This window comes from Nonomuraea zeae (assembly GCF_005889725.1).
Taxonomy (GTDB): domain Bacteria; phylum Actinomycetota; class Actinomycetes; order Streptosporangiales; family Streptosporangiaceae; genus Nonomuraea; species Nonomuraea zeae.
In genome coordinates this window covers 1-54,492 of the sequence record NZ_VCKX01000036.1, presented here as the reverse complement: position 1 = coordinate 54,492, position 54,492 = coordinate 1, and the positions used below count along the sequence as shown (strand labels likewise).

59 protein-coding genes and 1 tRNA gene (1 of these 60 only partly in view) are annotated in these 54,492 nt (G+C 70.5%); 30 read left to right on the top strand and 30 right to left on the bottom strand.

All coding sequences use genetic code 11. The annotated features are described in order from the left end of the window. On the top strand, positions 1 to 61 hold the 3' end of the coding sequence (locus ETD85_RS14615) for a hypothetical protein (RefSeq protein ID WP_138690230.1). 290 nt of this gene lie to the left of the window's left edge; only the last 61 of its 351 coding nucleotides appear in the window; the start codon falls outside the window, past its left edge; its stop codon occupies positions 59 to 61. 146 nt (positions 62 to 207) lie between these two features. On the opposite strand, the gene ETD85_RS14610 is transcribed toward ETD85_RS14615, so the two are convergent. Further along, positions 208 to 570 (bottom strand): hypothetical protein, encoded by a 363-nt coding sequence (locus ETD85_RS14610; RefSeq protein ID WP_138690229.1) that lies wholly within the window; start codon positions 568 to 570, stop codon positions 208 to 210. 265 nt (positions 571 to 835) lie between these two features. On the opposite strand from ETD85_RS14610, the gene ETD85_RS14605 reads away from it, so the two are divergent. After that, a complete protein-coding gene (locus ETD85_RS14605; protein ID WP_138690228.1) occupies positions 836 to 1,102 on the top strand; it encodes a hypothetical protein in 267 nt (88 codons plus the stop codon). A 135-nt stretch (positions 1,103 to 1,237) separates the two neighbouring features. On the opposite strand, the gene ETD85_RS14600 is transcribed toward ETD85_RS14605, so the two are convergent. After that, positions 1,238 to 1,489, bottom strand: a complete 252-nt coding sequence (locus ETD85_RS14600; protein ID WP_206058313.1) for a GntR family transcriptional regulator — start codon at positions 1,487 to 1,489, stop codon at positions 1,238 to 1,240. On the opposite strand from ETD85_RS14600, the gene ETD85_RS14595 reads away from it, so the two are divergent. From ETD85_RS14595 to ETD85_RS14585, 3 genes are all read left to right on the top strand, one after another. Then, complete coding sequence (locus ETD85_RS14595; protein WP_170246668.1) at positions 1,479 to 2,345, top strand: MFS transporter; 867 nt, start codon at positions 1,479 to 1,481, stop codon at positions 2,343 to 2,345. The two genes, ETD85_RS14600 and ETD85_RS14595, sit on opposite strands and share 11 nt — an antisense overlap. Continuing rightward, positions 2,342 to 2,587 (top strand): hypothetical protein, encoded by a 246-nt coding sequence (locus ETD85_RS14590; RefSeq protein ID WP_138690226.1) that lies wholly within the window; start codon positions 2,342 to 2,344, stop codon positions 2,585 to 2,587. Before ETD85_RS14595 ends, ETD85_RS14590 begins: the two co-directional genes overlap by 4 nt. Positions 2,588 to 2,701: 114 nt before the next feature. Then, positions 2,702 to 3,982 carry a prolyl oligopeptidase family serine peptidase gene (locus ETD85_RS14585; protein WP_138690225.1) on the top strand — a complete coding sequence of 427 codons (1,281 nt, stop codon included), beginning with the start codon at positions 2,702 to 2,704 and terminating at the stop codon, positions 3,980 to 3,982. A 183-nt stretch (positions 3,983 to 4,165) separates the two neighbouring features. Here ETD85_RS14585 and ETD85_RS14580 read toward each other — a convergent pair whose 3' ends face one another. After that, positions 4,166 to 5,056 carry a PhzF family phenazine biosynthesis protein gene (locus ETD85_RS14580; RefSeq protein ID WP_138690224.1) on the bottom strand — a complete coding sequence of 297 codons (891 nt, stop codon included), beginning with the start codon at positions 5,054 to 5,056 and terminating at the stop codon, positions 4,166 to 4,168. 219 nt (positions 5,057 to 5,275) lie between these two features. Continuing rightward, positions 5,276 to 5,569 carry a DUF1330 domain-containing protein gene (locus ETD85_RS14575; RefSeq protein WP_138690223.1) on the bottom strand — a complete coding sequence of 98 codons (294 nt, stop codon included), beginning with the start codon at positions 5,567 to 5,569 and terminating at the stop codon, positions 5,276 to 5,278. A gap of 203 nt (positions 5,570 to 5,772) precedes the next feature. Here ETD85_RS14575 and ETD85_RS14570 point away from each other — a divergent pair, with 203 nt between their 5' ends. Then, entirely contained in the window at positions 5,773 to 6,660 is an 888-nt protein-coding gene (locus ETD85_RS14570) for a LysR family transcriptional regulator (protein WP_276617226.1), read from the top strand. A gap of 177 nt (positions 6,661 to 6,837) precedes the next feature. On the opposite strand, the gene ETD85_RS14565 is transcribed toward ETD85_RS14570, so the two are convergent. The 15 genes from ETD85_RS14565 to ETD85_RS14495 all read right to left on the bottom strand — a co-directional run bounded on the left by ETD85_RS14565 (position 6,838) and on the right by ETD85_RS14495 (position 22,404). Further along, positions 6,838 to 8,343, bottom strand: coding sequence for a CoA-acylating methylmalonate-semialdehyde dehydrogenase (locus tag ETD85_RS14565; RefSeq protein ID WP_138690221.1), 1,506 nt, complete (start codon positions 8,341 to 8,343; stop codon positions 6,838 to 6,840). Then, the gene (locus tag ETD85_RS14560) at positions 8,340 to 9,143 is read right to left on the bottom strand and encodes an HAD family hydrolase (protein ID WP_206058312.1); all 804 of its coding nucleotides are present in this window, start codon (positions 9,141 to 9,143) and stop codon (positions 8,340 to 8,342) included. The genes ETD85_RS14565 and ETD85_RS14560 overlap by 4 nt, the downstream gene beginning before the upstream one ends. Continuing rightward, positions 9,140 to 9,943: an inositol monophosphatase family protein gene (locus tag ETD85_RS14555; RefSeq protein ID WP_138690220.1), complete on the bottom strand. Its 804-nt coding sequence runs from the start codon at positions 9,941 to 9,943 to the stop codon at positions 9,140 to 9,142. Before ETD85_RS14555 ends, ETD85_RS14560 begins: the two co-directional genes overlap by 4 nt. Further along, a complete protein-coding gene (locus ETD85_RS14550) occupies positions 9,934 to 10,698 on the bottom strand; it encodes an HAD family hydrolase (RefSeq protein WP_138690219.1) in 765 nt (254 codons plus the stop codon). Before ETD85_RS14550 ends, ETD85_RS14555 begins: the two co-directional genes overlap by 10 nt. Beyond that, complete coding sequence (locus ETD85_RS14545) at positions 10,695 to 11,792, bottom strand: ABC transporter ATP-binding protein (protein ID WP_138690218.1); 1,098 nt, start codon at positions 11,790 to 11,792, stop codon at positions 10,695 to 10,697. Before ETD85_RS14545 ends, ETD85_RS14550 begins: the two co-directional genes overlap by 4 nt. Beyond that, entirely contained in the window at positions 11,793 to 13,619 is a 1,827-nt protein-coding gene (locus ETD85_RS14540) for an ABC transporter permease (RefSeq protein WP_138690217.1), read from the bottom strand. A gap of 25 nt (positions 13,620 to 13,644) precedes the next feature. Next, complete coding sequence (locus tag ETD85_RS14535) at positions 13,645 to 14,304, bottom strand: DUF47 domain-containing protein (RefSeq protein WP_206058311.1); 660 nt, start codon at positions 14,302 to 14,304, stop codon at positions 13,645 to 13,647. Beyond that, positions 14,301 to 15,281 carry an inorganic phosphate transporter gene (locus ETD85_RS14530; RefSeq protein ID WP_170246667.1) on the bottom strand — a complete coding sequence of 327 codons (981 nt, stop codon included), beginning with the start codon at positions 15,279 to 15,281 and terminating at the stop codon, positions 14,301 to 14,303. Before ETD85_RS14530 ends, ETD85_RS14535 begins: the two co-directional genes overlap by 4 nt. After that, on the bottom strand, positions 15,281 to 17,119 hold the full coding sequence (iolD, locus tag ETD85_RS14525; protein ID WP_138690214.1) for a 3D-(3,5/4)-trihydroxycyclohexane-1,2-dione acylhydrolase (decyclizing): 1,839 nt from the start codon (positions 17,117 to 17,119) through the stop codon (positions 15,281 to 15,283). The genes ETD85_RS14530 and iolD overlap by 1 nt, the downstream gene beginning before the upstream one ends. Next, positions 17,116 to 17,937: a 5-deoxy-glucuronate isomerase gene (iolB, locus tag ETD85_RS14520; protein WP_138690213.1), complete on the bottom strand. Its 822-nt coding sequence runs from the start codon at positions 17,935 to 17,937 to the stop codon at positions 17,116 to 17,118. Before iolB ends, iolD begins: the two co-directional genes overlap by 4 nt. Next, the gene (locus ETD85_RS14515; RefSeq protein ID WP_138690212.1) at positions 17,934 to 18,815 is read right to left on the bottom strand and encodes a Cgl0159 family (beta/alpha)8-fold protein; all 882 of its coding nucleotides are present in this window, start codon (positions 18,813 to 18,815) and stop codon (positions 17,934 to 17,936) included. Before ETD85_RS14515 ends, iolB begins: the two co-directional genes overlap by 4 nt. Next, positions 18,808 to 19,746 carry a 5-dehydro-2-deoxygluconokinase gene (gene iolC, locus ETD85_RS14510; protein WP_138690244.1) on the bottom strand — a complete coding sequence of 313 codons (939 nt, stop codon included), beginning with the start codon at positions 19,744 to 19,746 and terminating at the stop codon, positions 18,808 to 18,810. The genes ETD85_RS14515 and iolC overlap by 8 nt, the downstream gene beginning before the upstream one ends. A gap of 20 nt (positions 19,747 to 19,766) precedes the next feature. After that, the gene (locus ETD85_RS14505) at positions 19,767 to 20,609 is read right to left on the bottom strand and encodes a TIM barrel protein (RefSeq protein ID WP_138690211.1); all 843 of its coding nucleotides are present in this window, start codon (positions 20,607 to 20,609) and stop codon (positions 19,767 to 19,769) included. Then, positions 20,606 to 21,577, bottom strand: coding sequence for a Gfo/Idh/MocA family protein (locus ETD85_RS14500; RefSeq protein ID WP_138690210.1), 972 nt, complete (start codon positions 21,575 to 21,577; stop codon positions 20,606 to 20,608). The genes ETD85_RS14505 and ETD85_RS14500 overlap by 4 nt, the downstream gene beginning before the upstream one ends. A gap of 86 nt (positions 21,578 to 21,663) precedes the next feature. Further along, positions 21,664 to 22,404: a GntR family transcriptional regulator gene (locus tag ETD85_RS14495; protein ID WP_206058310.1), complete on the bottom strand. Its 741-nt coding sequence runs from the start codon at positions 22,402 to 22,404 to the stop codon at positions 21,664 to 21,666. A 209-nt stretch (positions 22,405 to 22,613) separates the two neighbouring features. Here ETD85_RS14495 and ETD85_RS14490 point away from each other — a divergent pair, with 209 nt between their 5' ends. Both ETD85_RS14490 and ETD85_RS14485 read left to right on the top strand, forming a co-directional pair. Continuing rightward, positions 22,614 to 23,783 (top strand): ABC transporter substrate-binding protein, encoded by a 1,170-nt coding sequence (locus ETD85_RS14490; protein WP_138690209.1) that lies wholly within the window; start codon positions 22,614 to 22,616, stop codon positions 23,781 to 23,783. A gap of 168 nt (positions 23,784 to 23,951) precedes the next feature. Then, the gene (locus ETD85_RS14485; protein WP_138690208.1) at positions 23,952 to 25,226 is read left to right on the top strand and encodes a phytase; all 1,275 of its coding nucleotides are present in this window, start codon (positions 23,952 to 23,954) and stop codon (positions 25,224 to 25,226) included. A 724-nt stretch (positions 25,227 to 25,950) separates the two neighbouring features. Here the strand turns inward: ETD85_RS14485 and ETD85_RS14475 are convergent. Next, complete coding sequence (locus ETD85_RS14475) at positions 25,951 to 26,727, bottom strand: phospholipase D-like domain-containing protein (protein ID WP_138690207.1); 777 nt, start codon at positions 26,725 to 26,727, stop codon at positions 25,951 to 25,953. A 324-nt stretch (positions 26,728 to 27,051) separates the two neighbouring features. Between ETD85_RS14475 and ETD85_RS14465 the strand changes: the two genes are divergently transcribed. The 3 genes from ETD85_RS14465 to ETD85_RS14460 all read left to right on the top strand — a co-directional run bounded on the left by ETD85_RS14465 (position 27,052) and on the right by ETD85_RS14460 (position 29,068). Beyond that, positions 27,052 to 27,396, top strand: coding sequence for a hypothetical protein (locus ETD85_RS14465; protein WP_138690205.1), 345 nt, complete (start codon positions 27,052 to 27,054; stop codon positions 27,394 to 27,396). Continuing rightward, a complete protein-coding gene (locus ETD85_RS63085) occupies positions 27,393 to 27,848 on the top strand; it encodes a hypothetical protein (RefSeq protein ID WP_170246665.1) in 456 nt (151 codons plus the stop codon). The genes ETD85_RS14465 and ETD85_RS63085 overlap by 4 nt, the downstream gene beginning before the upstream one ends. Before the next feature lie 140 nt (positions 27,849 to 27,988). After that, complete coding sequence (locus tag ETD85_RS14460) at positions 27,989 to 29,068, top strand: tyrosine-type recombinase/integrase (RefSeq protein ID WP_240779147.1); 1,080 nt, start codon at positions 27,989 to 27,991, stop codon at positions 29,066 to 29,068. Positions 29,069 to 29,131: 63 nt separating this feature from the next. Here the strand turns inward: ETD85_RS14460 and ETD85_RS14455 are convergent. Further along, positions 29,132 to 29,208 (bottom strand) — tRNA-Pro (locus ETD85_RS14455). 87 nt (positions 29,209 to 29,295) lie between these two features. On the opposite strand from ETD85_RS14455, the gene ETD85_RS14450 reads away from it, so the two are divergent. The 4 genes from ETD85_RS14450 to ETD85_RS14435 all read left to right on the top strand — a co-directional run bounded on the left by ETD85_RS14450 (position 29,296) and on the right by ETD85_RS14435 (position 31,443). Next, a complete protein-coding gene (locus ETD85_RS14450) occupies positions 29,296 to 29,727 on the top strand; it encodes a hypothetical protein (RefSeq protein ID WP_240779146.1) in 432 nt (143 codons plus the stop codon). Positions 29,728 to 29,796: 69 nt separating this feature from the next. Continuing rightward, positions 29,797 to 30,342 (top strand): hypothetical protein, encoded by a 546-nt coding sequence (locus ETD85_RS14445; protein ID WP_138690204.1) that lies wholly within the window; start codon positions 29,797 to 29,799, stop codon positions 30,340 to 30,342. Between the two features lie 5 nt (positions 30,343 to 30,347). After that, complete coding sequence (locus ETD85_RS14440) at positions 30,348 to 31,223, top strand: hypothetical protein (protein ID WP_138690203.1); 876 nt, start codon at positions 30,348 to 30,350, stop codon at positions 31,221 to 31,223. A 19-nt stretch (positions 31,224 to 31,242) separates the two neighbouring features. Next, complete coding sequence (locus tag ETD85_RS14435) at positions 31,243 to 31,443, top strand: hypothetical protein (RefSeq protein WP_138690202.1); 201 nt, start codon at positions 31,243 to 31,245, stop codon at positions 31,441 to 31,443. 104 nt (positions 31,444 to 31,547) lie between these two features. Here ETD85_RS14435 and ETD85_RS14430 read toward each other — a convergent pair whose 3' ends face one another. Further along, the gene (locus tag ETD85_RS14430; RefSeq protein WP_138690201.1) at positions 31,548 to 31,961 is read right to left on the bottom strand and encodes an ATP-binding protein; all 414 of its coding nucleotides are present in this window, start codon (positions 31,959 to 31,961) and stop codon (positions 31,548 to 31,550) included. Between the two features lie 15 nt (positions 31,962 to 31,976). Then, a complete protein-coding gene (locus ETD85_RS14425) occupies positions 31,977 to 32,747 on the bottom strand; it encodes a SigB/SigF/SigG family RNA polymerase sigma factor (protein ID WP_138690200.1) in 771 nt (256 codons plus the stop codon). 174 nt (positions 32,748 to 32,921) lie between these two features. Between ETD85_RS14425 and ETD85_RS14420 the strand changes: the two genes are divergently transcribed. Next, positions 32,922 to 33,278, top strand: a complete 357-nt coding sequence (locus tag ETD85_RS14420; protein WP_138690240.1) for an STAS domain-containing protein — start codon at positions 32,922 to 32,924, stop codon at positions 33,276 to 33,278. 84 nt (positions 33,279 to 33,362) lie between these two features. On the opposite strand, the gene ETD85_RS14415 is transcribed toward ETD85_RS14420, so the two are convergent. After that, the gene (locus tag ETD85_RS14415) at positions 33,363 to 34,079 is read right to left on the bottom strand and encodes a GAF and ANTAR domain-containing protein (protein ID WP_138690199.1); all 717 of its coding nucleotides are present in this window, start codon (positions 34,077 to 34,079) and stop codon (positions 33,363 to 33,365) included. A gap of 59 nt (positions 34,080 to 34,138) precedes the next feature. On the opposite strand from ETD85_RS14415, the gene ETD85_RS14410 reads away from it, so the two are divergent. The 4 genes from ETD85_RS14410 (at position 34,139) to ETD85_RS14395 (ending at position 39,630) form a co-directional block, all read left to right on the top strand. Then, complete coding sequence (locus tag ETD85_RS14410; protein WP_240779145.1) at positions 34,139 to 35,968, top strand: SpoIIE family protein phosphatase; 1,830 nt, start codon at positions 34,139 to 34,141, stop codon at positions 35,966 to 35,968. A gap of 127 nt (positions 35,969 to 36,095) precedes the next feature. Further along, entirely contained in the window at positions 36,096 to 37,199 is a 1,104-nt protein-coding gene (locus ETD85_RS14405) for a glycosyltransferase (protein WP_138690198.1), read from the top strand. Positions 37,200 to 37,437: 238 nt separating this feature from the next. Continuing rightward, the gene (locus ETD85_RS14400; protein WP_138690197.1) at positions 37,438 to 38,868 is read left to right on the top strand and encodes an AAA family ATPase; all 1,431 of its coding nucleotides are present in this window, start codon (positions 37,438 to 37,440) and stop codon (positions 38,866 to 38,868) included. 30 nt (positions 38,869 to 38,898) lie between these two features. Then, positions 38,899 to 39,630 (top strand): glycoside hydrolase family 16 protein, encoded by a 732-nt coding sequence (locus tag ETD85_RS14395; RefSeq protein WP_170246666.1) that lies wholly within the window; start codon positions 38,899 to 38,901, stop codon positions 39,628 to 39,630. Here the strand turns inward: ETD85_RS14395 and ETD85_RS14390 are convergent. Beyond that, positions 39,615 to 40,682 (bottom strand): PucR family transcriptional regulator, encoded by a 1,068-nt coding sequence (locus ETD85_RS14390; protein WP_138690195.1) that lies wholly within the window; start codon positions 40,680 to 40,682, stop codon positions 39,615 to 39,617. The two genes, ETD85_RS14395 and ETD85_RS14390, sit on opposite strands and share 16 nt — an antisense overlap. 76 nt (positions 40,683 to 40,758) lie before the next feature. Between ETD85_RS14390 and ETD85_RS14385 the strand changes: the two genes are divergently transcribed. The 4 genes from ETD85_RS14385 to ETD85_RS14370 all read left to right on the top strand — a co-directional run bounded on the left by ETD85_RS14385 (position 40,759) and on the right by ETD85_RS14370 (position 45,064). Next, the gene (locus tag ETD85_RS14385; protein WP_138690194.1) at positions 40,759 to 41,676 is read left to right on the top strand and encodes a proline dehydrogenase family protein; all 918 of its coding nucleotides are present in this window, start codon (positions 40,759 to 40,761) and stop codon (positions 41,674 to 41,676) included. Further along, entirely contained in the window at positions 41,677 to 43,302 is a 1,626-nt protein-coding gene (pruA, locus tag ETD85_RS14380) for an L-glutamate gamma-semialdehyde dehydrogenase (protein WP_138690193.1), read from the top strand. A 173-nt stretch (positions 43,303 to 43,475) separates the two neighbouring features. Next, positions 43,476 to 44,438 (top strand): GlxA family transcriptional regulator, encoded by a 963-nt coding sequence (locus tag ETD85_RS14375; protein WP_138690192.1) that lies wholly within the window; start codon positions 43,476 to 43,478, stop codon positions 44,436 to 44,438. Between the two features lie 2 nt (positions 44,439 to 44,440). Then, positions 44,441 to 45,064 carry a DJ-1/PfpI family protein gene (locus ETD85_RS14370; protein ID WP_138690191.1) on the top strand — a complete coding sequence of 208 codons (624 nt, stop codon included), beginning with the start codon at positions 44,441 to 44,443 and terminating at the stop codon, positions 45,062 to 45,064. A 375-nt stretch (positions 45,065 to 45,439) separates the two neighbouring features. On the opposite strand, the gene ETD85_RS14365 is transcribed toward ETD85_RS14370, so the two are convergent. Beyond that, the gene (locus ETD85_RS14365) at positions 45,440 to 46,066 is read right to left on the bottom strand and encodes an ArsR/SmtB family transcription factor (RefSeq protein ID WP_138690190.1); all 627 of its coding nucleotides are present in this window, start codon (positions 46,064 to 46,066) and stop codon (positions 45,440 to 45,442) included. 68 nt (positions 46,067 to 46,134) lie between these two features. On the opposite strand from ETD85_RS14365, the gene ETD85_RS14360 reads away from it, so the two are divergent. Then, positions 46,135 to 47,481 (top strand): MFS transporter, encoded by a 1,347-nt coding sequence (locus ETD85_RS14360; RefSeq protein WP_138690189.1) that lies wholly within the window; start codon positions 46,135 to 46,137, stop codon positions 47,479 to 47,481. Positions 47,482 to 47,537: 56 nt separating this feature from the next. Then, the gene (locus ETD85_RS14355) at positions 47,538 to 48,344 is read left to right on the top strand and encodes a serine/threonine-protein kinase (RefSeq protein ID WP_138690188.1); all 807 of its coding nucleotides are present in this window, start codon (positions 47,538 to 47,540) and stop codon (positions 48,342 to 48,344) included. 80 nt (positions 48,345 to 48,424) lie between these two features. On the opposite strand, the gene ETD85_RS14350 is transcribed toward ETD85_RS14355, so the two are convergent. Both ETD85_RS14350 and ETD85_RS14345 read right to left on the bottom strand, forming a co-directional pair. Next, complete coding sequence (locus ETD85_RS14350) at positions 48,425 to 48,862, bottom strand: VOC family protein (RefSeq protein ID WP_138690187.1); 438 nt, start codon at positions 48,860 to 48,862, stop codon at positions 48,425 to 48,427. A gap of 1 nt (position 48,863) precedes the next feature. Beyond that, positions 48,864 to 49,496 carry a DinB family protein gene (locus tag ETD85_RS14345; RefSeq protein ID WP_138690186.1) on the bottom strand — a complete coding sequence of 211 codons (633 nt, stop codon included), beginning with the start codon at positions 49,494 to 49,496 and terminating at the stop codon, positions 48,864 to 48,866. A 61-nt stretch (positions 49,497 to 49,557) separates the two neighbouring features. Between ETD85_RS14345 and ETD85_RS14340 the strand changes: the two genes are divergently transcribed. Further along, complete coding sequence (locus ETD85_RS14340; protein WP_138690185.1) at positions 49,558 to 50,517, top strand: helix-turn-helix transcriptional regulator; 960 nt, start codon at positions 49,558 to 49,560, stop codon at positions 50,515 to 50,517. Positions 50,518 to 50,536: 19 nt separating this feature from the next. Here ETD85_RS14340 and ETD85_RS14335 read toward each other — a convergent pair whose 3' ends face one another. Continuing rightward, entirely contained in the window at positions 50,537 to 51,286 is a 750-nt protein-coding gene (locus tag ETD85_RS14335) for a lysophospholipid acyltransferase family protein (RefSeq protein WP_138690184.1), read from the bottom strand. A gap of 18 nt (positions 51,287 to 51,304) precedes the next feature. Continuing rightward, positions 51,305 to 52,471, bottom strand: a complete 1,167-nt coding sequence (locus tag ETD85_RS14330) for a cytochrome P450 (protein ID WP_240779143.1) — start codon at positions 52,469 to 52,471, stop codon at positions 51,305 to 51,307. 152 nt (positions 52,472 to 52,623) lie between these two features. On the opposite strand from ETD85_RS14330, the gene dhaK reads away from it, so the two are divergent. The 3 genes from dhaK to ETD85_RS14315 form a co-directional block, all read left to right on the top strand. Then, positions 52,624 to 53,604: a dihydroxyacetone kinase subunit DhaK gene (gene dhaK / locus ETD85_RS14325; protein ID WP_138690182.1), complete on the top strand. Its 981-nt coding sequence runs from the start codon at positions 52,624 to 52,626 to the stop codon at positions 53,602 to 53,604. Further along, positions 53,604 to 54,230, top strand: coding sequence for a dihydroxyacetone kinase subunit DhaL (gene dhaL / locus ETD85_RS14320; protein WP_138690181.1), 627 nt, complete (start codon positions 53,604 to 53,606; stop codon positions 54,228 to 54,230). The genes dhaK and dhaL overlap by 1 nt, the downstream gene beginning before the upstream one ends. A gap of 13 nt (positions 54,231 to 54,243) precedes the next feature. Next, positions 54,244 to 54,492: PTS-dependent dihydroxyacetone kinase phosphotransferase subunit DhaM (locus tag ETD85_RS14315; protein WP_138690180.1), on the top strand; the 249-nt coding region annotated here is incomplete at its 3' end.

The following is a 54,492-nucleotide window of genomic DNA, read 5'->3' as shown; positions in this document are numbered from 1 at the left end:
TCGCACCTCAGCCGGGAAGCACCTCGCGCTCTCGTGGCGTTACCTGCTCCCCCACGAATGAGACTCCGGCTACGGACGAGCAGGCGGGTCTGCGGGCGCACAGAACTCCACGACACCACCAGAATTGAGTGGGACACGGCCGAGCGGGAGACGAACTTCGACGACGGTTGTCGTAGAGGACGCCTTGTGATCACGCACATACATCTGTCACTGGTTCTCGGGGACTTTCAGCCACGCCATCAGCTCTTGCAACAAGGCACCCGTGAGCACCTCAAACTGAGGTCTTGCCCTGTCCGGATCGAGAGGTGCCTGGTTGATGAGCCTGCGATGCTCACGACGTTCCTCTCTCGTGTACGACCACGGACCACGCACCGACATCCGCCACTCCGAAAGCCCTTCCCGGATCTCCGAAAGCCGCTGGGAAAAGACCGGATCGACGGCTGTGATCGTTGCCTCATGCATCACGAAATTTAAAAAGAACCCTGTGGTGGCATGGTCCAGTTCCATCAGCCACTGCTGGCGCTTGATCCTTCCGCTTCGCCTCCATAGCACGATCACCTGCTGGTTCAACGTCAGAGTCGCGAGGATGAGTTCTCTCGCTGACGCTCTGGCCTCGATTCGTAAGGACTGCCGGTGGGCTTGCTGACCAGAAAGCCTCACGACAGCCCATGCCGTGAGGGCTGCGACGACACCCCCGATGACGGCGCTCAGCGCGCCCTGAAGTAGATTTGCCCACCAATCCACCACAGGAGAGGTATCCCGCCGAGTCCCTTCGATTATGCGCTCGGCCCGATCACAACTGGGGGTGGACATCTTCGCGACCAAAGGCGTGGACATGCGTGCTTCGAGCGTCGGGTATCTGGTCGCCGCGATCCTCGTAGGGTTCGCCTATCGCGTGGAGGCGCCCGACGACGACCCCTACAACGGCACCGTGGTTGAGGATTTTGGCGACTCCATGGCTATCTCGGCCGCGAGCTTCCTGGGAGTCGCCGTGGCCGGCGTGGCCTGGACGACGGGCAGGAGGTCATGGCCGGCGGCCGTCGTGTTCGGCAGCCTGTGCGCCCTGGCGGCCGGCAGGTTCGGGTATCTCTGGATCTCCTGACGCGCGAGCGCCGACGTCTGGTCTCGCTCCGCCGGGCGCCGGCCAACTTCGTCGTCGCTGACCTGACCGGCCTTGTCCGGCGGATGGATAGAGCAGGCGACGCTTCGGGGCGAGGGCGCTTCAGGCGCCCCGGGGCTACTTCTCGGTGGTGCGCAGGGTGAGCAGCGCCTTCCGCGCCGCCGCCAGCGCCTCCTCCTCAGAGGCCCCGGCGTGCAGCGCGGCCCTGGCAAACTTTTCGGCTGCCTCGGCCAGCCGGAGCCTGAACCGGTCGGCCGTGGCGGTGATGACCGCCGCCCGGCCGCGCCGCAGCTCCACCAGCCCCTCATCGCGCAGCTGCTGATAGCCCCGTAGAACGGTGTGCAGGTTGATGCCGAGGGTGGTGGCCACGTTACGTGTCCCGCGCGAGGAGGTCCGCGACGCCTACACGGTGAACCAGGGCCGGATCCATGTCATCTCGGTCGTCGCGCCGGCGCTGGCAGGAGTGCTGTACGCCGTGCACTCCGGTTGGGTGCTCGTGGCAGGACTCCTGCTCGTGCTGCTCGCCGCGGTCGCGGTGCGGGGAACGAGGTCACCGGCGCGCGACGTGACACGGACGGCCCGGCCCGCGTTCCTCATCGATCTGCGTGACGGCCTGCTGTACGTGGCCCGCAATCCGCTGGTGTGGACTGCCGCGGTCGGTGGTGCTGTGCTCAATTTGGGGATCAATGGTGCCCTCTTCACCGCGGTACTCGCTCTGCGCCGGAGCGGTACGGCGAGCGCCGAGATCTCCCTTGTCGAGTCCGTCAGCGCGCTCGGGGCGATCGCCGGTGTCTTCGGCGCGGGCTACCTGCTCCGACGCCTACGGGTCTCGGTGATCACCATGTGGTGCGGTGCCGCGTACGCGGCCGCCGCGGTGTTGTCGGGGTTCGTGCACACTGCGCTCGTCATCGGCCTGCTGTTCGGGATCGCCACCTTGTTGCTGCCCGCGTGGAACTCGGGTGTGTTCGGCTCGATCGCCGCCGGGACACCGCACGAGCTCCAGGGCCGGGTACAGGGCTCGATCCAGCTCATCTCGGCTGTCCTCGCGCCGGTGCCGCCGATCCTCAGCGGGTTGCTGCTGGCGTCGGTGCCCTACGGGCTGGGCATGGCCGCGTTCTCCGCCGTGATCGTCGCAGGCACGGCCGCGCAGCTCGCCGGACAGCGACATCAACGGCGCCGGGAATCAAGCGCCGAACCGGCGCAGGCGCAGGCGGAGGGACCATGACCAGCCACGACGTGCTCGGAGTGCGCTTCTCGTGCCTCACCGCCGGCGGCCTGGCCGAGACTCCATGGGTGGAATGCGCGGATGTGCCGTCCCTCATGGCGGACTCGGCCGCGCACCCGGCCGCGCGGTACCTCCTCGTCCGGGAGAGGAACGTCTACCGCCTCGCAGATGACCTTTCGCCCGGACGTGGCCGGATCGAGCGGGCCGTCCTCGACGGCGACGGGAGCGTTGCCGGGCCATGAACTCCCGTCCTGACGACCCGCGACCTCGGCGGAGCGGAGACGAGCCGGCTCATCTGGCGCGGTGTCGACATCCTGCGCCCGCCGCCCGCCGGCCGGAGCGCGTCGCGGGCCCTCGTGACCCTGGAGAGCGCCGACAGCGGCCAGCGGCTCGTCGCCGAGGCCGACCTCGGCGAGCGGCGCTGGATGGGCGCGGCCGAAGGAGGGTTCCGCTTCACGGGGGAGGCGGTGTCGGCGACGTGGCGTGGACACGACTCCGTGCTGGTGACGGACCGGACGGCCGGACCCGGGGGCGCGCCGCTGTGGCGCATCCGGACCGTACGCCGGCACGACCGTGTCGAGGACGCTCGCGAGGAGGCCGTGTTCCGCGACGACGCCGCGTCCATGACCGCGTACGCGAGCGCCGACGGAACCCTGTGGGCGCGAGCGCGTTCGCGCGACGGCCGCCGCGCCCTTGTCATGAAGCCTCCCGCCGCGGGTTGGTGGCGGGTGCGGCCCGTGCGGGGATATGAGGCGTACGGTGTCGGGAACCGGGTGTTCGCCCTCAGGACCGGGACACCGGACACCGCCCGAGGCGTGGTGCCGGGCACGCTCCTCGCGTGCGAGCCACCGGCGACCCCGGCGACACCGGTCGGGGCGCGCGTGCTCTTCTGCCCGGAACCCGGCCAGGCGCTCGCCAGGGTCCTGCTCGTCACGCTCGGCTCGGCGGGCGAGCCGAGCGCGGTGCGCAGCGCGATCCCCGCCGGGTTCACCCCGCAGGCACTGGTGGCCACCGGCGATGGCGCGCCCTTCGTCACCGCGTCCGGTTTCACGACGCCGGCTCGCCTCATCCGCCTGGCCACGCCCCTCCGTCCCTCGGCGGGTCCCGGGTCCCGGGTCCTCTGGGCGGCCGCCGACGACGGCGTACGCGTGCCGTACACCCTTCACCAGGCTGGCAACGGCGCGCCGCGTCCGACGGTGGTGCTGGTGTACGGCGGGTTCGGAGCGGTCATCGGACCGCGTCACATGCCCCACCTCGAATCCGCCTGGATCGCGCGCGGAGGCAATGTGGTCATCGCGAACGTACGCGGCGGTGGCGAGCTCGGCCCCGAATGGGCCAGCGCCGGGTTCGGCCCCCGGATACGCCGGGCCTTCGCGGACCTGCACGCGGTGGCGGACGCGTTGGCGGCGAGCGGTGTAGCCCGTCCGGAGCAGATCGGCGCGATCGTCGACCCCGAGCACTCGCGACGATTCGCCCGGGCGCTGAGGCGGGTGGGGTCGCCGTCGGCGCATGTCGTCGTTCCCGTGGGAGGTCACTATCTCGCGGGGCCTGACGTTCAGGCGGTGACGAACTCGTTGACGTTCGCGTTCTTCCGCAGCGCGCTTCCCGGGCTGTCGCGACCCGGAGCCCACGGATGAGACTGCGGTCGTGAACTGATCTTCACCGTGTTCGCCGCCATCGCCGGGTTCCAACGTCAGCAGGTCGTCAAGTCACCCGCGAATGCCTCGACACCGCGTCCCGCTGACGGCCGCCACCGGGTGCCGACGCCTGACCGCAGCGGACAGCCCCAGCCCCATGCTCGGATCGCAGAAGAGGACGGTCTAGTCGTCGCCTCGGTGTCCGTCGCGGACCACCGCTAACCCGCCGACCCGGGTCGTGATGCCCGCCGGCCCGCGTCGGGCCGAAGCGAGCACGCTGGCCGGCCGGCCGAGGGTGTCACCCTGCTCCACCTCGATCGCGACCGTCTGCGCCCCTGTCGTGTCGAGCAGGTGGGCGGCCAGGCAGCCGGTGCTGTTGGCGTTGGCGACGTCCTCGTCGACACCGATCGCCGGCGCGAACATCCGCGCCGCACCCGGCCGGTCGCCCACCGGCGGTACGTACACGAAACAGCCGAGGAGCCCGTACCGCTGGCACGCCGCTGTCAGCCTGCCGAGGTGTGGGCGGACTCGGAGCAGCGCCGACCGGTCGTGGACCGGTACCAGCATGCGTGGCGCGCCGGGTGTGCCGGGCGCGGCGATCCGTGGCGCGTCGGTCGGATGCGGGTCGTCCGCGGTGAGCCCGAGCGCGGCGACGATCGCGGCGCGCTCGTCCGGCGCCGGGTGACGAAGCGCGACGAGGCCCTGGTCGAACCACACCTCGATGCCGGCGGGGCGGCGGATCGCGACGGTGTCGAACGTGCGCCCGCCGGTGTGTTGGCGGTCGTTCAGCTCGCCCAGCGCGGTGCGGGTCAACCGGACGGCCTGCGCGGCAACGGTGCCGTGGCCGCAGCCGGACAGTTCGGCGGTGGCGGTGAAGAACCGGACCGGCCAGCCACCGTCCGGCGTCCGCTCCGGGCCGAGGAACGCCGCGTGCGAGGTGCCGGCCGCAGCGGCGACCGCACGCCGGTCCGCGTCCGTCGCCGCCGGGTCGTCGTCGGTGACGGCCGTGGGGCTGCCGCCCCGGCCGTCGCGCCGCACGCACGCATCAACCATCGTGACATCCGGCCAGGACATGGGCACTCCTTTGACGCTCAAAGAACCGGCAACCGCGAACGGCGTTCCGCCGAGAGCCGGACCTGGCCGCAACGGCCGACCGAACGCGTACCGGAGCGTACCGGAACGTCCAGTTCTGCCTCAGCCGGTGCCGCCCTGCGCCGGATAGTGGATGACGACCGCACCGCCGGTGGCGTGCGTATCAGGTGACGGATGCTCAGCGATGGCTGGGCCCGCCGGTCAGCCGACGCCTTCGACGATGCGGAAGTCGCGCTCGACGCCGTCGGGGAGGGCCACCAGCGCCTTCTGGTATGCCTCGCTCTCGTATGCCGCGACGGCCAGTTCAAAGCTGTCGAACTCGATCAGAACGGCGCGTTGCGTGATTCCGGCCTCGTGGGCGACGACTCGACCGCCACGGGACAGGGTGCGCCCGCCCCCAGCCCGGACAGCCGGACCGGCCAGCTTGTCATAGGCAGTCAGCCTCTCAAGGTCGGAAATGGCGGGGTAGACACTGACCCAGTAGCCCTTAGCCATGGAAACCTCCTGTGTTCGGCCGGACACGTCCGGCTTCGAATTGACCCTCAGAACGATCGATCCCAGCGACGGGTACTGCGGTCGGTTGAATCGTCATATGCGCAGGTTAGGGCTTGATGTGCGGTCGAGGGAAAGATCGGTTCGGGATAGACTCAGAACGGATCGTTATCAATCGGCAGGGAGGGCACGTGGCGCCGGATACGGTGAGCCTGCGCTACTTCCTGGTGCTGGCGCAGGAGCTGAACTTCACCCGCGCGGCCGCACGGATCGGCATCGCACAGCCCGCACTCAGCGCCCGGATGCGCCGATTGGAAGCGGAGCTCGGTACGGCCCTGCTGGTCCGCAACACGCGTAGCGTCGTATTGACCACGGCCGGTGCGGCTCTGGCGGAGTCCGCGCCGGCCGCGCTGGCGGCGCTGGACCGGGCGTGGGACACCGCCCGGAGCGCGGCGGCCGGGGAGCTGGGCACGCTGCGCATCGGGTACAGCCTCAGCGCCGGGGCCGAGACGGCACCGGCCCTGGTGGACAGGCTGATTCGCGGCAACAGCGGACTCGAGGTCGCCGCGGTCCCGATGGCGACACCGGAGATCTCCCCCGCGGTCGCCGACGGCCGCATCGATGCCGGGATCACCCGCGGTGAGCAGCCGGGCCGTGGCGTGCGCCGGTCCCTCCTGCGGCGTGTGCGCATCGGGGTCCAGCTGGCGCAGCACCATCCGCTGGCCGAACACCCGGAGATCGAGATCGCCGACGCGGCCGCGTATCCGTTGCGACTCCCGGACCGTGCGGCCAACCCCGTGATCCACGATCAGCTGTCCGCACTGTTCCGAGACACCCGACCCCACCCCCGATTCCACACGCCCGCAGTCTCTTTCGACATGTCTCAGCGCGACCTGCGCGACGGGGTCACCCTCGCCCTGGCCGGAGAAGCCGCGCTCGCGGCATCACCGGCCGGTCTCACCTGGCGACCGCTGCGGGGCGCGCCCAGCATGACGATCCACCTGGTCCTCCCACGCGAGCAGTCGCCACTGCACCGCCGCATCCGTGCCGTCGCCAAAGCCCTGGCGCACGAGCTGCACTGGCTGCCGGACTGACGGGGAAGCAGCCCACTGCCGCCAAGAAGGCCCGCCGGGCCGGCGCGCACGGTGCCGCTGACCCGCCGGCTCGCCCGGGTTGTGGTCCAGGTCCGGTAGCCGAACCCGCCCCCGGTGGTGCGCGGCCAGAGCGGAGGTGGCGGCGAAGATCCAGGTGTCGCGCGGACGGCGGGTGGTCTACGCGTTCGTCGGGAAGCCCAGGTTCACGCCGCCGTGCGAGGGGTCGGGCCAGCGGGAGGTGACGACCTTGCCACGGGTGTAGAAGTGGACGCCCTCCGTGCCGTGCACGTGTGTGTCGCCGAAGAGCGAGGATTTCCAGCCGCCGAAGCTGTAGAAGGCCATCGGCACCGGGATCGGCACGTTGACGCCGACCATGCCGACCTCGACCTCGCTCTGGAACCGCCGCGCCGCGCCGCCGTCGCTGGTGAAGATCGTCGTGCCGTTGCCGTATTCGCAGTCGTTGATGACCTTCAGCCCCTCATCGTACGAGGCCACCCGCACGACGGACAGGACCGGGCCGAAGATCTCGTCCACATGCGTCTGTGAGCCGGCGGGCACGTTGTCGAGCAGGGTCGGGCCCAGCCAGAACCCGGGCGTCTCCGCGGCCCGGCCACCGCCGGACACGATGGTGTCGCGGCCGTCGACCACGAGCGTGGCGCCCTCCTGAACCCCCAGGTCCAGGTAAGAGGCCACCTTGTCCCTGTGCGCCCGGGTGACCAACGGCCCCATCTCCGACCTCGGATCGTCGCCTGGCCCGATCACCAGCCGCTCGACCCGCTCCACGATCTTCCGTACCAGCTCGTCACCGATCGGCTCCACCGCCAGCACCACCGAGATCGCCATGCACCGCTCACCCGCCGAGCCGAAGCCCGCGGACACGGCGGCGTCGGCGACCAGGTGGAGGTCGGCGTCGGGCAGCACCAGCATGTGGTTCTTGGCCCCGCCGAGCGCCTGCACCCGCTTGCCGTGCGAAGCGCCGGTCTCGTAGACGTATCTGGCGATCGGGGTAGAGCCGACGAACGAGACCGCTCGCACCTCGGGGTGTTCGAGCAACCGGTCCACAGCGGCTTTGTCGCCCTGCACGACGTTGAACACGCCGTCGGGCAGCCCCGCCTCCTTCCACAGCCGAGCCATCAGCAGCGACGCCGACGGATCGCGTTCCGATGGTTTCAGGACGAACGTGTTCCCGCACGCGATCGCGATCGGGAACATCCACATCGGCACCATGACCGGGAAGTTGAACGGCGTGATCCCCGCCACCACGCCCAGCGGCTGACGCATCGAGTAGGAGTCGACCCGGGTCGAGACTCCCTCGGAGAAGGCGCCCTTGAGCAGGTGCGGAATCCCGCACGCGAAGTCGAGCACCTCCAGCCCGCGCGCTACCTCGCCCAGCGCGTCGGAATGCACCTTGCCGTGCTCGGCCGAGATCAGCGCGGCCAGCTCGTCACGGTGGGCCTCCATCAGCTCGCGATAGCGGAACAACACCCGGACCCGCTTGACCAGCGAGGTGTCGCGCCAGGTGGGGAAGGCCGCGGCGGCGGCCGCCACGGCCGCGTCCACGTCGGCGGGCGAGGCCAGCGCGACGTGCCCGCTGACCTCCCCGGTCGCCGGGTTGAACAGCTCGGCGGAACGGGCGTCGCCGTCCGCACGGGCGCCATTGATCCAATGCTTGACCGACTTCACAGCTCTCCCTTCCCTTCGTCCCACGCCTTGGACCGGAACGCCAGCTCCACGACGTCCACGAGCGCGCCGTCAGCGCAGGCCCTGGCCACGAAGTCAGCCGCGGCGACGACATCCGGGTGGCCGTCGCCGACGGCGAACCCCACTCCGGCCGCCGCGATCATGTCGAGGTCGTTCGGGTTGTCGCCGATGGCGGCGATCTGCTCCATCGGCACGCGCCTGGCCGCGGCCAGATCGCGCAGGGCGCTGCCCTTGGTCGCCTGCTCCGCCAGCACCTCGAGGTAGGTCGCCTCGGAGCGGACCGTGACCGTTCCCGTGATGTCCAGTTCAGGGAGCGGGCCGCCGATGAGCATGCATTTGGTGATCTCGTTGGGCGGCAGCGCCGCCCAGTCCCCGGGATCGCGCAGCGTGATCCCGTCCCGCCTCGCGTACTCGCGCAGCTCGGGCACGTTGTGTACGGCCAGCGCCTCCCCACCGGAGAACGCGACCGGGTAGACACCCTCAGGGAGCTCGCCGAACAGGCCGAGCAGCGTCTTCCACGCGGTCGCCGACAGGTTGCGCGAGCGCAGCACGGTGCCCGTCGCCAGGTTCACGGTCGCGGCGCCGTTGTAGAGGATGGCGGCAGCGTCCAGGCCCAGCTCGTCGTAGTAAGGGCGGGCTGAGCTCTCCATGCGCCCGGTGGCGACGATGACCTCGCCGCCCGCCTCACGGAAGCGGCGCAGCGCCTCCCTGCTGGCGGGGACCATGGCCAGGTCTCGTCCGACGAGGGTACCGTCGAGGTCTGTCACGATCCAGCGGATCACCGGGCGTTCCCCGCCCTCGCGACGTCGGCCAGCACGGAGCCCGCGAGGTCGAAGCCACCCACGGTGGCGAGGTAGCCGCCCGGCTCGAAGATGCTGCCCGACAGCGGGACGTAGACGCCGCCGGCCTGCTTGACCAAGAGGGAGCCCGCGGCCACGTCCCAGGCGTTGACGCGCGTGCCGTAGGCCACGTCGGACCAGCCGGCGGCGACGTGCGCGAGCTTGAGCGCGGCGCTGCCAGGACGGCGGATGGTGGCGAACGCCTGAGTCATCCGGGAGAAGCGGCGGAGCGCGCTCTCCTCGTCCTCGGCCAGGTCGCGGGGGGTGGGGTAGCTCGAAAGCAGCACCGCCTCCCGCTCGGTGGCGGCGCCGACGCTGCGGATCGGCTCGCCGTTGCAGACGGCGCCGCCGAGCCAGGCGGTGAACTCGTCGTCGCGCACGGGGTCGTAGATCACCCCGGCCACCACTTCCCCGTCCAGTGCCGCCGCGATCGAGGTGCAGAAGAACGGCAGGCCCGCGGCGAAGTTCGCGGTGCCGTCGATCGGGTCGACGTACCAGCTTATGGCGCCTTCTCCGCGTGTCCCGCCTTCCTCGCCCACCACGACGCTGTCGGGGCAGCGCTGTTCCAGGACCTCGCGGATCGTCTCCTCCGCGGCCTTGTCGTGCTCGGTGACCGGGTCATGGAAGTCACGCTTGGTCTGGATCTCGGGGCGGGAGCGGAAGGCGCCGCGCAGTCGGTCGCCGACCGCTCTGGCGGCCTCGACCGCGATGTCGGCCAGCTCGCGAGAGGTGTTCACATCCATGTCTTCTCCAGGAGTCTCAGCAGGGCGCGCGGGTCCTCGACGGTGGCCTGCGGGCTCTGCCGCACCACGTAGGGGATCTTGTCAGTGCTCGCGGAGACCATCAGGACGGTCGCGGCCGCCCTGGCCCGCACGCCACAGATGACGTCACGGTCGTAGTTGTCTCCGACGTACCAGACGTCGGCGGGGTCCACGCCCAGGGATCGGCAGGCGATCCAGATCATCTCGGGGTTCGGCTTACGGATGCCGACCTCGTCGCTGTACACCTGCACGGCCATCTGGTGGGAGAGCCCGGCGGCGGTCAGATACTCGCGGTGTACGGCGCCGGACAGGGAGTTGCTGACCACCCCGGGAATGACGCCGTGCTCCCAGCAGGCGGCCAGGAGCTCTTCCACGCCGGTACGGAGCTTGCGGTCGCTGCGCAGCTCGCCCATGCGCTTGCACAGGGGCGTCGCCTCGACGGTGACCAGCGTGCGGGCCCGCTCGGGCCAGTCGGTGGCGACGAAGTCGGCCCAGAACCCGCGGTGGGTCATCTCCTCGGGGGCGAACTGGCGGGAGGTGGAGTCCTTCCAGTACTTGTCGGCCCGCGCGCCGGCCCGGATGTCGCTCTCGATCTCCTCGGCGGTGAGCCCGTCGAATCCGGTCCTGCCGAGGAGCACGTGCACCTCGGCGGCCAGCTCGGCGGCCCAGGACGGGCGTTTGACGGTCTCGACGATCACTCCGCCGAAGTCGAGGAGCAGCGCCTTGGGACGGATCACGCGCTGACCTCCGCCCGGTCCCAGGAGGTGATCCGCGCGCCGTCGGCGCCGAACAGGTGCAGCTGCTCGGTCCAGCAGGTCAGCGCGTCGCCCGGGCCGGCCTGGACCGGCTGGTAGGACACGGCGTACATCTCGGTGTCCAGGACGCGCAGCCGTACCGTCCAGGAGGAGCCGGCGGGCAGGACGGCCTCGACCACCGCCTCTTCGCTCCAGGCGGCGGCGGGCGGCGTGCCGAAGTGCAGCGCTTCGGGCCGGATGCCGACGGCGGCGGGGGTGGTCTTCGCGCCGCGGGCTTCGACGAAGCGCAGCAGGGACGCGGCCAGTCCGCCGGGTGCCGGGCCGGTGTCCACGATCGCCATCGGCGGGCTGCCGACGAACTCGGCGACGAACCGGTTGGCGGGCCTGGCGTACATGTCCATGGGGGCGGCGAGCTGCTGCAGCTCGCCCTCGTTCATGACCGCGACGTCGGTGGCCATGGTGAGGGCTTCGAGCTGGTCGTGGGTGACGAAGACGATCGTCGCGCCGGACTCCTCGTGGATGCGCTTGAGCTCGGCGCGCATCTCCAGGCGCAGCCGGGCGTCGAGGTTGGACAGCGGCTCGTCGAGCAGCAGTACGGCCGGGTTGACCGCGAGCATCCTGGCCAGCGCGACGCGCTGCTGCTGCCCGCCGGACAGCTGCGAGGGGTAGCGGTCCATGGCGGCGTCGACGTGCACCATCTTCAGCGCCGCCTCGGCCCGCGAGCGCCGCTCGGGTCCGGGCACCTTGCGCATGCGCAGGCCGAACTCGACGTTCTCGCGCAGCGACAGGTGCGGCCAGAGCGCGTAGTTCTGGAACACCAGGCCCATGGCCCGCTTCTCGGGAGGGACGTACACGCCCTGCTCGACGGAGTCCAGGACGCGGTCGCCGACGGCGATGCTGCCCGCAGTGGGCTGTTCGAGCCCGGCGATCATGCGGAGGGTGGTGGTCTTGCCGCAGCCGGAGGGGCCGAGCAGGCACATGAACGCGCCGTCGGGAACCACGAGGTCGAGGTTCTTGACCGCATATTCTCCATGGCCGTAGCTCTTGGAGATCCCGCTGAGGGTGATGTTCGGCATCTATCCTCCTAGTCCGGATGCCAGGCTGCTCTTGGTGAGGCGCTGGGTCAGGTAGGTCATGGTGAAAGACAGCAAGGCGATCATGAGGACGACGCCGTTGGCGAGCTGGGTGTAGCCGTAGTCGACCAATCCGATGGACAGGGTCGTGAGCAGCTGGGTGCCCGTGGTGGTGAGCATGATGACGATGCTGAGCTCCTTGAGCCCGGAGATGAACGGCAGGACGATGCCGGTGACGAGGGCGCCCTTCTGGATGGGGAAGATGATCCGCCGCATGCGCTGCCACCAGGAGGCGCCGGCGATCTGCGCGGCCTCCTCGGGTTCGCGGCCGAGCTGCATCATCGCCGCGATGCCCGAGCGCGAGCTGTAGGGCAGGTGCGTCACGGCCATGACCAGGATCAGCAGGAACGTGGTGCCGTACAGCGCCGGGACGGGCCCGCGGGCGACGGCGAACAGCGACAGCGAGGCGGCGGCGAAGGCGATGCCGGGGATGAGGTAGGGCAGGAAGGAGACCTGCCGGAGGAAGGCCGCAATGCGCGGGGCCGTGCCGCGCACCACCACGTACCCGATGAGCAGGCCGGCGATCGCGCAGATGAGCGAGGCCAGGCCGACGATGCGCAGCGAGTTCCAGGCCGCCTCCCACAGCTCCGAGCCGCGCAGCACGCCGTGCGGGAAGCCCACCGCGCCGGGGAGCTTGTCGGCGATCCAGTAGTCGAGTGTGAAGGTCGACAGGTCCAGCGGAGTCCTGGTCACCGTCGACATCAGCAGCGTGAGCACGGGGACGAGCACGCTCACCGCGAAGACGACCAGGCCGAGCGCGTAGGCGGGCCAGCGCCAGCGGCGCAGGTCGCTCACCCGGTCCATCGCGCCCTTGCCGCCCACGGTGACGAACCGGCGCTGCTCGCGCATCAGCCGCATGTCGGTGAAGACGATCAGCACGCCGATGATCACGATGACGGTGGCGAGCACGGAGGCCACGCCGGTGCTGCGGTCCCTGATCGACTGGAAGAGGCCGGTGGACAGCACGTGGTAGTCGGCCGGCAGCCCCAGCACGTACGGGGTGCCGAACGTGCCGAGCACCCGCCCGACCACGAGCAGCACGGCCGAGGACAGCGCGGGCAGCATGAGCGGGATCACGATCCGCCGGACGACGGTGCGCCGCGGCGCGCCCAGGACCCTGGCGGAGTCCTCAAGCTGGACGTCGATGCGGCGCAGCGCGTTGCCGACCAGGAGCAGCACGAAGGGGTAGTAGTGCAGCCCGAGGGTGATGACGATCGGCAGCGGGCCGTAGGCGAGCCAGTCCGGCGTGCGGATGCCCTGGGCCTGCAGGAACCCGACCTGCCCCGCGGCGCGCTCGTTCTTGAACAGCGTCAGCCAGGCCAGCGAGAACGTCCACGACGGCAGCATGTACGGCACCACCAGCGCCCCGGCCAGCCACCTGCGTCCCGGCACGTTCGTCCTGGTGACCAGCCACGCCATGCCGCCGCCGAGCAGCAACGCGAACAGCGTGGTGCCGACCGCGACCACCAGCGTGTTGACCAGCGGCTCCCAGAACAGCAGCCCGCTGATCTGGGAGCGGAAGACGCGCCACAGGTAGTAGCCGGTCCACTCGCCTGGCTGCTGCCCGGCGTGCAGCTCGTCGCCGTACTGCAGGCGGAAGGCGTCCGACAGCACCGCGAACAGCGGGGCCACGACGAGGTAGGCCAGCAGGATGACGAGGATCAGGCCGAGCGCGGCGGTCGGATCGTGCCGCAGGACCTGCAGGCGGTAGAGGAGTCTGCGGCGTCTCGGCGGGCGAGGTGGCGGCTCCGTTTTGGTCACAACAGCCATGGGGTTTCCTTCGGGGGGTAGCGCATCAGTGACTTCTCTTGAGCATCGCGTCGGCGAGGGCGTCGGCGGCCTCGCCGAGCCGCCGGCCGACGGCGTCGAGGCGGGACAGCAGTTCGCGTTCGCGCAGGGTGTCCATCTCCAGCGGTGCGGCGAACAGCTCGGTGAGCCTGGTCTGGTAGAGCTGGCGCACGCGGCTCTGGGACTTGCGGGTGGCGAGCAGGGCGGCCATGACGGAGCCGGGATCGCTGACGATCTTCACCAGGGCCTGCTCCAGCTCGTCCAGCCCGTCGATCACGGCATGCAGCGGCTCGACGGCGAAGCTCAGGTCGGACAGCCCGAACAGGTCGGCCTCGCGGACGAAGTCCCGAAGCTGGTCGAGCACGTCGTCGATCGAGCGGGAGAGCCGGAACAGATCCTCCCTGTCGATGGGGGTGGCCAGAGTCCGCGACAGGGCCCGGACGAGCTCGGCCCGCGCCGCGTCTCCCTCGTGCTCGACCACGGACATGCGGGCGCGGGCCTCCGCGCTCTCGACCGTGCCTGCGGCGGCCGTACAAGCCAGTACGGCGCCTTCTCTCGCCATGGCGACCTGGCTGCGGATCAGGTCGATCACCCGTCGTCCCGTCCGGCCCCGCAGGTCGTCCAGGATCCTGCTGAGCCGGAGGGCACGGCCCTTCGTGCCGCTCACAGCAGCCTCAGCCCGAGTCCGGCCAGGGCGCCCAGCAGCAGGGACGACGGGAGCGTGACCAGCCACGCCGTGCCCATGTTCAGCACTCCTTGCCATCGCACCCTCCTGCTTCCCTCGCTTGCCACCACGCCGACGACGCCGGCGGTCACCGATTGGGTCATGCTCACCGGGCTCCCCAGTGCCGAGCTGCCGAGTACGGCGCCGGTGGCCGCCGTCTCGGCCGAGAGCACGTGCAGCGGCCGGGCGATGACCAGGCCGCGGCCGATCCGCTCTCCCACGCGGTTGAGACTGGTCAGGGAGCCGGCCAGGAACAGCGCCGCGAGCACGGCCATCCAGGCCGGGGAGACGGCGACGGGCCCGACCCGGCCGAGGCCATTGCGGCCCACGTCCAGCGCCACGCTCACGACGGCGATCATCTTCTGGCCGTCGTTGACGGCGTACGCGGTGCACTGTGCCGTGTAGGCCACCAGGTGGGCGGCGAGCACGAGCTTGGGCATCCGGCGGTAGGACGGCACCTGGCGTGAGGCGGTCCCCAGCAGGTAGCCCAGGACCAGGCCGACCGCGGGGGCGCAGAGCCCGATCGCGAGCACTCTGGCCAGGCTCCCCCACGACACCGGCACGCCCGCGCCGAGCCCCGCGCCGGAGATGCCGCCGATCACGGCCAGGGTGAGGCTGGTCGGCAGTCCTTTGCCGGTCAGCGCCGCGACCACCACGATCGCGATCACCACCCCGGCCAGGAACACCGCCGCGCCGACGCTGGTGCCGAGTCCCGCCAGCCCTTCGGTGAAGGTCCGCGCCACCGTCACGCCCAGCACGTACGGCCCGGCGAACAGGACCGCCACGAGCAGCGCGACGGCCACCCATCCAGGCGTGTGCGGGAACCGCAGCCCCAGCCCGATCAGCGTAGCCCCGTCGTTGGCCCCGCTGATCAGCACGAACAGGACCGCCACCACGGCGAAGGCCAGCGTCCAGCCCATCAGAGGTAGGGCCGTTGATCGCGCTTGGCCTCGTCGTACCGTTCCCGCGCGGCCCGGGTCTCGGGCAGTACGGACACCTCCGCGACCGGCACGTCCCACCATGCCTGGGCGCCCGGCCCGTCGCCGGGGACGGGCTCGACGTAGACGACGGTGGTCCTGGCGGACTCCTTGGCCTTGATCAGGGCTGCTCTCAGGGACTCGGGAGTGCCGGCACGCAGCACGTCGGCGCCCAGGCTGGCGGCGTTGGCGGCCAGGTCCAGGGGAAGGGGAGCGCCGTCGAGCTCTCCGCTCGCGCCGCGCGCCCGGTAGGCGGTGCCGAGCCTTCGCGCGCCCACGGACTCGCTGAGGTTGCCGATCGAGGCGAAGCCCTGGTTGTCGACCAGGACGATGACGAGCTTGACGCCTTCCTGCACGGCGGTGGCGATCTCTTGGGCCATCATCAGGTAGGAGCCATCGCCGACCAGCACAAACACCTCGCGCTCCGGCGCGCCGAGCTTCACCCCGAGCCCGCCGGCGATCTCGTAGCCCATGCACGAGTAGCCGTACTCCACGTGATACTGCTCCGGGTCGCAGGCGCGCCAGAGCCGGTGCAGGTCGCCCGGCATCGACCCGGCCGCGTTGACCACCACGCCGCCCTCGGCGATCTCGTTGACGATGCCGAGCGCGACGGGCTGGGTGAGCTCCGGCCCCGCGTAGGCGCGGCTGATCTCGGACTGCCAGGCGGCGGCCAGGGCCGTGGCCCGGCTGGTCCATTCCGCGTCGGCCCGCCAGTCCACCTCGTCGAGGGCGCGCAGGGCCTCGCGGGCGTCGGCGACGAGCATCAGGCCGGTGTTCTTGGCCGCGTCGAAGGCGGTGATGTTCACGTTGAGGAACTTGGCCTGCCCGAACAGCGTGCGCGAGGCGGTGGTGAAGTCGGTGTAGCGGGTGCCGACGCCGATGACCAGGTCCGCCTCGCGGGCCAGGGTGTCGGCGGCCTGCGTGCCCGTGTGGCCGATCGCGCCGACCGCGCAGGGGTGGTCGTAGGGCAGCGCGCCCTTGCCCGCCTGTGTCTCGCCCACCGGGACGCCGTGGTTCTCGGCGAACCTGACCAGCTCCGTCCATGCCTGGCTGTACTTGACGCCGCCGCCGGCGACGATCAGCGGACGCCGGGAGCCGCGGATCAGCTCCATGGCCCTGGCCAGCGCGGCGGGCTCGGGCACCGGCCGTGGCACGTGCCACACCCGCCTGACGAACAACTCCTGCGGCCAGTCGTACGCCTCGGTCTGCACGTCCTGCGGGAGCGCCAGGGTGACCGCGCCGGTCTCGGCCGGGTCGGTCAGCACCCGCATCGCCGCCAGCAGGGCGGAGGGTAACTGCTCGGGCCGGTTGATCCGGTCGAAGAAGCGCGACAGCGGGCGCAGCGAGTCGTTGACCGACACGTCGTAGGAGCGCGGGTCCTCCAGCTCCTGTAAGACCGGGCCGGCGGCGCGGGTGGCGAAGATGTCACCGGGCAGCAGCAGTACGGGCAGGCGGTTGACCGTGGCCAGCGCCGCGCCGGTGGCCAGGTTGGTGGCGCCGGGGCCGATAGAGGTGGTGCAGGCGAAGGTCGACATCCGGCCGCGGGTACGTGCGTAGCCGACGGCGGTGTGGACCATGGCCTGCTCGTTGCGCGCCAGATAGTAAGGAAGCGCGTCACCGGTACCGGCACCCTCTTCCGCCAGGGCCTGGCCGACTCCCGCCACGTTGCCGTGGCCGAAGATGCCGAGGACGCCGGCGATCAGGCGATGTTCCGCGCCGTCGCGTTCCGACCACTGGTTGGCCAGGAATCGCACCAGCGCCTGTGCGGTGGTCAGTCTCATGACGCACCTCCTGCGGGAGCTACTCGGGGGTCGATCGGCTGGTCCGCCCAGGAGGCGCGGATCCAGGCGTGACGGGGGTCGTCGCGGCAGGCCATGGACCGCTGCCGCGCGGGTCCCGCGAGGACGTTCAGGTAGTACAGGTCGTAGCCGGGAGCGGCCATCGACGGGCCGTGGTAGCCGTGCGGGACGAGCACCACGTCGCCGCCGCTCACTTCGGCCAGCGTCTCGTGGGTGCCGTACACGCGCTGGTAACCGGGGCCGCCCTCGAAGTAGTAGATCTCCTCCAGCTCGGCCTCCCCCTCTCCCGCCGTGTCGTGCTTGTGCGGGGGGTAGGACGACCAGTTACCCCCCGGGGTGATCACTTCGACGGCGACGAGCTTGTCGCAGTCGAAGGCGTCGGGCGCGCAGAAGTTGTTGATCCGCCTGCTGGCCTGCCCGGAGCCGCGCACCTCCACCGGCACCTGGACGGCGGCGACGTACCTGATGGGCAGCCGCCTGGTCGCGCGGGCCGAGGGCAGAGCGACGCGGCCGTGGCCGCTGATCGTGGCGGTGGTGCCGATCGGCAGGTAGGCGAAGTCCGTCGGCCCGTCGAAGACGGACGCGCGGCCGGTCAGCGGCAGCCGCTCACCTTCGGCGACGACCTCGCACGCGCCGGTCAGCGGCAGGACGAGCATCTCCTCCGGCCCGGTGGTGAACTTCACCGGCTCGCCGGCCAGGTCCACCACCCGCAGCCCGGAATAGGCCCAGCCGGCCGCCTCCGGCGTGATCTCCACCTGCCAGGGGCCCGAGGCGGCCTGACCGAAGGGAATGTGGGTCACGCGCCCTCCAGCAGGCTCAGCGCGGTGTCGACCGCGGCCACGACGTCGCCGCCCGGCGGGTAGAGCAGCGTGCGGCCGACGACCAGACCCCGCACGCCGGGCAGGCGCAGCGCGTTGCTCCATGAGCCGAACATCTCGTCGGAGTCCTGGCTGGAGTCGCCACCCAGCAGCAGGACGGGCAGCGTGGTCGACTCCATGACGCGCTCCATGTCCGGCACGACCGGGAGCTTCAGCCAGGTGTGGGCGGAGGTCGCCCCGAGCGCCTGGCCGACGCTGACGCTGCGGATCACCGCCTCAGGCGACAGGTCGTGCCTGACCACGCCGTCGCGCCGGCTGGACCAGAACGGCTCGACCATCGCCATCAGGCCGTGCCTGGCCAGCTTGGTGACAGCGTCGCCGCAGCTGGCCAGGGTGGCGGCGGTGGCGCCGTCCTCAGGCGCGATCCTGCACAGCATCTTTCCGCCGTCGTATCCCATCGCGGCGATCGAGTCCGCGTCGTAGGCGGTGAACCTGTCGTCGAACTCGAACACCGATCCGTGCAGGCCGCCGCGGTTCATCGAGCCGATGACGATCTTGTCCTCGAGCGCGCCGAGCAGCAGCAGGTCCTCGACGATGTCGGGAGTGGCCAGCAGGCCGTCCACACCGGGTCTGGCCAGGGCGGTCATGAGCCGGTCGAGCAGATCCTTGCGGCTGTGCATGGCCATGGGGTCGCCGGCGACCCCCAGCGAGCCACGGGCGGGGTGATCGGCGGCGATGATGAGCAGCTGTTCTCTGCTGTTCCTGAGCGGCCGGCGTTTACGCGCGGCGGCCGCCTCGGCGACCCGCTCCGGCTGCCACGCACGCTCGCCGAGCAGCCTGCGATAGTCCTGCTCACGCATGGGTGAGGCCTCCTTCAGAGTGAGTGGACAGGGCGGCCTCGATCTCGCCCACCGTGGGCATCGCGGGCGCGCAGGCCAGCCGGCCGGCGACGATCGCGCCCGCCGCGTTGGCGAAGCGCAGCGTGCGCTCCAGAGGCCAGCCTCCGAGGAGGCCGTGGCAGAGCGCGCCGCCGAAGGCGTCGCCCGCGCCGAGGCCGTTGACGACCTCGACGGGAACGGGCGGGACCCGTACCGTCTCCGTCGCGGTCATGCCCAGCACGCCGGCCGCGCCCTGCTTGACGATCGCCAGCTCGACGCCGGCCGCGAGCAGGGCCTCGCAGGCCGCGTACGGGTCACGGGTTCCGGTGGCGACCTCGGCTTCGTCGAGGTTGCCGACCGCGACGGTGACGTGCCCGAGCGCGGCGCGCACTCGCTCGCGGGCCAGCGCCGTGTCCCGCCAGAACATCGGCCGGTAGTCCAGGTCGAGCACCGTGTGCGGCGCTCGCCCTCGCGCCTGCCAGGCGGCCAGGTGGGCGCTGAGCGAGGGCTCGGCCGACAGCCCGGTCACGGTGGCCCAGAACAGCCGGGTCCGCGTGACGGCCGCCAGGTCCAGCTCCTCTGGCGATAACTCCAGGTCCGGCGCCCGGTCGCGGTAGAAGTAGAGCGGGAAGTCCTCAGGGGGCCTGATCTCGCAGAACGTGACCGGCGTCGGCCTGCCGGGCACGGCGGTGACCAGGCTGTCGTCCACGCCGTACTCGCGCAGCGCGTCGTGGACGAACGCGCCGAACGGGTCATCACCGGTCCTGGTGATCACCGCGCTGGCCCGGCCCAGGCGGGCGGCTGCCACCGCCACGTTCGTCGCGCTGCCGCCCAGGTATCTGCCGAACGTCTCCACGTGCCGCAGCGACACGCCGACCTGCTGCGGGTAGACGTCCACGCCGACTCGGCCCATCGTCAGCACTTCGGGCGGGCTCACGTCAGGCCACGCAGGAACGCCACGCCGGCCCGGACGTCGTCGGCCGGGCCCGCGCCCGTCGGGGGCTCGGCGTCGAGGATCACGTCCTGCTCCATGACGTACCAGCCGGTGTATCCGGCCGCCGTCAGGCCATCGACGATGCCCTTGACGTCGACGTCGCCCAGCCCGAGCCTGCTGTAGATCCCGGCGCGCACGGCCTGGGTGTAGGACAGCTCGCCGGATCTGACCCGCGCCGCGAGCGCCGAATCCACGTCCTTGAGGTGCACGTGGGCGATGCGTCCGGCGGCGCGGTCGACGACCTCCAGCGGGTCGGTGCCGCCGATGAGCAGGTGGCCGGTGTCCAGGCAGAGCGCGACCGTGCAGCCTTCGAGCACCCGGTCCACCTCCTGGCGGGTCTCGACCATGGTTCCGACATGTGGGTGGAGGGCGACGACGCGGCCCTCCCGCGCCGCCTCGCCGGTGATTGTGTCCAGGTTGCCGAGCAGGGTGCGCCAGCCCGCCTCATCCAGCTCTGGGCGGGTGTCGTACCCGTCCTGGCCGGTGGCGGCGGCGAGCACCACGACCGTACCTTCGTTGAAGGAGGACCACGTGTCGCGCAGTCCCGGCAGCGGATCGTGGGTGGGGTCGTGCAGGACCACGGGGACGAATGCGCCCACAGCCTGTAGCCCGTAGCGGCCGATCAGGTTCTGATCGGCGGGCAGGAAGCCTTCGGGACCAAGCTCGGTGGCGGTCAGGCCGAGTTCGGCCATCTCGGCGAGCACGCGTTCCGCGGAGAGCTGGTGACCCCAGCCGGGGACCTCGCAGACTCCCCAGGAGATGGGGGCGGCGGCGATTCTCACTTGGCCACCTCCACGATGCGCACGCTGCGGCCTTCGCGGCGCGACAGGTCGGCCGCCTCGGCGAGGTAGAGCGCGGCCAGGGCGTCCTGGACCGTGCAGGGGCTCTCGCGTTCGCCCCGCGCCATCGACAGGAACGCGCTCATCTCGCTGATGTACGCGGCCTCGAATCGGCTTTGGAAGTCCGGCCACGGCCGCCCGTCAGGATCGAGCCCCTCCGCCGAACGCAGCGGGGTCCGGTCGCCGAGCCCGGCCGCCCAGGTCCCAAGGGTGCCGGCCAGCTCCATCCGCACGTCGTATCCGGCTCCGTTGTAGCGCGAGCCCTGCAGCGTGACCAGGGTGCCGTCGTCCATGGTGATGAGCGCGGCACTGTTGTCAACGTCGTCGGCCTCGGCGAAGAACGCCGCGCCGCGGTTGGCGCCGACCGCGTACACGGCATCGGCCTCGTGGCCGGTGACCCAGCGCAGGATGTCGAAGTCGTGGATGTGGCAGTCGCGGAAGATGCCGCCCGACTGGGCGACGTACTCCGCGGGAGGCGGCGCGGGGTCGCCGGTCAGCAGGTGGACCCGGTGCAGCTGGCCGAGCTCTCCGGCGCGCAGCGCCGCGCGGGCGGCGGTGTAGCCGGCGTCGAAACGGCGCTGGAAGCCGATGTGCACGGCGGTGCCGCTGCTCTCGACGGCCGCGGCGACCCGCAGGGTCTCGGCCACGGTCGGGGCTGCGGGCTTCTCACAGAACGCCGGCACCTTCAGCTCGCAGGCCCGCAGCAGCGCCTCGGCATGAGCGGAGGTCGGTGTCGTGATCACTACCGCGTCCGTGTCGAAGGGATCTCCGACCCGGGCTCCCAGCCGTTGCGCCACCTCCTCGGCTCTGGCCTCGTCCACGTCGGTGACGACAAGCTCGTCAACGAGAGCGGACAGGGTCGTGGCATGGAACATGCCTATCCGACCGAGGCCCAGTAGACCCACACGCATGATCGCTCCTCATCCAGGGGTCTCCAGTTCTAGATGAACCATTGATGAACAGTCAACAGTTTGTCCTGACATAAGGATAAAGTTCGTCAGCGCTCCACGAGCGTGACCTCAAGGGAGTAATGGGAGGCGCGGTAGACGTGCGAGCCGTGCTCCACGCCCCTGCCCTGGTCGTCGAAGGCGGTGCGAACCAGGGTGAGCAGCGGGCAGGACGGCCGCTCGCCGAGCAGCCTGGCCTCCGCCGGGCTGGCGGCCCGGGCACTGATGCGCTGGTTGGCCACCCGCATCCGGACGCCGCCCGAGCGCAGCAGCTCATAGAGCCCGCGCTCCTCAAGGGCCTCGGCCGACGGGGACTGCTGCCTGAGCGGGAGCCAGTTGCGCAACAGAGCCAGCGGCTCGCCGAGCGCGTACCTGACCCGCTCCAGCATGACCACGTCGGCGCCCTGCGCGATCCCGAGCGCGGCCGCCACCTCGGCCCCGGCCGCGACCGCCTCGATGGACAGCACCTTGGTCATCGGCTTCTGCTCCGCCCTGCGCAGGTCGTCGTACAGGCTGGTGAGCTCGACCGCTCGCTTGACCCGGCTGTGCACGACCTGGGTGCCCACGCCGCGCTTGCGGACGACCAGACCCTTGTCCACCAGCCACTGGATGGCCTTGCGCACGGTCGGGCGCGACAGCCCCAGCTGGCCGGCGAGCTCGATCTCGTTGTGGAGCCTGGAGCCCGGGGGCAGCTCGCCCGCCTGGATGGCGTGCGCGATCCGCTTGGCCACCTGGAAGTAGAGGGGGATGGGACTCGCCCTGTCGAGGTCGATGTCCAGTTTCGGAATCACGACCTGAAGGTAGCTGACGTCTATATGTCCTGACTATGTGACTACTTGACCAGATCCTGCTCGGGCGACGAGAGCAGGGCCGACGTGAGGACGACGTAAGAATGTCTTGACAAATTATTCACATGACGTTCATCGTGAGCACACCGTGGCGTCGTCGGGGCTGGCACGACGCTTCCGAACCTTTGAGAGGTAAGAGGAGTGACGCCATCATGAGGCGTACCGCGAAGATCATCTCCGTGGCGATGCTGGCGGTGGCCGCTGCGGCGTGCGCGCCTTCCACGGCCGGCAACGCCCCATCGACGGCAGCGACCGCCAAGGCGCTGCCCGGCCCCTCACTCGACGCGAACTTCGACCTGGAGGCGCTGGTCGCCGCCGCGAAGAAGGAGGGCAGCCTGCTGGTCTACGACTCCAGCGGCGACATCGAGGAGGTGGCGAAGGCCTTCACGGCCAAGTACGGCATCGCCATGGAGGGCGTGAAGTCGGACACCCCGCAGACCGCCGAGAAGATGATCAGAGAGCACGCCGCGGACAACGTCACCATCGACGCCGCGATGTACGAGGACGGCGGCGTGCTGGTCGGCCAGCTGGCGCCGCAGGGCGTGACGCAGACCTGGATTCCGCAGGACCTGAAGGAGCAGATCCCGGCCGAGAACCAGAACCCGCTGCTCGCCCTGTCGAAGGCCACGGTCTTCGCCTACAACACCAAGCTGTCCCCCGGCGGCTGCCCGGTCAAGAACATCTGGGATCTGACCGAGCCGGAGTGGGCCGGCAAGCTGGTCATGCAGGATCCGCTCGGCAAGCCGACCGTGCTGTCGTTCTTCACCCAGCTCGACGCGCACGGCAACCAGGCCCTGGAGCAGGCGTTCCAGGCCAAGTACGGCAAAGCACTGAAGACGGAGGAGAAGAGCGCCGCCTACGAGTGGGTCAAGCGGCTGGCCGGCAACCGGCCGGTGCTGACGGGCTCCGACGAGGACATCTCGGGCGCGGTCGGCGCGCCGAGCGCGACGGACAAGAAGATCGGCTTCATGTCGATCTCGAAGTTCCGCAACAACGAGGACAAGGGGTACACCCAGTCCACGTGTGAGGGCATGGCACCCTTCACCGGCTTCAGCTACCCGAAGTACGTCGCGATCGCCAGCAAGAGCAAGCACCCCAACGCGGCGAAGCTGTACGTCCACTTCATCATGACCGAAGAGGGCGTCAAGCACGAGATCGGCGAGGGCGGCATCTCGGGCAACAGCACGGTCAAGCCGCTGGTCACCCCGGCCGGACTGAGCGACTGGCAGGGCCAGCTCTTCCACACCGACCCCAAGGGCCTGCTCGGGGACATGCAGAACCGCCAGACCATCTCCGACTTCTGGCGCGTCAACAAGAGCTGACGACCAGCACCGAGCCAGCCGCCGACCGGAGACCCCGGCCGGCGGCTCCTCCGCATGCCCAGCGTCTTTCTGTATGCCCTTATGTCCTGACATAAGGATGACCTATTGATTTCTTGTTAAATGGTCGTTACGTTCCCCTCATCACTCCCCCCAGAACGAGGAGGCGCAATGCGTCCCCTGCCCAGGCTCTCCCTGGCAGCCTTGATGTTCACCCTCGCAGCGGGGGTGGCGGTCCCCGCGTCCGGCTCCACCGTCCCGACGGTGCATCCTGACGTTGAGACCCCCGCCCTGTACGACGACGAAGCGGGCGGCAACTCCAACGGCGACGACCCGGCGATCTGGGTGCATCCGTCCGACTCCGACAAGAGCGTGGTGGTCACCACGGCCAAGGAGGGCGGACTCAACGTCTACGACCTCGCCGGGCACCAGCTCCAGCACATCGCGGCGCCCGCCGCCCCCGGGCCCGACGACGAGCCCGGCCGGTTCAACAACGTCGACGTCACCTACGGCTTCGGCGGACGCGATCTCGCGATCGTCTCCGACCGGGGCCGGGACACGCTCCGCGTCTACTCCATCTCCAACGGCCACCTCACCGACGTGACCGACCCGGCCGCGCCGTTCGTCTTCAACACCACCCAGGGCCAGGTCAACGACGGCGAGACCGCGTACGGCCTGGGGGCGTGGAAGGACTCCACCGGCACGTACGCGCTGGTCAGCCGCCGGCACACGACCTCAGTCGGCCTGGTCAAGCTGCTGGCCAAGCCGGGCGGCAAGGTCGGCTACCAGCTCGTCAGGACGCTGGACCTGCCCGCGTCGTTCACCCTCCCCAACGGCCAGCAGTGGACCCCGTGCCTGGAGCCGGACGAACTGCCGCAGGTCGAGGGCATGGTCGTGGACCAGAACCGGGACGTTCTCTACGCCGCGCAGGAGGATGTCGGGATCTGGCGCCTGCGGGCCGACCTCACCGGCGCACCAGTGCTGCTGGACAGGGTCAGGGAGTACGGCGTCCCCGGCACGTACGACCCCGCGACCGAGGAGTGCACGCCCGGCGCCGACCCGGGCTACGGCGGCAACCACCTGACCGCGGACGCCGAAGGCCTCACGATCTACTACCGCGAGGACGGCAAGGGCTACCTCCTGGCCTCCAGCCAGGGCGACAACACCTTCGCCGTCTACCGCAGGGAGGGCTCCAACTCCTACCTCGGCCAGTTCAGGGTCGGCGCGGACAACGGCATCGACGGCGTCGAGGTCAGCGACGGCTCGACCGTGCTCAACGTGCCCCTGGGCGACTTCGACGAGGGCGTCTTCATCGCCCACGACGGGGTCAACACGCCGGCCGAGGGGGACCGGGAGATCACCAACTTCAAGTTCACGAAGTGGGAGGACATCGCCGACGAGCTCGACCTGGACGTCGACACGGACGGCTGGGACCCGCGCGACTGAGTCGCCTGACCTGTTCTGAAGCGCCTCAGGGGGCGCCGCCCTCGACCGGGCGGCGCCCCTTCTGCACTCGACCCAGCCGCGGACACCCCGAGCCAACTGCTGCGCCGAACGCTGGATCCGCACCATCCGAGCCGAACGCACCGACCGCATGCTGATCCATGACGAACGACCACCTTCGATCAGTCCTGAACGAGTTCGCGAGCACTCCAGCAACCATCGCCCGCACCAGTCCCGCCGACAACGCCCACTCGATCAGGACGAGGACGTCGTGGTTCCGCTGGAGGGCCAGATTCGGCGCCGAAAGATGCTCAGCGGAGCCATCAACGAGTACCACCGGACCGAGGGGCGTCCGCATCACCACGGCCGTTCTGAGAGACGCCACGCACCGGGACGAGGACGTGGCCGCCCTGGGCTACGAGCACCTCCGTCGCCATGATCTACGCCGCACCGGCCTGACGTGGATGGCCGACGCCGGTGTCCCGATCCATGTCCTACGCAATCGCCCTGTTGACCGCTCAACGCAAAAAGGCCAGTCGACCTGGAGTTACTCCAAGACCGTCTGGCCTTTTACAACCGTCGGGACGACAGGATTTGAACCTGCGCCCCCTTGACCCCCAGGCGCATCACGAGGAGGCGGGATCACCGTCGGTACCCGCCCTACCTGGGATTACGATCCTGTGTAGTCCCCTGGAGTCCAGGGCCATCCAGGCCGATTGTCACTCAGCTAGTCACCCAGAATTTGGCCCGTTGGCTGGGGCTGCTGCCACACGTCACGGCCGTTGCTCCACAGCTCAGAGGCATGATAGGCGAATCGGTCGAACAGACCATCGTCCTGGTAACGCCGCAGGTGCAGCATCGGCGAGTCGTGACCGACGAGCTTGGCCAAATGAGGCGTGACGAGCATCTCCGCGTCGAACCGGAACACGCTCATGGCGATGTGCTCGTCACCGTACCGAGCCTCGATGCCGGGGACATCTCGGAGCTGCTCGATCTCCGACAGCGTGATCCGGATGCGCGTGGAGACGGTCAACGGGACGTGCTCCACTTCTTCACGGCTCCGTGTGACGTCGCTTTCAGGATCGCCGACGAGAAACCGGATCTTGCAGCCCTGCTGGGCCTTCCGCTTGAGTACCCTCGCCAGGTTCGGGTGTTCCAGCCACAGGAAGTAGTTCGTGTAGCCAGCGAACACGATCTCGTTGCGGGCCGCGTTGATGAGGTTGCGCCAGATTGATTTCGGGCATGCGGAACGATACGGGTAAACGGACAACACTTCTTTGTCCGGTCCCGTTTTCACCGTATTGCGAATTGCGTCGGGCCATAGCATGGCTGCCTCAACTCCTAGAGCCTCTGCGGCGGCCCACTGGTGCCGTAGGTGCGGGACGCGAGCTTCGTCCTGCAACCAGCGTTCCACCGTCTTGACGTCCACACAACACCGGTCGGCCAACCTCTGGTTTGTGACCTGGGCATTCTGCATGGCGCTGCGTAGGGCGACGTTGGCCACGGTACACCTCGGAATGGAGGACGTCAGGGACGTTTTGAGCGTAACGCCATAACGTCCTGGACGTCTAAATAACGCGGTAGGTTCGTCACTCTTCGGTAAGCACGCTGATCACATGTCCTCACCGGTAATTCTCGAAGACCTTCAGGAAGCTTTTCCTGGCTGGTGCATTTGGCGCAGTTCCGCAGGACGTCTTTGGGCAACTCGGAACGGCCGACGCCTGTCACAGTACGAGATAGATCACGGCCTTTGCCAGACGATCGACGCCGACGACGTCGCCCAGCTCGCCGAGCAGTTGAGGGAGCAGGAAGCAGCGGAGCGGGCACTGTGAGCGTCCCTTCGTCCCGACCAGAGAAGCACGCCGCCGATGCCCTGGCCGATGCCCTCGCCGCCCATGGCGTATCCACCAACGTGCACGACGGCTACGGCCTGAGTCTGGTGTCCGTGTGGATCGGGCTCGTGGTCTGGTGCGACGGCGAGTGGTACTGGTGGCGGACGGGCTGGGACGACCGGCGCAAGCGCGTGCTGTACGCCCGTCATCCGGCCATCGAGCCGTCACGGGCTGCGCGACGGATCGCCTTCCGCTACGCGGACCTCCGAAGCCAGCATCCATGGTCCGGAACGATCCACGGCCTCCCTTTCCCGCAACCAATGGAAGCGGGCCCCAGATGAAAGAGCCCCGGGCGAAGCTCGGATGCCGGGTCAAGATCGTGGACATGCTGCACAGTCCCGCCCGCACCAGGGCTGTTGGCGAGTTGCTGATAGGACAGCGCGGGCGGGTGGTAGATGTCCTACGCGGCGGCACGCTGGCGCTTGTGGAACTGGACTCCGACTGGGCCGACCTCCCGGGCGGGGTGCGGCGCTGGCCCGTCCAGTGGGACGACCTGCTCGTTTCCTCGCTAGAGAGCGGGCCAGTCATCCCGGACGCCGACTACCGCGTTAGCCTGTCAGGTTCAGGTCGCGATGCTGTTCAGCACGCAGTGCCAGCGGGCACGGACAACAGCCTGTGCGGAGAGAAGGCGTACCCATTGCCAATCTGCGGTTGGTCTATTTCCTTCTCCCCCACGGCCGCACGCGCTTGTGCGGAATGCGCCCGGCTCGTGCTGGAACAGGCCAACCCGTGATCACCTCGTACGCCGTCGACTCACCGCGTAGCGGCAGCGGGCCGGGGACGGAGTGTCAAGCCCGGCTTCGCGTGTACGTTCGCCGTGAAGAGCGGGGAGTCGGGGTTGTGGTCCCGTTGTGCGAGGTCCCAGCCGAAGGCTTGGACGTCGAGGTGGTTGCCGGGGGCGGCGAGGTCGGGCCGGTCTCGGTCGCAAGCGGCAAGACCAAGACCGAGGCCAAGGCGAAGCTCAAGGAGATCATCCGCGACCATGACGACGGGCTGGCCAGCGGCCCAGCGAACTACACGGTTGCCGAGGCCGTAAAGAGCTGGCTCGCGTACGGTCTGCACGGTCGCAGCCCGAACACAGCGACCAACTACCGGACCCTCTGTGAGAAGCACATCATCCCCGACCTGGGCGCGCGCAAGCTGCGGGAGCTGAGCGGCGAAGACGTGGACCGGTGGCTCGTCGGCAAGGCCGAGGTACTCGCCGCCCGAACGGTGCGGCTGCTCCACTCATGCCTGAACCGTGCGGTGAAGTTCGCCCAGGCCCGCGACAAGGTGAAGCGCAACGTCGTGGGCCTCTGCGAGATCCCCGAGGGCGAGGAGGGCCGCCCGTCGAAGTCCCTCACCCTTGACCAGGCGACGGCTCTCCTCGACGCCGCCGAGGGCTCGCGCCTGTACGCCTACGTCGTCCTCTCACTGCTGATCGGTGCCCGTACGGAGGAGTTGCGGGCGCTCACTTGGGAGGAGGTCGATCTCGTCGGCGATCCGGACAAGGAGATCCCACCGTGGATCGCCGTGTGGCGCTCTGTACGCGAAGGAGGAGACACCAAGACCAAACGCTCACGGCGCTCCCTGGCGCTGCCCAAGCGGTGCGTGGAAGCGCTCAAGGCGCATCGACTGCAACAGCGCCATGACCACAAGATGGCAGGCGAAAAATGGCAGGATCACGGCCTCGTTTTCGCCTCACTCGTCGGTACACCCCTCGACGCTCACAACGTACGACGCGCGTTCAGGAAGATCGTCAAGGATGCTGGGATGCCCGCGTACTACTGGACGCCCCGGGAGATGCGCCACAGCTTCGTCTCGCTGCTCTCCGACTCGGGTGTCCCACTGGAGGACATCGCCCGCCTCGTCGGCCACAGTGGCACCGCCGTCACCGAAGCCGTCTACCGCAAGCAGATCCGCCCCGTACTCCTGCAAGGAGCCGCGGCGATGGATGATCTCTTCGCCCGGTAGTCACTTATCAATGCGAAAGGGTGCCACCCTAGAGAGTGACACCCTGCTCGACCAGTGAAACCCTGGTCGGGACGACAGGATTTGAACCTGCGACCCCTTGACCCCCAGTCAAGTGCGCTACCAAGCTGCGCTACGTCCCGGTTGTGTCGGCCGCCCCCTGCGGGGCGGGACGTCATAACCTTAGCGCACATCGGAGGTGCGCGTGCACACCGAGAGCGGGAGCGGAGGTGGCTGTGGGGCGCAGGCCGACCATTGATCGCAAGGAGCTGGCCAGGCTGGTCACCGCCGGGATGAGCGTGCAGGAGCTGGCCGCTCACTTCGGCGTCAGCGAGTCGGGGGTGCTGCAGGCCAAGCGGGCCGCCGGGCTGGCCAAGCCGATGCTCGACCACAGCGGCGCCGTCCCGTGGAAGCTCGCCCGCGCGCACGCCCAGTCCGGGCCGGCCACCAATCTGCGCAACCTGTCGGCCGCCGCCCAGGGGAAGCCGCCCGCGGCCGAGCGGCTGAACACCGCCTTGCGGTGGGCCGAGCGGCTGGTCGACGCGGGGCTGGACGTGGTCTACGACCCAACGGAGGGATTCACCGAGATCCCCGCCTCCCCAGAGGGCTCACACGTCGCGAACGTGCTGGCTCTGGCCAGGAAAGGCCTGGAAGCTTACTGACCCTCGCGTTTCGACATACCTGTTCGAGGGCAGTCGCAGGTCTCAACACAGAGACCGGAGGCGAACATCATGACCACCTTCATCTGGGTGGCCGTCGTCGTGGTCGCGGTGGTGGCGCTCGCCGCAGTTGGCTACATGCTGCAGCAGCAAAAGCGCCGCTCTCATCTCCGCGAACGTTTCGGCCCCGAGTACGAACGCATAGTCGCCGAGCACGACAACCGGCGGGAGGCGGAGCAGGAGCTCATCAGTCGCGAGCAGCGGCATTCCGAGCTCGACATCCGTCCCCTGACGGACGAGTCGCGTGACAGCTACGCGAACCGGTGGACCGAGGTGCAGGAGCGCTTCGTGGACGCGCCCGGGTTCGCGGTGACCGAGGCGGATCAGCTGGTCACGGCGGTCATGGCGGAGCGGGGTTACCCGACCGAGGACTTCGAGCAGCGGCTGTCCGACCTTTCGGTGGGGCATGCGGCGACTCTCGACCACTACAGGACGGCGCACGAGATCAGCGGACGGGCGGCCCGGAAGGAAGCCTCCACGGAGGAGCTCCGGCAGGCCATGGTGCACTACCGCGCGCTGTTCGAAGAACTGCTGCATGAGACCACGCGAGGACGGTGAACGATATGGGTAGCGACGAGCTGAAAGTGCCGTCGCAGCGGGCGGATCGGATCGAAGAGGAGGATGAGAGGGACAGGGAGCCGGGCCGCGAAGGCGACGAGTTCCCGCGGACCGACCTGGCCGCGCACGAGCGTGACCGGGACGAGCACGACGAGCTGACCGCACACGAGCGTGACGGTCACAACGATCTGGCCGGGCACGACCGTGACGCGCTGGATGGCCGGGACGAGTTCGATGACCGGATGCCCGGTCGTACCGGGCCGCTGGCCGACGATCACGCGCCCGTCCCTGGCGGCGCGCTGCCCGACGACGACGAGTTCGCCCGTAGCGAGCGGCCGACCGAAGAGCTCCCCCCTGGCGAGCGCACCCCCGGCGACTACGACGACGAGCCGGGCCGCCAGACCCCCCGCGCCGGCGACGAGCACGCGACCCCGCTTCCCGGCGCCGTGACGGTCTCGGACGACGACTCCCCCTACCGCGACCCTTACGCCACGACCGGCGGCGACATGCTGACCGACGCGCAGCCGGACCCCGCGCACACCCCGGCGGCAGCCGACGAGGTGCCGGCCCACGCCGCTCCCCAGGACGTCTTCCTGTTCGATCAGGACCCGGTCGAGGTGCAGGCCCGCTGGCGCGAGCTGCAGGCCTCCTTCGTGGACGACCCGGGCGAGTCGGTCCAGCAGGCCGACGGGCTCGTGAGCGAGGTGGTGGAATCCCTCACCAGCACCCTCACCAGCCGTACGAGCGCCCTGCGCGACCGCTGGAAGGACGCGGAGACCTCGGACACCGAGGAGCTGCGCCTGGCTCTGCGCGACTACAGGAGTGTCCTGGAGCGCCTGCTGGCCCTGTCCAGCAAGTCCCCCCAACAGTTCCAGAGATGAAGGATCGAGGTGACCTGACATGCTCGCAATCGTCGCTGCGATCATTTTCGGGCTGGGCTTCCTGCTCGACCTGGTAGGCGCGCGGATTCCCGGAGGCTTCTCCGGCATGACGTTCGCGCTGCTGGGGCTGACCCTGCTGGCGTTGCACCAGGCGGGGGTCGGCACGGCCAGCATCCGTTCCGGCTACAGCAACTGGCGCGGTGGCCGTGCCCGCCGCTGAGCCGGCAGAAAAGGGAGGTCGCCGATGGCGGCCTCCCTTTTTCGTAGGGCCTTTTGGATGGGGTCACTGCTTGCCGGGGAAGCGCCTCCCTTTTTCGTAAGGGGTCACTCCTTGCCGGGGAAGCGCATGATGACCGTGCTGCCGCCGGCGCCGACGCGCAGCGTCAGGTCGGAAGAGAGCAGCCGGGCCACCCACAGGCCCATCCCGCCGACCGCGCCCGGCCGCGGGCCGGGCTTCCAGGCGCCCTCGTCGTGCACCTCGACGATCATGTCGCCGTTCACCAGCCAGGTACGCAGGACCGCCCGGTCGGCTCCGTGTGTGACGGCGTTGGTGGCCACCTCGTTGACCGCGATGACGAAGTCGCCGACGGCCTCCTCGGGCATGCCGGCCTCGCGGGCCTCGTCCTCGGCGAACTGCCGGACCTCGGGCAGATCCGGCAGCCGGAAGCCGAGTCTTTTCACGGGCGCGCCGGGTGGCGGGCTCGTGTAGCCCGACTGAGGCTCGACGTCCTCGTTCACCCGACGACCGCCTTTTCAGCCGACCAGCTCGGTACGCAGCTGGTCGAGAACTTTGCGAAGGATGCGCGAGACATGCATCTGGGAGATCCCGAACTCGGCGGCGATCTCGGCCTGCGTCATGTTGCCGAAGAACCGCAGCAACAGGATGTGCTTCTCGCGGGAGGGCAGCGCGTCGATGAGCGGCTTGACGGCTTCCCTGTCGACCATGTTGCTCAGTGTGTCGTCGTCCTCGGGGATGACGTCGCCGAGCGAGGCGGCGTCGTCGTCGGTGCCGAGCGGCGCGTCGAGCGACAAGGTGCTGTACGCGGCGGAGGCGTCGAGTGTCAGCAGGACGTCCTCCTCTGTGATGTTCATCTTGGCGGCCAGTTCGGCCACCGTCGGCGACCGGCCGAGGTCCTGGCTGAGATCGGCGACGAGCCGGTTGAGCTCCGAGCGGCGCTCCTGGTAGAGGCGCGGCACCCGGATCGCCCAGGTGCGGTCGCGGAAGTGGCGCTTGACCTCACCGGTCATGGTGACGACCGCATAGCCCCTGAACGCGTGGCCGAGCGTCGGGTCGAAGCCGTTGACGGCCTTCATCAGGCCAACATACGCGGCCTGGAGGAGATCTTCCAAAGGTTCGCCCCGATAGCGGTAGCGTCTGGCGATCTCCATGGCGAGCGGCCGGTGCATCTCCACGATGCGCTCGCGCAGCCGCTCCTTCAGACCGTCCGGAGTCTCTTCCCTGACCATTTCGGCCAGTAGGTCTTCTGCTGTCATCTCCTCGAGGACGTATTCCTGCACAGCCATCGCTGCTCCTCATATGGATCGCAGGCGGCCTCACCAAGCAGAAAAGCCCAGGCAGAGGCACGCCTCGCTCTACACTCGAGACGAAAGCCCTCTGCTGGACTTCGGATCCAGTGTCCCCCATGACGCCAGAAGTATTCCTCTCTGGTGCGGTGACAGTAGGGTTGCTCCGTGACAATGCCGGAAAACGGCGACGGGCCCGTAGCGGCCCTGAGCCTCACGTCTTCGACCGTGGACGAGATCACCGTGATCAAGGTCGACGGCGTGCTCGACGCCACGACACGCGAGCAGTTCGCCGACTACCTGGCGATGGCGGGCACCAACCTCATCCTGGATCTGGCCGGGGTGACGTTCATGGACTCGCGCGCGCTCGGGCTCATCGTCCACCATTGGCAGACGAGCCTGGCCTCAGGTGCCAAGTTCGCCCTGATAGGAGTCGAATACTCGAAGTCGAAGGTGATGTGGATCACTGGGCTGGCCCAGCGGCTGCCCCTCTACGACACACTCGGCGACGCCTTGGCGGCCATCAAATGAGCACCCGTCCCCATGAACACCCCTCGGATCGGCCGCCCGGCGGATAAGCCCCCAGCGAGCGGAAAAGCCCCGGTGAGCAGGAGGTCAGCGCTTCGACTTGCGCTGGTGCTCCTCCACCAGGAGCCTGGCCAGGTCGGCCACCTTGACCTGATGGTGCTGGGAGATCCGGCGCAGCTCCTCGAAGGCCGCCTCCGCGCTGCAGTTGCTGGTCTGCATGATGATGCCCTTGGCCTGGTCGATCACCGACCGTCCGGCGAGGGCCTCCTGGAGCTGGGCCGCGTCGGTGCGCACCTCCTCGAACTCCCACATGTTCGACATGGCCACGCCGACCTGCTCGGTCAGCATTTCGGCGAGCGAGTGGGCGCCCTGCGGGGAGAAGGCCCCGGGACGTACCGAATAGAGGCCGACGAGCAGGGTGGCGGGCGTCACCTCGATGGGGACGACGAGCGCCGAGCGTACGCCCCAGCGGCTGGCCAGCGCGTCGTAGCGGGGCCAGCGGCCCTCGGACAGCACGTCGGACACGGCGACCCGGCCGCCGCTCTGCCTGGCCTCGATGGACGGGCCCTCGCCCAGCTCGCGTTCGCCCTCGACGAGCATGATGAGCTCGCTGTGGGAGCCGGAGACCAGCACCCGCTGGTCGCGCCAGTGTTCGGCCGAGGCTCCCGAGCAGCCGGGGACGCCCGCGGCCAGGGCCGTCGTCAGCCCGCGCAGCACGCTCTCTGTCGAAGTGTCCTCGCCCAGTCGTCCCAGCACAGCCAAGTCACGGGCGAGACCGGGGGTGATCATCGCGGTCGATTCCATAGCAACAAGCTTCTACCCCATATGGCTACCATTATCCCGAGTGGCGTAGCGTTCAGAACATGACCATGCCGGACCTCGAACACGCGCTGGACGCGCTGGCCGGGCGCGTTTCATCCTTGCGCGAAGCGAGGACCGCCTATCCCGCCGACCTCGCCCCAACCCTCGACGCCGCGCTCGCCGAGCTCGACACGGCGGCGGAACTGCTGGCCGAAGCCCGTCAGGAGCTGCGTAAGGCGCCCAAACGGGCGAGCGGGAAGAAGGACGGCACCCAGCGGGAGCTGAAGCTGCTGCGCCAGGTCTTCCGGGCCTTTCCGGTGCCCGTCGTCGTGCTGGACGGCGGCGGCGTCGTGCGGCGGATCAACCCCGAGACCTCGCGGATGCTCGGCAGCCCGGACGGCTATCTGGTCGGCCGGTCGTTCCCGCTGCTGGTGGACGTCTCGCGGCGGGCGGCGTTCCGCTCCCACCTGACGTCGGTGCTGCAGACCGGCCAGCCGGCGGCTTTCGAGACGCGGCTGGCGCACCAGGGCAGGACGCACACGGTGCAGGTGGCGCTGACCAGGCTGACGATGCCGGGCGAGCCGCAGCAGATGGTGGCGGCGGTGGCGCTGCCGACCGAGGTGCAGCTCCCCGAGCCGGGCGTACGGCCCGAGCAGACCGACGGCGGGCTGCTGCTGGCCCTGGCCAAGCGGCAGGACCTGCTGGTCAAGATGGCCACGCTGCTGCTCGACGAGGAGGCGCTGCTGCGCCCGGTGGCGCTGCCGAGGGCCACCAGGCTGCTGGCGGCCGAGTGGGCGGACTGGGTGATCGCCGACCTCGTACGCGACGGGCTGCCGTACCGCTCGGTCGTCGTGGGGCCCAAGGACCAGCCGATCGGCGAGCTCGTCCGCCGGGTGGAGTCCGCCGATCCGGCCGGCAGCCAGGTCGTGACGCAGGTGCTGGAGCGCGGCTCCGGCATGGTGCAGGAGATGGTGGACGACGAGACGCTGCTCGGGTTCTGCGCGGAGGGGCCGCTGCTGACCGCGATGGGGGCCGGATCGCTGCTGAGCGTGCCGATCGGCCCGTCGGACGGCGTGCTGACGCTGGTGCGGGCGCACGACAAGCCGCCGTTCGCGCTGGCGGATCTGGCCGTCATGCAGGAGGTGGGGCTGCAGCTCGGCCTCGCCGTACGCGCGCAGAGCAGCTTCCAGATCCGTTCGCGGGCCGCGGACGCGCTGTCGGCCAGCGTCGCGCCGCGCAACCTGCCGGACATCCCCGGCTACGAGGCGGCCGCCTTCTACCACCCGGGATCGTCGGTGGGCGCCGAGTTCTACGACGTCTTCCCCGTCTCCGGCGGGTGGGGGTTCGTGCTCGGCGGCGCGGCCGGCAAGGGCGAGGAGGCGGCCTCGGTCAGCGCGATGGTGCGCGGCGGGCTGCGGGTGCTGAGCGTCTGGGAGTCCGATCCCGACCTGGCGATGCGCAAGGTGAACGAGGCCCTGGTCGCGCAGGGCACGGGGATGTTCGTGATGGCGGTGGCGGGGTTCGTGCGGGGACGTACGATCAAGCTCTCGTCCGCCGGGCACCACCCCGCCGCGCTGCTGCAGTCCAACGGCGGCGTGCGCTTCGCCACCGGCGGCGGCGTGCCGCTGGGCATCTCCCCCGAGCTGGAGACCGAGGTGGAGACGCTGACGGTCGCCGCCGGGGAGACGCTGGTGCTCTACTCGGAGGGCCTGATCTCCTCCAGGAACGAGCGGGGCGAGCCGTACGGCGAGGAGCGGCTGGCCGACGTGCTCGGCCGCTGCGTGGGCCAGGCGCCGGCGACCGTGGTCAAGACGGTGGAGGCGGACCGGCACGCCTTCTCGGAAGGCCCGGTGTGGGACGAGGTAGTGGTTTTCGCCTTGCGAGGCGTCTGACCTGCAGGTCCGAAGTGTCCGATCTGCGAGGGTTTGCGATTGCGGCAAATCTGGGTATGGTTCGTACGTAGAACGACGTGCCTAAGACGCAGGCACACCTTGAAGGCTTTCCACGCTGAGGTGTGCCATGAATATCGCTATCATCGCTTCTGCAGGCGGAAACCAGCGCCACCGGATTCTCGCCGTCGCCCGTGAGCTGGGTCGCGAGCACCACGTCACCATTTACTCCCGTCGTGACAACACCGAAGGCAAGCCCAAGACGCGGGTGGCCCCGGGTGTCACGCTCGAGCACATCGACGTGGGGCCGGCCAAGGAGCTTGCGGCAGACGAGGTCGTCCCATACCTCAACGACGTCGGCCAGCAGCTGAGCCTGCGCTGGGCCCAGGACCGGCCTGACGTGATCCACGCGCATTCGTGGACCTCCGGCCTGGCCGCGGTGGCCGGCGCGAAGGGGCTGAACGTACCGGTCACGCAGACGTTCCACACCACGGACGCGACCCACATGAAGCTGGAGCGCGCGCTCGGCCGCCGCGCCAACGCGGTGATCGCCGGATCGGGCGACGAGGAATCGGCGCTGATCAGGCTCGGCGTCCCGCGCGGCAACATCGCCATCGTCCCCTACGGCGTGGACACCGAGCGCTTCCAGCGCCGCGGCGCCATCGCCACGAAGGGCACCCGCAAGCGCCTGCTGCACGTGGGACCGCTCTCCACCGAACGCGGCGCGCACACCATCGTGCGGGCGCTGCAGGGGCTCGGCGACGTGGAGCTCGTCATCGCGGGCGGGCCCGAGCCCGAGGACCTCGACCACGACAGGGACGCGCGCCGCCTGCGCGCCCTGGCCGAGCAGCTCGGCGTCTCCGACCGGGTGACGCTGCTGGGCCAGGTGAAGCGGGCCGCGGTGCCCAAGCTGATGCGCAGCGCGGACGCCGTGGTGTCGGTGCCGCGCGAGGCCGGGACGGGGATCGTCGCGCTGGAGGCCATGGCCTGCGGCGTACCGGTGATCGCCTCGGCCGTCGGGGCGCACCTCGACTCCATCATCGACGGCGTCACCGGCCTGCTGGTGCCGCCGGACCGTCCCGCGAGCACCGCGCGGCTGGCCCGCGAGCTGCTGTGGGACCCGACCCTGCGCACGGCGCTCGGCTACGCCGGGGCCGACAGGGCGCGCTCGCGCTACTCGTGGGAGCGCGTCAGCCAGGAGCTCGTCCGGGTCTACGAGGCGGCCTGCGCCTGACACGCGAGCACACTCCGGCAGGTGGCGCGAGCCACCTGCCGGCACCATGTCCGGCCCGTGTCCAGCACCATGTCCGGCCCGTGTCCAGCACCATGTCCGGCCCCTGTCCAGCACCATGCCCGGCCCGGGTCCGGCCCGGACGTCCGACGCAGGCGGGCTCCAGGCGAAATATCCGCCCCAAATATCCGCCCGAGATATCCGCGCGCGCTTCCGGTAGCCGTGTGCCAGTCTGGCCCGCATGGAGATCGATGACGCACGATCGCTGGCACACGCGCTCCAGAGGCTGGTCCACGAGGCCTACAACCTGATCGACGAGTCCCGGCCCGTTCCCGTCCTGGTCTCGCGGGTGACCGGCCACCTGGCGTGCGAGCTGAGGAACGCCGTCTGCGTCACCCAGAGCTTCCGGAACTGGGAGCTCGCCAGCCTCCATCAGGGAGTGGACGCCTACCTGGCGGCACGCGGCGGGGCCGACTGGTTCGGCGTGTCGGGGCAGGGCCGCGAGCACAACGACATCATCGACATCCTGACCACGGCCGGCCGCGGGTTCGAGCAGTACGACATCGGCGCCGTCGACTACGCCACCGTGTCCGTGGGCCCGGACGAGACGATGGAGGTCGTCTCGTTCGGCCTGGCCCTGACGACGGCCCCGGACGGCGCGCCCATCGCGATCGGCCTGCGCGGCCCCGCCGAGGAGTACGGCAAGGAAGGCTGCCGGGTGGAGGTGATCGCGACCTCGCGCGAGAGCGCCACCGCCGCCAGGGAGGAGATCGAGCGGCTGATGCGGCTGAACGACGCGCTGCGCGGCCAGATCCTCACCTTCGGCGTCTCGGAGCACCGGGGCAACAGCCTGGTGACGTTCCTGCCGCGCCCGTCGCTCGGCCCCGCCGAGGTGATCCTGCCCGAAGGGGTGCTGGAGACGGTCGAGCGGCACGTGGCCGGCATCGGCGAGCACGCCGAGGCGCTGCTGGCCCGTGGCCAGCACCTCAAGCGCGGGCTGCTGCTGCACGGCCCGCCCGGGACCGGCAAGACGCACACGGTGCGCTATCTGATGGGCCGCATGCCGGGCGTGACGGTCCTGGTCATGGCCGGTACGGCGATGCGCTTCATCTCCGAGGCGGCGGCCCTGGCCAGGCGGCTGCAGCCGGCCATCGTGGTCGTGGAGGACGTGGACCTGGTTGCGCATGACCGCCGCTTCTCCGACGAGGGCAGCCCGCTGCTGTTCACCCTGTTCGACGCCATGGACGGGATCGGCGCGGACGCCGACGTCACGTTCGTGCTCACCACGAACCGGGCCGAGGTGCTGGAGGAGGCCCTGGCGAACCGGCCGGGCCGGGTGGATCTGGCCGTGGAGGTGCCGAGGCCGGACGCGCGCTGCCGGCTGGCGCTCCTGCGCCTGTACGGGGCGGGGCCGCTCCCCGAGGCTGACCTGGAGCCGCTGGTGGCCAGGACGGACGGGATGACCGCGTCGTTCTTCAAGGAGCTGCTGCGCCGGGCGGTGCTGGTGTCCCTGCGGGAGGGGTCCGCCGGGGAGACGCCTTCGGCCGCGCACCTGGCGGCCGCCCTGGAGGAGATGCTGCGTGGCCACGAGGCGCTGACCCGCTCGCTGCTCGGCGCCCCCAGACCGGCGCTCAGCTATACCCATGAGACGAATGGGGCGGATGGCCTGTAACGGGAGCGAATCTTTGCTTCGATGGTCGGCATGTCCAAACGCAGTTCGATCGTGGCGGCGGCGGCGCTCATGGGCGTCGCGGCCCTCCCCCAGACCGCACACGCGCAGACGACCACACAGCCGGCCTCCTGGGGCGCCCCCGCGCTCGTGGAGAACTTCAACGGCTCCTCGATCAACACGAGCAAATGGATGATCTACCATTCGCCCCAGGCGGAGCGTAATCCCCGTACCGGGAAGGCGGCGACGGTCGCGAACGGGGTGCTGCGCCTCAAGGGCGGCATGTACGGCGGCAAGGACCTGTCCGGCGGCGTGGCCACCCGGCTCGCCCAGCGCTACGGCCGGTGGGAGGTCAGGTTCAAGGCCGAGGCGGGCGCCGGGTACACGCCGGTGGCGCTGCTCTGGCCCACGTCGCAGAGCGAGGGCGACGGCTACTCGGAGGTCAACTTCGCCGAGATCGTCGATCCCCGGCGGCAGGGCGGCGGCATCTTCGTGCACAGCGGGCAGGGCAGGGCGCGGCGGGTGCTGCGGGCCGACTTCACCAAGTGGCACACCGTGGCGGTGGACTGGCTGCCCGGGCGGCTGACGTTCTGGCTGGACGGCAGGAAGGTGTGGGACTACCGCGGCCGGCACGTCCCGGACGCGCGGAAGATGAGCCTGGCGCTGCAGAACGACGTGGTGTGCGAGCCGCGCTGCCGCGACTCCGCCACGCCCCGCACGGTGTCGATGTACGTGGACTGGGTGAAGATCTACCGGGCCTCCTGAGCGCGCAGCCGGGCCGCCTTGAGCCCCAGGTGGACGGCCAGCCGGTCGTCACCGTCCGACAGGTCCCTGTGCGTGAGGCGCTCGGCCTTGCCCAGCCGGTAGTAGAGCGTCTGGCGGTGGATGCCGAGCTCGGCGGCGCTCTTCTGGGCGTGGCCGCCGCGATCGAGGTAGACCTCCACGGTCTGCGCCAGCTCGGCGTCCAGCGCCGCGGTCTCGGCGGCCAGCTCGCGCAGGTCCTGCTGGCCGAGCCTGGCCAGCAGGCGGTGCACGCCGAGGTCCGCCCAGTGGGCGATGGGGGCGTGCCGGGGGAAGTGCTCGGCGATGCGCAGCGCCTGCCGGGCCTCGCGCCAGCTCAGCCAGGCGTCGGCCGGGTCGGGCCTGGGCCCGCCCACCCCGGCGGCGGTGCCGTACGCGCTCTGGACGGTCTGCGCCACCTCGCCCGCCAGGTGGGCTGGGGCGAGCAGCGCGACGGGCGAGCCCGTACGGGCCAGGACGCCGCGCGGGAGCGTCCAGAGCGCGGCCACGCGCTCGTCGGACTCGCGCACGGCGATGGCCGTGACCGGGCCGGGCAGGTCGATGGCGGCGCCCGCGCGCTCCTCCGGGTCGGACGAGAACAGCGCGAGCAGCCCGCGCCCGACGTCCTGCCGGCTCCTCGCCTCCTGGGCGAGCGCGGCGGCGGCCCTGGCGACGAGCGGGGCGGCGGCCTGCAGCGCCGCGTCGGTGAGCTCGCCCGAGTCGAGCAGCCAGAGATAGCCGTAGGTGACGTCGGCGTGCCGCAGCGGCCAGCAGATCCGGCCCAGCACCTTGAGCTCGGCGTCCCCGGGGATCCGGACCGGGCCGGGCGCCCTGGCGATGCCGTAGCGTTCGAAGTAGTCGCGCACCTCGCCCGTGGCCCGCCGGCGCAGGATCGACTCCTGGCGGACCGTGTCGATGTCGCCGTGCTGCGCCCCGTACGCCAGCAGGCGGAACGAGCGGTCCTCCAGCGTCGCGGACGCGCCCAGCCGGGCGGCGATCTCGTCGACGATCTCTTGCAGATCTGCGGTGTTGTGCATTTGTATGACAGCCTGCCATATGCGGCGTTACGCGCGTCGATGGCCCCCTCTGAGCTGCGGTTTCTAAACTGAAGCCATGCTCGGTCAACTGCTGCTCGCCGCGTCAAGAAGCGGACTCGTACGCCGCTCCGTGTCAGGCTTCCCGCTCACCAAGAAGGTGGTGCAGCGGTTCGTCGCCGGCGAAAGCGTGCAGGAGGCCCGCGACGCCATCGAACGGCTGCGCGATGCGAACCTCGCCGTCACCGTCGACCACCTCGGCGAGGAGACGCGCGACGCGCGGGCCGCCGAGGACACCGCGAACGCCTACATCACCCTGCTCGACGCGCTCAGGCCGCTGCAGCTCGGGCGCGGGGGCGAGGTGTCGGTGAAGCTGTCGGCCGTCGGCCAGCGGCTCGACGACGCGATGGCGCTGGAGCACACCCGCGAGATCTGCGCCGCCGCCGCCCTCAACGGCTCCACGGTGACCCTCGACATGGAGGACCACACCACCGTCGACTCCACGCTGTCGATCCTGCGCAAGCTGCGCGAGGACTACCCCACGACGGGCGTGGCGATCCAGTCGTACCTGTTCCGCAGCGAGGAGGACTGCCGCGACCTCTCGTCGGAGGGCTCCAGGGTCCGCCTGGTCAAGGGCGCCTACCGCGAGCCCGCCTCGGTCGCCCACCAGGGCAAGACGGCTGTGGACAAGGCCTACGTGCGATGCCTGCGGATCCTCATGGCGGGGAAGGGGTATCCCATGGTGGCGACACACGACGACCGCATGATCTCCATCACGGAGCTGCTCGCCGACCGGTTCGGGCGCGGGATCGGCGACCACGAGTTCCAGATGCTCTACGGAATCAGGACCGACCGGCAGGAGGCCCTGGCCGGCGCCGGTCACACGGTCCGTGTCTACGTCCCCTACGGCGACGACTGGTACGGCTACTTCATGCGCCGCCTCGCGGAGCGCCCCGCCAACGTCGCCTTCTTCCTTCGTGCCCTTGGGGGTAAGTAAATGGATGCCATCAGCAACGTCCCGGTTCCCGCGAACGAGCGCGTGTTCGGCTACGCGCCGGGCAGCGCCGAGCGGGCCGCGCTGGAGAGCCGCATCAAGGAGCTGGCCGGGTCGTCGGTCGACCTGACCATGACCATCGGCGGCGAGCAGCGGCTCGGTGGCGGCGCCCCCATCGACGTGGTCCAGCCGCACAACCACGCCTCCGTCCTGGGCCGTACCAACGACGCTACGGCCCGGGACGTGCAGGACGCCATCGACAGCGCGCTGCGGGCGGCTCCCGCCTGGCGGGCGCTGTCGTTCGACGAGCGGGCCGCGATCTTCCTGAAGGCGGCGGACCTGCTGTCGGGGCCGTGGCGGGCGACGCTGAACGCGGCGACCGTGCTCGGGCAGTCCAAGTCGGCGCAGCAGGCGGAGATCGACGCGGCCTGTGAGCTGATCGACTTCCTGCGGTTCAACGTGGCCTACGCCCGTCAGCTCTACGCCGACCAGCCGGTGTCGTCACCCGGTGTGTGGAACAGGATGGAGTACCGGCCCCTCGAAGGGTTCGTGCTGGCGATCACGCCGTTCAACTTCACCGCTATTGCCGGAAATTTGCCGACTTCTGCCGCTTTGATGGGGAATGTCGTCGTCTGGAAGCCTTCGCCCACCCAGCAGTTCGCCGCGCACTTCACCATGCGGCTGCTGGAGGCGGCCGGGCTCCCGCCGGGCGTGATCAACCTGGTCACTGGCAACGGGCAGGCGATCTCCGAGGTGGCACTCCCCCACCCGGCGCTGGCCGGCATCCACTTCACCGGCTCGACCGCGACGTTCCAGCACCTCTGGGCCGCGGTCGGTGCGAACATCGCCTCCTACCACGGCTACCCGCGCATCGTCGGCGAGACGGGCGGCAAGGACTTCGTGCTGGCGCACCCGTCCGCCGACCCGGGCGTGCTCTCCACGGCGCTGATCAGGGGCGCGTTCGAGTACCAGGGTCAGAAGTGCTCGGCCGCCTCCAGGGCGTACGTCCCGCGCTCGGTCTGGAACCGCATGCGTGACGACTTCGTCTCCGTGGCCGAGTCGCTGACCGTGGGAGACGTGGCGGCCGACCTGTCGACGTTCATGGGCGCGGTCATCGACGGGCGGGCCTTCGCCAAGCACAAGGAGGCCATCGACCGGGCTCGGTCGGCCTCGAACATCGACCTGCTGACCGGCTCGTACGACGACTCGACCGGATATTTCGTGAAGCCGACCATCCTCGAGTGCGCCGACCCGACCGACGAGATCTTCGTCAAGGAGTACTTCGGGCCGATCCTCGGCGTGCACGTCTACGACGACGGCGACTTCGACGCGGTGCTCGACCAGATGGAGGGCATCGCCCCCTACGCGCTGACCGGGTCGATCATCGCCCAGGACCGCTACGCGATCGCCTCGGCGTCGGAGCGGCTGCGCTTCGCGGCCGGCAACTTCTACGTCAACGACAAGCCGACCGGCGCGGTGGTGGGCCAGCAGCCGTTCGGCGGCGCCCGCGCCTCCGGCACCAACGACAAGGCCGGCTCGATCTTCAACCTGATCCGCTGGGTGAACGCCCGCACGATCAAGGAGACGTTCGTGCCGCCCACCGACCACCGTTACCCGCACATGGGCTGATTCATCGCCTGTCGCGCCGGAGAGCCCTCGGGATCCTGCCCCCGAGGGCTCTCCGGCGTTCCCGGGGCCGCGCGCCCATCTCGGGCGGTGCCTGAGGACGGTCCTGGCCCGTGGCGTAATGTGCAATGTTCGTGTCGTTGACGCCACCGGCGCCCGCCCCCAGCATGAAGGACATGCAGCGACGCGTCCTGATCGCCGTCTTCCCCGGATTCCAGCTCCTCGACATGGCCGGTCCCGCCGACGTGTTCAGCACGGCGGACCTGTTCCTGGCCGGGGACGGCTACCGGGTCGAGGTGGGCGCCCTGCGCGCGGGCCCCGTGGCGGCGCACAACGGGATCACGGTGAACGCCGCCGCGCTCGGCGAGGTGACGGGCCCGATCGACACGTTGCTGGTCGCGGGCGGGCTGTCCATGCCCGAGCAGCTCACCGGCGGCGAGCTGGCCGGGGCCGTGACCCGGCTGGCGGGGGCCGCGCGGCGCGTCGCCTCGGTCTGCAACGGCGCGTTCCTGCTGGCGGAGGCCGGGCTGCTGGACCACCGCCGGGCCACGACGCACTGGCTCGCCGCGGACGAGCTGAGCCGTCGCTACGAGCACGTCGAGGTGGACGCCGACCCCCTCTACATCGAGGACGGGAACGTCTGGACCTCCGCGGGCGTCCTGTCCGGCGTCGACCTCGCCCTCGCGATGGTGGCCAGGGACCACGGCCACGACCTCGCCCGTGACGTCGCCCGCGGGCTCGTGGTGTATCTGCACAGGCCGGGCGGGCAGAGCCAGTTCAGCACCCCCATGGGGGCCATGACGCCGCGCAGCGAGCCGCTGAGGGAACTGCAGGCCTACATCGACGCGAATCCGGCCGCCGACCTGAGCGTCCCCGCCCTGGCCGCGCGCGCCGGGATGAGCGAGCGCCACTTCTCGCGCGTCTTCACCGAGCAGACCGGCCTGCCGCCGGGCCGCTACGTCGAGCGCAGCCGGGCCGACACCGCCAGGCGGCTCCTGGAGGTCACCGGCCACCCGCTGGCCACGGTGGCCAGGGAGTCCGGGCTCGGCACGCCCGAGACCCTCTACCGCGTCTTTCACCGCCACTGGCGGATCTCGCCGGGCGACCACCGTCGCCGGTTCCGAGCCAAGGAGAGCTGACCATGCACATCGCCATCCCGCTCTATCCGCGATTCACCGCGCTCGACGTGGCCGGGCCGTACACCGTGATGGCCTTCGCCCCGGACACCACCGTCACGCTCGTCGCCGCCGAGCGGGGCCCGGTCACCGACGACCAGGGGACGCTCACGATGATCGCCACGGCTTCGTACGCGGACCTGCCGGATCCTGACGTGATCATCGTGCCGGGCGGGCTGGGCACCTTCGACGCCCTGGGCGACGAGGCCCTGGTGGCCTGGATCCGGGAGGCCGACCGGCACACCCGGTGGACGACCTCGGTGTGCAGCGGCGCGCTGCTGCTGGGGGCGGCGGGGCTGCTGGAGGGCGCCAAGGCCACGACGCACTGGGCCCTGCTCGACAACCTCAAGCAGTACGGGGCCGAGCCGGTGAGCGAGCGCTCGGTCGCGCACGGCAAGATCGTGACGGCGGCCGGGGTGTCGGCGGGGATCGACATGGCGCTCACGTTGCTGGCCCAAGCGGCCGGCGAGGTGACCGCGCAGGCCGTGCAGCTGGCGATCGAGTACGCCCCGGAGCCCCCGTTCGGCTGCGGCTCGCCGGAGACGGCGCCGGAGGGGATGGTCGAGCGGGCGATCAACCTGCTCGTCTGAGCCCACCCGCCGCGGGAGAGGTCCGGGAGAAGGCGGCGCCCCAGTCCCTCCAGCCTGGGACGAGGGCGCCACCCCCGTCCGGGCCCGTTGTCCGGCGAGCCCGGAGCTCTGTGCGTGGAGCGTTCCACGACCCCGCGACCGGTTCCGCGCCCGCGGGCCGGCCACCAGGTCGCCGCGGGCCGTGTCGACCCCTCCGTCTGGAGGACTGCCCGACGTCGGACACTACGGGGTGCGGCGGCGCTCCGGCGTCAGGGCAGGACCTAGGGATTTCCCTAGGATGTGATCGCGGCCGCCACCCCGGACCGGCCCGCCGTCCCCTACCCGGACCCGCCGTCACCTGAGCGCGGAGCCGCCCCCAGAGCGTGGAGCCGCCCGCTATGTCTCCTCGCCGTCCTCGCCCGCGCCACCGGCGGCGCCGAGCGGCAGGACGTCGAAGTGGACCACCACGTGACCGGTCGCCGCATCCGGCGATCCGGCCGCGGCCTCCCGCTCCCTGCGGTCCGACAGCGCCCGGTACCGCTCCAGCAACTCGAACACCGCGTCCCGCATCTCCCCCGTCTCCTCCGCCGTGAGCCGCAGCGACCGCCGCCCGAACCCGCTGGCCCGCACCCACTCCTCGGGCGCCCCGGCCGATGCGTCGCGCCACCTGGCCAGCTCGGCCCCCCGCTGGCGCACCAGGTCGTCGAGCAGGAACTCCAGCGCGCTGGCCGCCTCCGCATCCGGCGGCGTGTCGCCGTAGGTGAAGCCGCCCAGCACGATCCGCCAGTACTTCTCCTTGCCCCGCCCCATCTCCGGCGCGACCTCGATCATGCCGTGCTTGGCCAGCTCCCTCAGGTGGTAGCTGGTCGCGCCGGTGTTCTGGCCGACGAGGGCGGCGAGCTTCGTGGCGGTGGAGGGTCCGTGCTCGTCGAGCAGCTCGTAGATGCGCAGCCGCAGCGGGTGGGCGAAGGACTTCAGCGCGTTCGCGTCGAGCGTACGGGTGGAGAAGCTCTTGCTTTGCATACGTGTGCACACCTATCTTTGCAAAGGAATCTATGCATACTTTTCCTTACACACTACCGGAGTGAGCCATGACAAGTCTTGGGCGGACGTTCGGCTATCTGTGGTCCTCGACCGCGCTGTCGAACGTCGCGGACGGCGTGCTGAAGGTCGGCGGCCCGCTGCTGGCCGTCTCGATGACCCGCTCACCCACGCTGGTGTCCCTGGTGGGGGCGGCCGCCACGATGCCCTGGCTGCTGTTCGCGCTGCACGCGGGCGCGATCGCCGACCGGGCCGATCGCCGCCGCATCATGGTCCTCGCGAACGCCGCCCGCGCCGTGCTCCTCGCCGCCGTCGCGGTCCTGGCCGGGCTCGGGCTGCTCGACCTGTGGCTGCTGCTCGCCGCCGTGCTCCTGGCCGGCGTGAGCGAGGTCTTCGCCGACACCTCGGCGCAGTCCATCCTGCCGATGGCCGTGCCCGGGAAGCACCTCACGCGGGCGAACGGCCGCGTGTCGACCGCCCAGATGATCGGCAACGACTTCCTGGGCGCCCCGCTGGCGGGCGTGCTCGTCGCCGCCCTGCCCGCCGTCATCTTCGGCGCCCCCGCCCTGCTGTACGGGCTCGCCGGGCTGCTGCTCCTCGGCATGCGCGGCGCGTACGGCCCGGCCGGACCCAGTACCGAGCCCAACAGCGAGCCCGGCAGCGAGCCCGGCACCGGGTCCAGCAACGGGTCCAGCAACGGGTCCAGCGCCGGGTCCAGCGCCGGGTCCAGCAGCGGGCGGCGGCCGTTGCGGCGGGACATCGCCGAGGCCCTGCGCTACCTCTGGGCCCACCGGGTCCTGCGCAGCCTGGCGATCACGGCGGGCCTGCTCAACCTCGCCAACGCCGCCTACTTCGCCGTCCTCGTGCTGTGGGCCGTCGGCGCGGAGTCGCGGATCGGGCTGGCGCCGCACGAGTACGGCCTGATGACGACGGCCTTCGCCGTCGGAGCGGTGCTCGGGTCGCTGCTGTCCGCCCGGGCGGCCGGCTGGTTCGGCGAGTTCAGGACGCTGGTGTACGCGTGGCTCATCAGCAGCCTCCTGCTTCTGGTGCCCGTGTTCGCGCCCTCCCCCTGGACGCTCTACCCCACCGCCGTGCTGTGGGGCGTGACGGGGGCGGCGGGAAACGTCCTGGTGATCTCGGCCAGGCAGCGGCTGATTCCCGCGGAATTGCTCGGGCGAGTCAATTCGGCATATCGGCTCGTCGGCATGGGCGGGATGCCGCTCGGAGCGGCTCTCGGGGGCGTTGTGGCCGAGTTCGTAGGGCTTGGAGCCGTCCTGGCGGGCTCCGCAGGAGTATGTTTGGTAGCTGTCGGACTGGTGCGGCGCGCTTTGTCGGATCGAATTTCTAGGCCCTTGACCAGCGAACCTACACTTTCCGACATATCCGGATCACGTTAGGCACCCTAGAGCCTGTGCTGAGGTGACATGATTATCCCCGAGCTTGAGGGGATGGTATGCGGGAGATCGGCGGACGGTACCTCCTGAACGAGGAGGCCGGTCGTGGGGGTATGGGAGTCGTCTGGCGGGCGTTCGATCAGCTCCTCCACCGTGAGGTGGCGCTGAAGGAGCTGACCTTGGCCGGTGAGGCCGAGATGGTGCGCCGCCGGGTGCTGCGTGAGGCGAGGATGGCCGCTGGCCTGACGCACCCGAACATCGTGACCGTCCACGACCTGCTCGAGGAGGGGCGCAAGCTCTGGATCGTCATGGAATACCTTGACGGGTTGTCCTTGCACCAGTTGCTCTCCCAGGTGGGCACGCTGCCCGCGCAGTCGGTGGCGGCCATCGGCCAGCACCTGCTCGCCGCGCTGCGTACCGCCCACCAGGCCGGGGTGCTGCACCGTGATGTGAAGCCCGCCAACGTCATGCTGACCGGCGACCGCGTGGTGCTGACCGACTTCGGCATCGCGACCGCCGAGGGCGACATCAGGATGACGACGTCGCGGCGGCTCCGGGGCACGCCCGCGTTCATGGCGCCCGAGCGGCTCCACGGCGGTCCGGCCAGCAAGGAGGCCGACATGTGGTCCTTCGGCGCCACCCTCTACAGCGCCATCGAGGGGCAGCCGCCCTACCCGGGGCAGGACGCCGCGACGGTGCTCGGCATGGCGAGGAGCGGCCCCTATCCGCCGCCGCGCCGCGCGGGGGTGATGCGCCCGCTGATCGAGGGGCTGCTCCATCACGACCCGGTCCGCCGGTTCACGCCGGAGCAGACGGCCGGGCTGCTGGCCGGCATGCGTGCCAGCAGCTACCAGGCCGCCATCTGAGCTGACTCACTCCGCGCCCGGGACCGGGGACCCCCGATCCCGGGCCGCGCCGATGCAGCCGGCCCCCGCCGCGCGGCTGATCAGTCGAGACAGAACTCGTTGCCCTCGGGGTCGGCCAGCACGACGTGACCGGCGCCGAGCGGCGGAGCGGGCTCCTGTCGCCCGAGCCGGGTGGCGCCGAGGGAGACGAGCCGCTCGGCCTCCTTCTCCAGTGCCGCCATCCGCGCCTCTCCCTCAAGCCCGGGGGCGGCCCGCACATCGAGGTGCACGCGGTTCTTGGCCTGCTTGCCCTCCGGCACCTTCTGGAAGAACAGCCGCGGCCCTGAGCCGTCGGGGTCGACCACCGCCGAGGCGTCGTTGCGGCTCTCCGGGGGCACCCCCATCGCCTCCAGGGCCCGCTCCCACGACTCGAAGCCCTTGGGCGGATCCTGCAGCCGGTAGCCGAGCACCTCGGCCCAGAACGCCGACAACCCGGCCGGGTCGGCGCAGTCGAAGGTGATCTGTACGTCGCGGGCCACGTCAGCTCGCCTCCTGCCGGATCTGCCGGGTGGTCTGCCCGTGAGTGTGCCCGTGAGTGTGCCCATGGGTGTGCCCATGGGTGTGCAGGTGGAGGTCGCGCAGCAGGCACACCTCGGCCAGATGGTGGATCAGCTCGCGGTGGATGTGCAGCACCAGCGCCCCCAGCGGGCTCTCGGCGTACGGTCCCTCCGCCTCCCCGCACGGGCGGGCCAGGCCGCTCTCGCCGAGGGACTCGACCCCGGCCAGCCACGTTTCGTATTCGGCGTCGAGCTGGTCCAGCGCCGCGGCCGCGGTCGGCGCGTACTCGAACGACTGGTAGTCGGTGGGCGCGCGGCCGAAGTGGGCGGCGTTGCGGACCGCGAGCACGCCGACGATCACATGGCCGAGCCGCCAGGCGATCGTCGTGAACGGCGGCGGGCTGGGCACCGGCATGGCGAAGTCGATGGTCATCGCGCCGGACCCGGCCTGCACGGGTGCGGGGCCGGTGCCGCGCGGGCGCACGCTCCAGGAGCCGGGCACCGGCTCCCAGAAATATTCGTCGTCGGTGAGCCCGTCGAGGCGATCGCGCAGCTGGTGGGTCCAGTGCCAGGTGAGCTGCTCGCGGAGCAGAGGGTTCCAGGTCTGGTCGGTCATGGTCTCACCCTGCCCCATATAGCGGACAGGATCCGTCCGTGATCTGTGGAACGATGAGCGCATGAGCGTCGAGGCGACGACCGAGCGGGTGCTGCGGCTGCTGGCGCTGCTGCAGCACCGGCCGTCCTGGACCGCCACCGAGCTCGCCGCCGAGCTGGGCGTCACCGACCGCTCGGTGCGCCGCGACGTGGAGCGGCTGCGCGCGGTCGGCTACCCCGTGCACGCGACGGCGGGCGTCGGCGGCGGCTACCAGCTCGGCGCGGGCACCCGGCTGCCGCCCCTGCTGCTGGACGACGACGAGGCGATCGCGACCGCGGTGTCCCTGCGCATGGCTTCGGGGGGCACGGTCGCCGGGGCGGGCGAGGCGGCGCTGCGGGCGCTGGCCAAGCTCGACCAGGTGATGCCGCCCCGGCTGCGCGCCGAGGTGCGGGCGGTGCACGGCGCCACCGAGACCCTCCACGGCCCCGGGATCGAGATCGACCCCGAGCTGCTGGTGACGCTCGCGCGGGCCTGCCGCGACGCAGTGCGGGTGCGCTTCCGGTACGCCGCCCGCGACGGCGGCGAACGCGAGCGCACGGTCGAGCCCGTGCGGATGGTCGCCACCGGCCGCCGCTGGTATCTGATGGCCTGGGACACCGGCCGCGCCGACTGGCGTACGTTCCGGCTGGACCGGATGCGCGAGGTGGTGGCGACGACCTGGCGCTTCCGGGCGAGGGAGCACCCGGACCCGGTCGCCTACGTGCAGCGGTCCGTGACCGAGGCGCCCTACCGGTATCTCGCCCGGGTGCGGGTGCACGCCCGGGCCGACCAGGTGCGGGAGCTGGTGCCGCCCCAGGTGGGGCGGGTCGAGGAGGATCGCGACGGGTGGTGCGTGCTCGTGGTGGGCGGGGAGGAGCTGGACTGGCTCGCCGTGCACGTGGCCAGGCTGGGCTTCGAGGCGGAGGTGCTGGAGCCTCCGGAGCTGCGGGAGGCCGTCGCCCGGCTCGCCCGCCGCCTCGCGGCGATGGCCGGGACCGGCTGACGGGCCCGGCCCGCGCCCGTCAGTCTTCCTTCTTCGCCCTGGCCTCGGCCTCGGCCGCGTCCATGGCGGCGGCCTCCTCGGGCGTCGGCGCCGTGCCGCCGAGGTGCGCGGGCTGCCACCACACCCCCGGCGGCACCTCCGGATAGGTGCGCTGCGCCCGGTCCACCAGCTCCGACATGCGGGTGTACAGGTCGCTCACGTGGTCGTTGACGTTCTCCCCGCGCTTGGGGTGCATCGGCTCGCCCACCAGGATGGTGAGCGGCACGTGCCGCTGCGTCAGCTTCTTCGGCCGGCCCTTGGTCCAGAAGCGCTGGCTGCCCCACAACGCCACCGGGATGATGGGGGTGTTGGTCGCCTGGGCCATCCGGATGGCCCCGTTCTTGATCTCCTTGACCGTGAACGAGCGGCTGATCGTCGCCTCGGCGAACACGCCGACGACCTCTCCGGCCTTCAGCATCCGCAGGGCCGTCGCGTAGGAGCCGGCCCCCGCGCCGCGGTCGACCGGGATGTGGTGCATGCCGCGCATCAGCGGCCCCGAGATCCGGTGGTCGAACACGTCCTGCTTGGCCATGAACCGCACCAGCCGCTTCGACGGCAGCGCGGCGAACCCGGCGAAGATGAAGTCGAGGTAGCTGATGTGGTTGCTCACCAGCACCGCTCCCCCCGTCCGCGGCACATGCTCGGTCCCCTCCATGTGGAAGCGGACGTCGAGCATGCGAAACAGGGTCCGCGCGGCGGCGATCACCGGCGGGTACACGATCTCAGCCATGACCAGAAGGTAGCCTACTCAGGCAGGTTTCACGGTAGTCGGCAGGCGGGTCATCCCCCGTACGTTGCCGTGCGAGGTCCTCCTGATGCCCTCGGCGTCGATGTCGTAGTCGGGCGAGACGGCCCTCGTGAGCTCCTCCAGCGCCACGCGGGCCTCCAGGCGGGCGAGCGGGCCGCCGAGGCAGAAATGCCGCCCCGCGCCGAAGCTGATGGCCTTGCCCGTGTCACGCTCCAGGTCGTATACGTCGGGATCGGGGAAGACATTCTCGTCCCGGTTGGCGGAGCCGATCAGCAGCCACATCTTGGCGCCGGCGGGGACGCGGGTGCCGTACCACTCCGTGGGCTCCGTGAGGCGGCGGGCGGTGCCCTGCGCGGGGGTGTCGTAGCGCAGCGACTCCTCCACCCAGCGTGTGATCGCCCCGCCGAAGGCCACTGCGCGCTGGTCGGGGTTGCGCCACGCCCAGTACCAGGCGGCGCCGAGCAGATGGGTGGTGGTCTCCGCGCCGGCCCCGATCAGCAGGAACAGGAACGCCGCGATGTCGTCGTCGGTCAGCTCCTCGTCGGCCACGAGCACGGAGACGAGGTCGTCGCGCGGCGCGGCCCGGCGTTCGGCGATGATCGTGCGGTAGTAGTCGCCGAGGGAGACGATGGTCTTGACGCCCTCTTCGACGATCTTGCCTTCGGGGTCGTAGGCGAGCAGGGCCGAGGTGCTGCGGCGGACGCCGGCCCGCTCGGACGGCGGCACGCCCACCAGCTCGGAGATCACGTCGAGCGGCAGCTTGGCGGCGATGTCGCGGGCGAAGTCGAACGTCCTGCGCTCGACCGCCTCCTCGATGTACCCGCGGGCGATCTGCCTGATCATGGGTTCGAGCGCGGCGACCCGGCGCGGGGTGAAGCCCCGGGAGATGGTGGCCCGCATGCGGGTGTGGTCGGGCGGGTCCATCGCCACGAACGACAGGAACGTGCGCGCCCGCGGGCCGAAGGCGCCCTCGTCGAGCACGGGGCCGTGGTCGCTGGACAGCAGGGCGCTGTCGGTCAGCGCGGCGGCGACGTCGGCGTGCCGGGACAGCGCCCAGAAGCCGAGGTCGGAGTTGTGGTAGAGCGGCGCTTCCCGGCGTAACCGCGCGTAGACGGGGTACGGATCGTCGTTGACCACGGGATCGTAGGGACTGTAGGAGACATCCACCCCGACCACGCTACGACGCCCGCGCCTTCTTGACATCCTCCCCGCCTGAAGGACGGGAATCCCAGACCTGGAGACCGCCATGACCCACCGCCCCGCCTGCCCGGGCCGCACCGCGGGCCTCGCAGGCCGTGAAGCAGCAGGTGCCTGGTGACATGAAGAAGCTCATCAACACGGCGGACTCCGTCGTCTCGGACGCGCTGAACGGCATGGCCGCGGCACACCCCTCGCTGCGGATCCGCGACCAGGTGGTCTACCGGGCCGAGGGGCCGCGCCCCGGCAAGGTCGGTCTGGTCTCCGGCGGCGGGTCGGGGCACGAGCCGCTGCATGCCGGTTTCGTCGGGTACGGCATGCTCGACGCGGCCTGCCCCGGCGAGATCTTCACCTCGCCGGTGCCCGACCAGATCATCGACGCGACCAAGGCGGTGGACGGCGGGGCCGGGGTTCTGCACATCGTCAAGAACTACACCGGTGACGTGCTGAACTTCGAGATGGCCGCCGAGCTGACCGAGGACGTCGAGGTGGTGAGCGTGCTGGTCGACGACGACGTGGCCGTCCAGGACTCCCTCTACACGGCGGGCCGGCGCGGCACCGGAGCGACGCTGTTCGTGGAGAAGATCGCGGGGGCGCTGGCCGAGGAGGGCGCGCCGCTGGCCGCCGTCGCCGCCGTGGCGAGCGAGGTGGACGAGCGCAGCAGGTCGTTCGGCATCGCGCTGACGTCGTGCACGACGCCGCATGCGGGCAAGCCCACGTTCGACCTGCCGGAGACGGAGGTGGAGCTGGGCATCGGCATCCACGGCGAGCCGGGGCGGGCGCGGGTGCCGCTGGTCCCGGCCCGCGAGCTGGCCGGCATCGCCATGGAGGCCATCCACGGCGACCTGCCGCTGCGCGGCGACCTGCTGGTCATGGTGAACGGCATGGGCGGCACGCCCCTGATGGAGCTGTACGTGGCCTTCGCGGAGGTGGCGGCGTACGTCGAGGGCAAGGGGGCCCGGGTGTCGCGCTCGCTCGTCGGCAACTACGTGACGAGCCTCGACATGCAGGGCTTCTCCGTGACGATCTGCCTGCTCGACGACACGCTGACCCGGTTGTGGGACGCACCGGTCGAGACGCCCGGGCTGCGCTGGGGGCGCTGATGGAGACGGACCTGTTCGTGGCCTGGCTGGAGGAGGCGGCCCGGCTCGTTCGCGCCGACCGCGACCGGCTGACCGAGCTGGACGCGGCGATCGGCGACGCCGACCACGGCACGAACCTGGACCGCGGGCTCACCGAGGTCTGCAAGGCGCTGGCGGGCGCGCCTCCCGACTCGCCCGCGCGGGTGCTGGCCACGGCGGGCGCGACGCTCATCCGCCGCGTGGGCGGGGCCTCGGGGCCGCTGTACGGCTCGGTGTTCCGCCAGATGGGCAAGGCGCTGGAGGGGCAGAGCGGGCCGGTGACGCTGGCCGGGTTCGCGGGAGCGTTCGAGGAGGGCGTCGTGGCGGTCGAGCGGCTGGGCAAGGCCGCGCTGGGCGACAAGACGATGGTGGACGCGCTGGCGCCGGCCTCGCGCGCGCTGGCCCTGGCCGTACGCGATGGGGCGGGGGTGCGCCAGGCGGTCGAGCAGGCGGCGCGGGCGGCCGAGGAGGGGGCCGAAGCCACGATCCCGATGCAGGCGCGCAAGGGCCGGGCCAGCTACCTGGGCGAGCGCAGCATCGGCCACGAGGATCCCGGGGCCGCCTCGGCCGCGCTGATCATGGCCGCGCTGGCCGCCGTGGTCGCGTGACGGGAGCCTGCTGATGGTGGGGCTGGTGCTCGTCTCGCACAGCGCCGGGCTGGCCGCGGAGGCGGCGGCGCTGGCCCGGGGCATCGCGGGCGCCGATGTTCCGGTCGCGGCGGCGGGCGGCACGGAGGACGGCGGGCTGGGCACGAGCCTGGATCTCATCGAGCGGGCGCTGCTGGCCGTCGATCAGGGGGACGGGGTCGTGGTCATCCCCGACCTGGGCAGCTCGGTGCTGACCTCCCGCCTGGTGGAGGAGGAGGGGCGG

Excerpts from the sequence above, each read along its gene's own strand:
- ETD85_RS63085 (WP_170246665.1), top strand. The coding sequence starts at position 27,393 with ATGAAAGAGCCCCGGGCGAAGCTCGGATGCCGGGTCAAGATCGTGGAC.
- ETD85_RS14385 (WP_138690194.1), top strand. The coding sequence starts at position 40,759 with ATGCTCGGTCAACTGCTGCTCGCCGCGTCAAGAAGCGGACTCGTACGC.
- ETD85_RS14405 (WP_138690198.1), top strand. The coding sequence starts at position 36,096 with ATGAATATCGCTATCATCGCTTCTGCAGGCGGAAACCAGCGCCACCGG.
- ETD85_RS14415 (WP_138690199.1), bottom strand. The coding sequence starts at position 34,079 with ATGGAATCGACCGCGATGATCACCCCCGGTCTCGCCCGTGACTTGGCT.
- ETD85_RS14580 (WP_138690224.1), bottom strand. The coding sequence starts at position 5,056 with ATGTCCTGGCCGGATGTCACGATGGTTGATGCGTGCGTGCGGCGCGAC.
- ETD85_RS14530 (WP_170246667.1), bottom strand. The coding sequence starts at position 15,281 with ATGGGCTGGACGCTGGCCTTCGCCGTGGTGGCGGTCCTGTTCGTGCTG.
- ETD85_RS14425 (WP_138690200.1), bottom strand. The coding sequence starts at position 32,747 with ATGGCTGTGCAGGAATACGTCCTCGAGGAGATGACAGCAGAAGACCTA.
- ETD85_RS14340 (WP_138690185.1), top strand. The coding sequence starts at position 49,558 with ATGAGCGTCGAGGCGACGACCGAGCGGGTGCTGCGGCTGCTGGCGCTG.
- ETD85_RS14360 (WP_138690189.1), top strand. The coding sequence starts at position 46,135 with ATGACAAGTCTTGGGCGGACGTTCGGCTATCTGTGGTCCTCGACCGCG.
- ETD85_RS14605 (WP_138690228.1), top strand. The coding sequence starts at position 836 with ATGCGTGCTTCGAGCGTCGGGTATCTGGTCGCCGCGATCCTCGTAGGG.
- ETD85_RS14590 (WP_138690226.1), top strand. The coding sequence starts at position 2,342 with ATGACCAGCCACGACGTGCTCGGAGTGCGCTTCTCGTGCCTCACCGCC.
- ETD85_RS14345 (WP_138690186.1), bottom strand. The coding sequence starts at position 49,496 with ATGACCGACCAGACCTGGAACCCTCTGCTCCGCGAGCAGCTCACCTGG.
- dhaL (WP_138690181.1), top strand. The coding sequence starts at position 53,604 with ATGGAGACGGACCTGTTCGTGGCCTGGCTGGAGGAGGCGGCCCGGCTC.
- ETD85_RS14515 (WP_138690212.1), bottom strand. The coding sequence starts at position 18,815 with ATGCGTGAGCAGGACTATCGCAGGCTGCTCGGCGAGCGTGCGTGGCAG.
- ETD85_RS14400 (WP_138690197.1), top strand. The coding sequence starts at position 37,438 with ATGGAGATCGATGACGCACGATCGCTGGCACACGCGCTCCAGAGGCTG.
- ETD85_RS14500 (WP_138690210.1), bottom strand. The coding sequence starts at position 21,577 with ATGCGTGTGGGTCTACTGGGCCTCGGTCGGATAGGCATGTTCCATGCC.
- ETD85_RS14375 (WP_138690192.1), top strand. The coding sequence starts at position 43,476 with ATGCAGCGACGCGTCCTGATCGCCGTCTTCCCCGGATTCCAGCTCCTC.
- ETD85_RS14490 (WP_138690209.1), top strand. The coding sequence starts at position 22,614 with ATGAGGCGTACCGCGAAGATCATCTCCGTGGCGATGCTGGCGGTGGCC.
- ETD85_RS14545 (WP_138690218.1), bottom strand. The coding sequence starts at position 11,792 with ATGCCGAACATCACCCTCAGCGGGATCTCCAAGAGCTACGGCCATGGA.
- ETD85_RS14555 (WP_138690220.1), bottom strand. The coding sequence starts at position 9,943 with ATGGATGTGAACACCTCTCGCGAGCTGGCCGACATCGCGGTCGAGGCC.
- iolD (WP_138690214.1), bottom strand. The coding sequence starts at position 17,119 with ATGAGACTGACCACCGCACAGGCGCTGGTGCGATTCCTGGCCAACCAG.
- ETD85_RS14435 (WP_138690202.1), top strand. The coding sequence starts at position 31,243 with ATGCTCGCAATCGTCGCTGCGATCATTTTCGGGCTGGGCTTCCTGCTC.
- ETD85_RS14355 (WP_138690188.1), top strand. The coding sequence starts at position 47,538 with ATGCGGGAGATCGGCGGACGGTACCTCCTGAACGAGGAGGCCGGTCGT.
- ETD85_RS14335 (WP_138690184.1), bottom strand. The coding sequence starts at position 51,286 with ATGGCTGAGATCGTGTACCCGCCGGTGATCGCCGCCGCGCGGACCCTG.
- dhaK (WP_138690182.1), top strand. The coding sequence starts at position 52,624 with ATGAAGAAGCTCATCAACACGGCGGACTCCGTCGTCTCGGACGCGCTG.
- ETD85_RS14485 (WP_138690208.1), top strand. The coding sequence starts at position 23,952 with ATGCGTCCCCTGCCCAGGCTCTCCCTGGCAGCCTTGATGTTCACCCTC.
- ETD85_RS14575 (WP_138690223.1), bottom strand. The coding sequence starts at position 5,569 with ATGGCTAAGGGCTACTGGGTCAGTGTCTACCCCGCCATTTCCGACCTT.
- ETD85_RS14365 (WP_138690190.1), bottom strand. The coding sequence starts at position 46,066 with ATGCAAAGCAAGAGCTTCTCCACCCGTACGCTCGACGCGAACGCGCTG.
- ETD85_RS14420 (WP_138690240.1), top strand. The coding sequence starts at position 32,922 with ATGCCGGAAAACGGCGACGGGCCCGTAGCGGCCCTGAGCCTCACGTCT.
- ETD85_RS14540 (WP_138690217.1), bottom strand. The coding sequence starts at position 13,619 with ATGGCTGTTGTGACCAAAACGGAGCCGCCACCTCGCCCGCCGAGACGC.
- iolC (WP_138690244.1), bottom strand. The coding sequence starts at position 19,746 with ATGGGCCGAGTCGGCGTGGACGTCTACCCGCAGCAGGTCGGCGTGTCG.
- ETD85_RS14390 (WP_138690195.1), bottom strand. The coding sequence starts at position 40,682 with ATGCACAACACCGCAGATCTGCAAGAGATCGTCGACGAGATCGCCGCC.
- pruA (WP_138690193.1), top strand. The coding sequence starts at position 41,677 with ATGGATGCCATCAGCAACGTCCCGGTTCCCGCGAACGAGCGCGTGTTC.
- ETD85_RS14370 (WP_138690191.1), top strand. The coding sequence starts at position 44,441 with ATGCACATCGCCATCCCGCTCTATCCGCGATTCACCGCGCTCGACGTG.
- ETD85_RS14440 (WP_138690203.1), top strand. The coding sequence starts at position 30,348 with ATGGGTAGCGACGAGCTGAAAGTGCCGTCGCAGCGGGCGGATCGGATC.
- ETD85_RS14410 (WP_240779145.1), top strand. The coding sequence starts at position 34,139 with ATGACCATGCCGGACCTCGAACACGCGCTGGACGCGCTGGCCGGGCGC.
- ETD85_RS14395 (WP_170246666.1), top strand. The coding sequence starts at position 38,899 with ATGTCCAAACGCAGTTCGATCGTGGCGGCGGCGGCGCTCATGGGCGTC.
- ETD85_RS14445 (WP_138690204.1), top strand. The coding sequence starts at position 29,797 with ATGACCACCTTCATCTGGGTGGCCGTCGTCGTGGTCGCGGTGGTGGCG.